Source organism: Cellulosimicrobium sp. BMG9.22, assembly GCF_059159975.1.
Genome location: NZ_JBZGBY010000027.1, coordinates 1 through 56,358, shown reverse-complemented (window position 1 = coordinate 56,358; position 56,358 = coordinate 1). Strand labels below are relative to the sequence as shown.

Sequence of the window (56,358 nt, the reverse complement as noted above, 5' to 3'; positions counted from 1 at the left end):
CGTGGTTCCAGGGCCATTTCTCACCTCTCGGTCACTCGCGAGGGTCGACGTCTGGTCAGCGCCGCGCCCACCGTCGTCGTCGGCCGGCAAGGAGACTCTGCCCGGGCTGACCAGGGTTCTACTTCGGCGACCGGGGTGAACTGTCCTCGGTGACGGGACGGCTGAGCGGGTGGGGCGGCGTCGGATGCGAAGGGCATCAAGGCCGCGCTCCTGAAACCCACGCCCGAAGGACCAGGGTGACGGCGCGGCCAGCCCGAGCACCGACGCCGCCCCGCACGCGGACCCGACCACGGGAGCCAAGCCCGAGCACCGGTGCGGGCGGTGCGGTCAGGTTCAGTCGGTGGTGCGGAGGTCGGCCAGGAGGGGGCGGTGGTCGGAGGTCGTGACGTCGAGGACGTCGAACGAGCGGAACGTCACGGCGTCGGACCCGAAGATCCAGTCGATGCGGTGCGCGGGGGCGACGGACGGGGACGTGAGCGCGTCGGGGTCGCCCGCGGCGTCCTGACCGCTCTCGAGGCCCTGCTCCTCGAGGAACACGATCTCGTGCCAGCGGGGCTCGGCGTTGAGGTCGCCGGCCATGACGTAGGCGCCCTCGACGGGTTCGTCCGCGATCAGCGACTCGAGCTGGTCGAGGCGGGTCGGGGTGTTCTCCTCGCGGTGCTGCAGGTGCACGGACGTGACGCGCACGGGGACGCCGGCGGCGTCGACGGTCCCGGAGATCGCCGAGCGTTCCTGCGGGCCGGCGCCGTAGGGCAGCGCGTGGCGCTCGACGTCGGCGAGGTCTCCGCGGAGCGGGTCCCACAGGATCGCGTTGCCGAACTGGCGGTCGGCCGCGGGGACGAACACGACGCGCATCCCCGTCTCGCGTGCGAGGTACGTCGCCATGTCGGCGCCGCCGCCGAGCACCCACCCGCGCGACACCTCCTGCAGCGTGACGACGTCGGCGCCCGAGTCCTCGATCGTCTCGACCATCTCGTCGAGCCGGACCGAGGGGTCGGCGCTCACGCCGTAGTGCAGGTTCCAGTCGAGCACGCGCAGGTCGCCCTCGGGATGGTCGGCGAGGGCGGACGTCGTCGTCGGCACGTGGACCTGTGTGACCCCGACGACGGCGAGCACCGCGACGACGCCACCGAGGACGAGAGGGAGCGCTGGTCCAGGTGTGGTCGCGGGAGCTGCCGCGTCGTCGTCCGGGGCTCCCGGGTCGGTCGGCGTCGTCCCGGTCGCCGTCGTGCCGGTCGCCAGGTCGGGCGGGACCCTCCGTGCCCTCGTGAGGGTCGCCGCGCGGAGCCCCGAGACGACGGCGGGCACCGCGAGCGCGAGGGCGGCGGCCACGGGGACGAGGGTGTGGGGGAAGGGCAGCGGGACGTCGTACTCGAGCTGGTAGACGAGCAGGGGGAGCGCGACACCGAGCCCGGCGACGCTCGCCGCCCCGGCGAGGCGGAGCCACGTCACGGGTCGTGCGGGGCGCGTGAGGCACAGGGCGAGCGTGCGTGCGGCGACGGGCACGAGCAGGGTGAGCAGGACGACGAGCGCCCACCCGCCGACGGCGCCCGGCCCGTGCACGCGCGGGACGGCGAGGAACACGACCGCGACGCCGACGACGAGGACCGCGGGCGAGACCCAGGGAGACCCGGGACGTCGACCGGGACCGCCGGCCCACGGGACGAACCAGGCCGTCAGCACGGCCGCGACCGCGAGCGCGCCGACGGTGAACGGCAGCGCCACGCCGCTCTGAGACGCGACGAACGCCGGGTTGGCGAGCACCTGCACCGCGAGCGCGACGAACGGCCCGAGCACCCACAGCCCGCGTGCGCCGGACCACGCGTCGCGGCCGCGCGCCGCCCAGGCGGATGCGAGCGCGAGCCCGCAGACGACGAGCGCGGCGACCCACCCGGCGACGTCGCCGCGCCAGTACGCGTCCCACGTCCCGAGGATCGTGCTGAGCGCCGCCGCGAGCAGCGCGCCCAGCGCGACGCCGACGGCGACCAGCGCGCCCCGCGCGAGTCGCGGCGCGGTTCGGGTCGGGGTCGCGCCGGTGGGTGGCGCTTCGGTCGGAGCCGACTCGCCGGTCGCGTCGGCGCGCAGACCGCGCGACGAGGCTGCGCCGTCGGGCACCTCGCTCCGCGCAGCGTCCGGCTCCGCGGGACGCATGCCACTGGCGAACGCGGCGACGACGACGAGCACCGCGATGCCCAGCGCGACGGCCGCGAGGCCGACGCCGTAGCGCACGAGCCCGAGGTCGGCGCCGGAGGCGATGGCTGTCCCCAGACCCTGGAGCAGGAGGCGCGCCACGACGAGCGCGCAGACAGCGAGGAGCACGACCTTGCCCGTGATCTCGAGGCGGGCGGCGATCATCACGACGAGCACGCCGGGCGCGGCATAGGTCGCGAGGGCGGTGAGCGCGACGGTGACGACGCTCGCGGCGAACGCGTGGTCGAGCAGCGGGCCGCTCGACCGGACGAGCTCGACGACCATCGCTGTGACGGTCGCGACGAGGACGAGCGGGACGAGGTCGGACCGCTCGGCCCGAGGGGCCCGGTCGGTGCGGGGCTGCGCTGCGCTCACGAGGTCCGACGGTACCGGGCGGTTGCTGTGATCCGCACCACACGATCGGGGCATCCGTGCCAGACTGGGGCATCGGCTGCGACGGCGCGCCACCACCTCGGCGCGCGAGGAGGCGAGGACGTGGACAGCACGGTGGACACCACCCGGCACGCGGCGGGCGCCACGAGCGCGCGGGGTGCGACGAGCGCGGAGGGCGGCGCGCCGGACGGGGGCGCGGGTCGCCGCACGATCGGCCACTGGGTCGACGGCGAGGCGCGCACCGGGTCCGAGCGGTTCGGCCCGGTCCACGACCCGGCGCGCGGAACCGTCACCGGACGCGTCGCGCTCGCGTCCGCGGAGGACGTCGACGCCGCGGTCGCGGCGGCGCTCGCGGCGTTCCCCGCGTGGCGCGCGACGAGCGTGTCGCGGCGCGTCGAGATCCTCTTCGCGTTCCACCAGCTCCTCGTCACCCGTCGCGACGAGATCGCGGCGGTGGTGAGCGCCGAGCACGGCAAGGTCCTGTCCGACGCGGCGGGCGAGGTCGCCCGCGCGCTCGAGTGCGTCGAGTTCGCGTGCGGGATCGGTCAGCTCCTCAAGGGCGGGTACACCGAGCAGGCGTCCTCGGGCGTGGACGTGCACGAGGTGAAGCAGCCCCTCGGCGTGGTCGCGTGCATCACGCCCTTCAACTTCCCGGCCATGGTGCCGCTGTGGATGATCCCGAACGCGATCGCGTGCGGGAACACGGTCGTGCTCAAGCCGAGCGAGCGCGACCCGTCCGCGTCGCTCCTCGTCGCGCGCCTGCTCCAGGAGGCGAGGCTGCCCGACGGCGTCGTGAACGTCGTGCAGGGCGACCGGGTCGCGGTCGAGCGCCTGCTCGAGCACCCGGACGTCGAGGCCGTGAGCTTCGTCGGCTCGACGCCCGTCGCGCGGCACGTCTACGAGACGGGCACGCGGCACGGCAAGCGCGTCCAGGCGCTCGGCGGCGCGAAGAACCACATGGTCGTCCTGCCCGACGCCGACGTGGACGTCGCGGCGGACGCAGCGGTCTCGGCGGCGTACGGGTCGGCGGGCGAGCGGTGCATGGCGGTGTCGGTGCTCGTCGCGGTGGGCGCCGTGGCCGACCCGCTCGTCGAGGCGATCCGCGAGCGCGTGGCGCGCCTCGTCGTCGGGCCGGGGGACGACCCCGCGTCCCAGATGGGCCCGCTCATCACGGCCGAGCACCGCGACCGCGTGGCCGCGCGCGTGGGGACCGCCACGGACGAGGGTGCGACGCTCGTCGTCGACGGGCGCGATGCGCCCGCCGGATCACCCGACCTCGGCGAGGGCTTCTTCCTGCACCCGACGCTCGTCGACCACGTGCGGCCCGAGCACACGGTGTACCGGGAGGAGATCTTCGGGCCGGTCCTGTCGGTCGTCCGGGCCGAGACCTACGACGAGGCGGTCGGGCTCGTCAACGACAACCCCTACGGCAACGGCGCGGCGATCTTCACGCGCGACGGCGGCGCGGCGCGCGCGTTCGAGGTCGACGCCCGCGCGGGGATGATCGGGGTCAACGTCCCCATCCCCGTGCCGGTCGGGTACTACTCGTTCGGCGGCTGGAAGAGCTCGCTCTTCGGTGACCTGCACGTCTACGGGCCGGAGAGCGTGCAGTTCTACACGCGGACGAAGGTCGTCACGACGCGCTGGCCCGACCCGTCCACGGCCGGGGTCGACCTCGGCTTCCCCCGGACGCGGTGATGCCCGTGCCGATGACGACACGGACGACCGAGGGGAGCGACGCGTGACCACGGAGGACCTCGTGCAGGGGGCGACGGCGGGAACGTCGACCTCCCGGACGCGCGCGGACGACCGGTACGTCTTCCACTCCTGGTCCGCGCAGGGCGCGATCGACCCCCTGCCCGTCGCGGGGGGTGAGGGCGCGTGGTTCTGGGACGAGGACGGCAACCGCTACCTCGACTTCGCCTCGCAGCTCGTCAACCTCAACCTCGGCCACCAGCACCCGCGGCTCGTCGCGGCGATCCAGGCGCAGGCGGGGCGGCTCGCGACCGTCGGGCCGACGTTCGCGAACGACGTGCGGGGCGAGCTCGCCCGGCTCATCGCGGAGCGGGCGCCCGGGACGCGCGGTGGCTCGAGGAGCGACCCGGGGGACGGCGAGCGGCGGTGGCGCGTGTTCTTCACCAACGGCGGGGCGGACGCCGTCGAGAACGCCGTGCGCCTGGCCCGCCTGCACACGGGACGGGCCAAGGTGCTCTCCGCGTACCGGTCGTACCACGGCAACACCGCGACGGCGATCTCCCTCACGGGCGACCCGCGGCGCTGGCCCAACGAGGTCGCGCCGGACCCCCAGGTGCGCCACTTCTTCGGCCCGTACACCTACCGCTCGGCGTTCGGGGCGCGCGACGACGCGGAGGAGGGGGTGCGGGCGCTCGCTCACCTGCGGGAGGTCGTGCAGCTCGAGGGGCCCGGGACGATCGCGGCGATCCTGCTGGAGACGATCGTCGGGACGAACGGCGTGCTGGTCCCGCCCGACGGCTACCTCGCCGGCGTCCGGGAGCTGTGCGACGAGCACGGCATCCTCCTCGTCACCGACGAGGTGATGGTCGGGTTCGGGCGTGTCGGCGAGTGGTTCGCCGTGAACCGGTGGGGCGTCGTGCCCGACCTCGTGGTCTTCGCCAAGGGCGTGAACTCCGGCTACGTGCCGCTCGGTGGCGTCGTCATCGGCGAGCACGTCGCGCAGACGTTCGACGACCGCGTGTTCCCCGGCGGCCTCACCTACTCCGGCCATCCGCTGGCGTGCGCGGTCGGGGTCGAGTCGGTCCGGGTCTTCGAGGACGAGCGGATCCTCGAACGCGTCCGCGCTCTGGGCGCCGACCTGATCGGCCCCCGGCTGCGCGAGATCGCGGCCCGGCACCCCAGCGTCGGCGAGGTCCGCGGGCTCGGGTTCTTCTGGGCCGTCGAGCTCGTGCGCGACCGCCAGACGCGCGAGCCCCTCGTCCCGTTCAACGCGAGCGGACCCGCCGCCGCGCCCATGGGCGCCGTCGTCGCCGCGATCAAGCAGCGGGGCGTGTGGCCGTTCGTGCACTTCAACCGCCTGCACGTCGCGCCACCGCTCGTCACGTCCGCCGAGGACCTCGAGCACGGCCTCGCCGCGATCGACGCCGCGCTCGACGTCGCCGACGAGCACGTCGAGGCGGTGCGGGAATGACCGACCGGACACCCGAGGAGGGTTCATGACCACCGTGCGTGCCGCGCTCACCCAGGTCCGCTGGACGGGCGACAAGGAGTCGATGATCGACGTCCACGAGAAGCACCTGCGCGACGCCGCCGACCAGGGCGCGAAGCTGGTGTGCTTCCAGGAGCTGTTCTACGGGCCGTACTTCTGCCAGGTGCAGGACGCCGCGTACTACGCGTACGCCGAGTCCGTCCCCGGGCCGACGGTCGAGCGGTTCTCGGCGCTCGCGGCCGAGCTGGGGACCGTCGTCGTGCTGCCCGTGTACGAGGAGGAGCAGCCGGGCGTCCTGTACAACACCGCCGCCGTGATCGACGCCGACGGGCGCTACCTCGGCAAGTACCGCAAGACGCACATCCCGCACGTGCGCGGGTTCTGGGAGAAGTTCTACTTCCGTCCCGGGAACATGGGCTACCCGGTGTTCGACACCGCCGTCGGGCGCGTGGGCGTGTACATCTGCTACGACCGGCACTTCCCCGAGGGCTGGCGCGCGCTCGGGCTGAACGGCGCCGAGATCGTGCTCAACCCGAGCGCGACGAGCCGCGGCCTCTCGAACTACCTGTGGCGGCTCGAGCAGCCGGCAGCGGCCGTGGCCAACGAGTACTACGTCGGCGCGATCAACCGCGTCGGGATCGAGGACCTGGGCGACGACGACTTCTACGGCACGTCGTACTTCGTCGACCCCGAGGGCGCGTTCGTCGGCGACCCCGCCGACGACCACGAGGAAGAGCTCATCGTCCGCGACCTCGACATGGACCTCCTGCGCGTCGTGCGGGACCGCTGGCAGTTCTACCGGGACCGCCGGCCCGACGCCTACGACGACCTGACCCGGCCCTGAGCCGGCCGCCCCACCGCACCGTCCGCCACCGAGAGGGGAGACCACGCGATGCCGCACACGCTGATCCGGGGAGGGACCGTCGTCGGGCCCACGGGCTCGACGCCCGCCGACGTGCTGGTCGACGGCGAGCAGGTCGCCGCGCTGCTGCGACCCGGGGACACGAGCCTGGGGGCCGACCTCGCCGCGACCGCCGAGCGCGTGATCGACGCGACCGGCAAGTACGTCATCCCCGGCGCCGTGGACTGCCACACGCACATGGAGCTGCCGTTCGGCGGCACGGCCGCGTCCGACACGTTCGAGACCGGCACGCGCGCCGCGGCCTGGGGCGGCACGACGACGATCGTCGACTTCGCCGTCCAGCGCACCGGGGAGCGCGTCCAGGACGGCCTCGCCGCGTGGCACGAGAAGGCGGCCGGGAACTGCGCGATCGACTACGGGTTCCACCAGATCCTCGGCGGTGTCGACGACGACGCGCTCAAGGCCATGGACGAGCTCGTCGACGAGGGCATCACGAGCTTCAAGCTCTTCATGGCCTATCCCGGCGTGTTCTACAGCGACGACGGCCAGATCCTGCGCGCGATGCAGAAGGCGCGCGACAACGGGTCGGTGGTCATGATGCACGCCGAGAACGGCATCGCGATCGACGTGCTCGTGCGCCAGGCCCTCGACCGCGGCGACACGGCCCCGTACTTCCACGGCACGAGCCGACCGTGGGAGACCGAGGAGGAGGCGACGCACCGCGCGATCATGCTCGCGCGCCTCACGGGGGCGCCGCTGTACGTCGTGCACATGTCCGCCAAGCAGGCCGTCGCGACGCTCGCCCGCGCCCGCGACGAGGGGCTCGACGTCTTCGGGGAGACCTGCCCGCAGTACCTCTACCTCTCGCTCGAGGAGCAGCTCGCGGCGCGCAGCGAGGAGTGGGGCGACTTCGAGGGGGCCAAGTGGGTGTGCTCGACGCCGCTGCGCTCGCGCGCCGAAGGGCACCAGGACGAGCTGTGGCGGTACCTGCGCACGGGCGACCTGTCGGTCGTGAGCACCGACCACTGCCCGTTCTGCATGAAGGAGCAGAAGGAGCTCGGCCGCGGCGACTTCTCCAAGATCCCCAACGGGATCGGCGGCGTCGAGCACCGGCTGAACCTGCTCTACCAGGGCGTGGTCGACGGACGGATCTCGCGCGAGCGCTGGGTCGAGCTGTGCTGCACGACGCCGGCGCGCATGTTCGGGCTCGACGGCCGCAAGGGCGTGCTCGCCCCGGGCGCCGACGCCGACGTCGTCGTGTACGACCCCGCGGGGCACACGTCGATCGGGTACGACACGACCCACCACATGTTCATGGACCACTCCGCGTGGGAGGGGTACGAGATCGACGGGCACGTGGACGTGGTGATGTCGCGCGGTCGGGTGATCGTGGAGGACGGGGAGTACCGCGGCAGCCCCGGGCACGGACAGTTCCTGCGGCGCGGGCTGTCGGCGTACCTGCGCTGAGCGGCGCACACGGGCGGACTCGGACCAGAAGGGGAGCGCATGGACCTCGGGGTGGTGCTGCAGAACGACCCGCCCGCGTGGCGGGTCGTCGAGCTCGCACGCCAGGCGGAGACCTACGGGTTCAGCCACGTGTGGACGTTCGACTCGCACCTGCTGTGGGAGGAGCCGTTCGTCGTCTACTCCCAGATCCTCTCGGCCACGCACCGGGTCACGGTCGGCCCGATGGTCACCAACCCCGCGACGCGCGACGTCACGGTGACGGCCTCGCTGTTCGCGACGCTCAACGAGATGTTCGGCAACCGGACCATCTGCGGCATCGGGCGCGGGGACTCGGCGGTGCGCGTCATCAACGGCCGCCCCGTGACCCTGGCCGAGCTCCGCGAGGCGATCGGCGTCATCCGCGGCCTCGCGTCCGGGCAGGGGTTCGAGTACCGCGGCTCGACGCTGCGGCTGCCGTGGAACCCGGACTCCCGGCTGCCCGTGTGGGTCGCAGCGTACGGGCCGAAGGCGCTCGCGCTGACCGGGGAGGTGGGCGACGGGTTCATCCTCCAGCTCGCCGACCCCGACGTCGTGGCCTGGTCCGTCGAGGCCGTGCGCGCCGCGGCCGCGCGCGCCGGGCGTGACCCGGACGAGGTGAGCATCTGCGTGGCCGCGCCCGCGTACGTGACGGCGCAGGCGCCGTCGGACGGTGAGGCGGGTCGGCGCGGCCTCGCGCACGCCTACGACCAGTGCCGCTGGTTCGGCGGGATGGTCGGCAACCACGTCGCGGAGATCGTCGCGCGCTACGGGCCGGGCGGCACCGAGGAGGATGCGGGCGTGCGGATCCCGCGCGCGCTCACGGACTTCGTCGCCGGGCGGGAGGGCTACGACTACAACGAGCACGGGCGGGCGGGCAACACGCACACCGCGTTCGTCACGGACGAGATCGTCGACCGGTTCTGCCTCGTCGGCCCGCCCGAGCGGCACGTCGAGCGGCTGCGCGAGCTCGCCGCGCTCGGGGTCGACCAGTTCGCGATCTACCTCCAGCACGACGCGAAGGACGAGACGCTGCGGGCCTACGGCGAGACGATCGGTCCCGCCGTGCGCGACCTCGCCCCCGCGCGGGGGTAGGCGCCCGACTCAGCGGGACGACAGACCGCCGTCGAGCATCTCGCGCAGCGCCGGCCACGCGTCCGCGAAGGCGGGCAGGAGGTCGAGGGTGGCCACGTCGTCGACCGGTACCCAGCGGACCTCGATGCTCTCGGCGTCCGTCGCGCGCGGCTCGAGGCGCGCGCCGTCCGCGAGCTCGGCAAGGACGGTCGTGTACCGCCACGGACCGTGGTCGAGGACACGCTCGCCGAGGACGCGCACGTGCTCGGGCTCGATCCCCGCTTCCTCGCGCGCCTCGCGCAGCGCCCCCTGCGCGGGCGTCTCGTCCGGCCCGACGGCGCCGCCCGGCACGCCCCACGTCCCGCCCTGGTCGGACCACGGCGCGCGGTGCTGCAGGACGACGTCGGTCAGCCGCCCGTCGTCGTCGCGGCGCCCCAGCAGGAGCCCGGCCGCGCCGAACAGGCCCCAGTGCCGGCGTCCGCAGTCGCACTCGACCCAACCGTCGCCGGGCTGCAGGTGGCGGGGAAGCCGTGGCGGCGGCTCGCTCGGGTCGCGCGGCGCGGTGGGGATGGTCACGGGGCCATGCTGCCAGGCTCCGACGACGACCGGGACCGGGTCAGAACTGACGGCCTCCGGCGGCATCTGCCGGGTGGATGCCGGCCGCGCGGGCCCGTGCCGGACGCCGAGTACGATCTTCCGCTTGTGAGCAAGGTCGGGGAGATCGTCGCGCCACGGCGCATGGGCACCAGCTTCCGCTGGCTGCTGTCGTCGTCGTGGGTGAGCAACGTCGGCGACGGCATCGCGCTCGCCGCCGGTCCGCTGCTCGTTGCCTCCCAGACCGACTCGGCCTTCCTCGTCGCGTTGGCTGCGCTCCTGCAGCGCCTGCCCTGGCTCCTGTTCGGGCTGTGGGCCGGGGCGCTCGCGGACCGCCTCGACCGGCGCGTCGTCGTCATGGTCGCGAACGCGCTGCGCGCGCTCGTAGTGGTGGGGCTCTGCGTCGTGATCGGCACCGGCCACGTGAGCATCGGCCTCGTGCTCGTCGTGATGTTCCTCTACGGCGTCGCGGAGGTGTTCGCCGACTCCGCGTCCCAGACGCTGCTGCCGATGCTCGTCGAGTCGCGCGACCTGGGCACCGGCAACGCGCGCCTGCAGGCGGGGTTCCTCGCCGCGAACCAGCTCCTCGGCCCACCCGTCGGGGCGTTCCTCTTCGCGGCCGGGATGGTCTGGCCGTTCGTCGTCCAGGTCGTGTGCGTCGCGCTCGCCGTCGTGCTGGTGAGCCGCATCGCGACGCCGCCCGGTGGCGTCCGTGAAGCGCACACCCACGTGCGCCAGGACATCGCGGAGGGTGTGCGCTGGATCCTCTCGAACGCGCCAGTCCGCACGCTCGCGCTCGTGATCCTCGCGTTCAACGTCACGTGGGCGGCCCCGTGGGGCGTCCTCGTGAAGTACGCCCTCGACCACCTGCAGATGGGTGAGGTCGGGTTCGGCCTGCTCACGACGGCGTCGGCTGTCGGCGGTATCGTCGGCATCGCGTCGTTCGGGTGGCTCGAGCGGCACGCGAGCCTCGCCCTCCTCATGCGCGTGTGCCTCTCGCTGGAGGTCGTCATGCACCTCGCGCTCGCGCTCACGACGACCGGCTGGGTAGCGCTCGTGATCATGGTCGTCTTCGGTGCGTACGCGTTCGTGTGGGGGACCGTGTCCAACACGATCCGCCAGCGCGCCGTGCCGACCGAGTTCCAGGGCCGCGTCGGCTCGGTGTACATGGTCTGCGTGTTCGGCGGCATCGCCCTCGGGCAGGCGCTCGGCGGAGTCCTCGCCGAGACGTGGGGCATCACGGCGCCCTTCTGGTTCGCGTTCGTCGGGGCGGGCGTGACGCTCGCCCTCGTGTGGCGGCAGCTCGCGAAGATCGCCCACGTAGGCTCGGTGGACCCCAACCCCGAGGCAGCGCCGAGCTGACCTGGCGCCGTCGACGGGTGCCGACACCGTCGGGCGACCTGCGACAGGCGACGGCGCACGGTCGCCGAGCGACCCGTCCTTGTCCGCCCTCCGGAGAATCCCGTGGACCGTGTCGGACCCTCGCGGCAGGATGCAACCGTGAGCCATACGCCGTACGACAATGACTCGACCCCTTTGCCCGACGACGCCCGGTCCGCCGCGGGGCCCGTAGCCGCGACCGACGTGGCCGAGGCGCCCGCCGACGACACCCTCGCGATGCCCCGCTGGCGTCGGGACGCCACCGTCTTCCTCTCGGGCCAGACGGTCTCGCTGTTCGGCTCGATGCTCGTCCAGTACGCGGTCATGTGGCACCTGACGATCGAGACGAAGTCCGGGTCGGTGCTCGCGCTGAGCACGCTCTTCGGCTTCCTGCCGCAAGCCGTCGTCTCGATCTTCGGCGGCGTGTGGGCCGACCGCGTGAACCGCAAGGCGCTCGTCATCGCGGCGGACGGCACGATCGCCGTGACCACGCTCGCCCTCGCGCTCCTCATGCTCGGGGGTGCCGACGACCTGTGGCTCATCTATGCCGCTCTCGCGATCCGCTCGACGGGCGCGGGGATCCAGACGCCCGCCGTCGCCGCGCTGCTCCCGCAGATCGTGCCGACGAGCAGGCTGATGCGGGTCAACGGGATCAACCAGTCGATCCAGTCCGCGATGATGCTCCTCGCGCCGGCCGTCGCGGCGGCCGTCTACGCGAGCATGTCCCTCGTGGCGGTGTTCTTCATCGACGTCGTCACGGCCGTCGTCGGCATCGGACTCCTCCTGCTCGTCCCCGTCCCGACCCTCGGCCGCGCGGCTGCCGGGGCCGAGCGGGCCGGGTACTTCGACGACCTCGTCGAAGGATTCCGCTACCTCGGCTCGCACCCGTTCGTGCGCTGGGTCCTCGGGCTCTACGCCGTGGTGTTCCTGCTCATCGTGGCCCCGTCCTACCTCACGCCGCTCATGGTCGCGCGCACGTTCGGCGAGGAGGTCTGGAAGCTCACCGTCAACGAGATCGCGTTCTCCGTCGGGATGCTGCTGGGCGGGGTCCTGCTCGCCACCTGGGGCGGGCTCAAGAACCGGATCGCGATGATCGTCGGCGCCACGTTCGTGTTCGGGCTGCTCTCCGTCGGGATGGGTCTGTCCACGAACATGTGGGTCTTCTTCGCCTTCATGTTCCTGCTCGGCCTGGCTGTGCCGCCGTTCTCCACGACCTCGATGACCGTCCTCCAGGAGACCGTCGATCCCGAGCGCCAGGGCCGCGTCTTCGGCTTCGTCGGCATCGTCATGGCCGTCTCGATGCCGCTCGGCATGGTGATCTTCGGCCCCCTCGCCGACCGGTACTCCGTGGAGTCCTTGCTGATCGTCTCCGGGATCCTCATGTTCCTCGTCATCGCGATCGCCGTGGCCCTGCCGTCGGGCCGCCGCGCCATGCGGGCCGCCGGAGAGGCCCGCTAGCCGTTCGTCGGGACTGTCCCCGTCGCGTCTGCGCCGGGTCCCACAACCCGCGGGGTCGGGTCCGCGGTGGGGGCGGACCCTGTGCTCGGACTGGCGCGCCGTCACCACGGTCGTTCGTCCTCGCTCCACGAGCGCGCCTTGACGTTCTTCGCACACGGCCCGCCCCACCGCTCGTCCTGCCCGTCACCGCACGACCCGCGCGCTCGGGTCACGCGTTCCGGTGCGGTCGCGCGTCGCGCGGTGGTAGGCCGCAACCTGTCAGCGTTCCGAAAGTCTGGGGACCGGTGAGGCGCTGACAACTGTCGGCCACCGGAAGTTGTCAGCGCCGTACGGGTCCGTGGGCCCGTGGAGCGCTGACAACGCGACGCGGACGTCGGTGCCGGCGCGGCAGCCCGAGCGCACCACCCACCCTGACCACCCGACGCGACCACGCGGGTCGTGGACGCGAGCCCGGCCACCCACCCGACCATGCGGGTCGTGGACCTGACCTACGCCACGCGGAACGTCAGTCGACGATCTCGCAGATGGCGGTGCCTGAGCTGACGCTCGCGCCGGCCGCGGCGGTGAGGGACCGGACCGTGCCGGCGCGGTGGGCGAGGAGGGGCTGCTCCATCTTCATGGCCTCGAGGACGACGACGAGGTCGCCCTCGGCGACCTGGGCACCGTCGGCGACGGCGACCTTGACGATCGTGCCCTGCATGGGGGAGGCGAGGGTCGTGCCGGAGGTGGCGCCGTTGGACTTCGCGGCGGCGCGTCGCGCGGGTCGCCGTGCGGCGTTCGCGGTGCGCGCTCGGCCTGCCGCCATCCCGAGCCCTGCCGGGAGGACGACCTCGAGGCGCTTGCCGCCGACCTCGACGACGACGCGCTCGGTCGCGAGGGGTTCGTCGTCCTCGTCCGACGACGTCGCGCCGGCCGGGGCGAGCGCGGCGAGCTCGTCGGCGAACTCGGTCTCGATCCACCGGGTGTGGACGCGGAAGGGCTCGTCTCCTGCCGGGACGAAGGCCTCCGCGTCGAGCACTGCGCGGTGGAACGGGACGACCGTCGGGATGCCCTCGACCTCGAGCTCGCGCAGCGCGCGGCGCGCACGCTGGACCGCCTGCTCGCGCGTCGCGCCGGTGACGATGACCTTCGCGATCATGGAGTCGAACGCGCCCGAGATGGTGTCGCCCTCGGCGACGCCCGAGTCGACGCGGACGCCGGGCCCGGAGGGGAAGCGCAGTCGCGTGATCCGGCCGGGGGCGGGCAGGAAGTTCGCGGCGGGGTCCTCGCCGTTGATGCGGAACTCGATCGAGTGGCCGCGCACCTGCGTCGACGTGTAGCCGAGCGGCTCGCCCGCGGCGATGCGCAGCTGCTCGCGCACGAGGTCGATGCCCGTGACCTCCTCGGAGACGGGGTGCTCGACCTGGAGCCGCGTGTTGACCTCGAGGAACGAGATGGTCCCGTCGGCGCCGACGAGGAACTCGCACGTGCCCGCGCCGACGTACCCGGCCTCGCGCAGGATCGCCTCGGACGCCTTGTAGAGCTCGGCCTCCTGGGCGGCGCTGAGGTACGGCGCGGGGGCCTCCTCGACGAGCTTCTGGTGGCGGCGCTGCAGCGAGCAGTCGCGCGTGGAGACGACGACGACGGTGCCGTGCTCGTCGGCGAGGCACTGGGTCTCGACGTGGCGGGGGGTGTCGAGGTAGCGCTCGACGAAGCACTCGCCGCGCCCGAACGCGGCCGTAGCCTCACGCACCGCGGAGTCGAAGAGCTCGTCGATCTCGTCGACGGTGCGCGCGACCTTGAGCCCGCGTCCGCCGCCGCCGAACGCCGCCTTGATCGCGACGGGCAGCCCGTTCTCGGCGGCGAAGGCGTGCACCTCGCTCGCGTCGGCCACGGGGTCGGCGGTCCCGGGGACGAGCGGGGCGCCGGCACGCTGTGCGATGTGGCGCGCGCTCACCTTGTCGCCGAGCGCCTCGATCGCGGCCGGGGGCGGTCCGATCCAGACGAGACCGGCGTCGAGGACGGCCTGGGCGAACTCCGCGTTCTCCGCCAGGAACCCGTAGCCGGGGTGCACCGCGTCGGCGCCGGAGCGGCGCGCGACGTCGAGCAGCTTGGCGATGTCGAGGTAGGTCTCCGCGGCGCGCGCGCCCCCGAGTGCGAACGCCTCGTCGGCGAGGTGCACGTGCGGCGCCTGCCGGTCGGGGTCGGCGTAGACCGCGACCGACGCGATGCCGGCGTCGGCGCAGGCACGGACGATCCGGACGGCGATCTCGCCACGGTTGGCGATGAGGACCTTGCGCAGGGAGCGGGTGGGGTTCGCGGGCACGGCTCACGGTAACGCGTGCGCGCGGCGGCGATCACGCTCCCGAGGCGGGTACCGGACAAGATTGGAGAAGAAGCCAAGGCACGTCGGGGGCGATTGGAGGAAACCTCCATAGCGGAGCGCTCCAGCGCGTCGCTCGGGTCGCGGGATTGTCCGGCCCCGACAATACGGGGCGTGCGACCCGTGCGGGGACTCAGCCGGGGCCGGCCGCGAGCGAACGCCCCGGGGCAGGGAAGCGGTCAGGCCCGCAGCTGGTGCCAGGCGACGCCGACGTCGGCAAGCAGGGTCCGCAGCAGCGGCAGGCTGATGCCGACGACGCCGTGGTGGTCGCCCTCGATGCGCTCGACGTACGGGCCGCCGAGGCCGTCGATCGTGAACGCGCCCGCGACGTGCAGGGGCTCGCCGGTCGCGACGTACGCGTCGATCTCCTCGTCGGAGAGGTCGGCGAAGTGCACTGTCGTGGAGCTGGTCGCGCCGGAGGCCGAGCCGGTGCCGCCCGCCTCGGGCACGCGGAGGTCCACGAGCCAGTGGCCGGTGTGCAGGACGCCCGCCCGGCCGCGCATCGCGTGCCAGCGGGTGCGCGCGTCGTCGGCGTCCGTGGGCTTGCCCAGCACCTCCCCGTCGAGCTCGAGCATCGAGTCGCAACCGACGAGGAGCGCGTCGTCGGAGGACGCCCCTCCGAGGCCCTCGGCGGTGTCCTCGTCCGCGAGCGCGCGCACGACCTCCTCGGCCTTCGCGCGCGCGAGGACCAGCACGGCGTCGACCGGCTCCAGCCCGCCGCGCGCCTCGGCGGCCGCGCGCAGGATCGCGTCCTCGTCGACGCCCGAGACCCGGACGAGCGGGTCGACGCCCGCCGCGCGCAGCGTCGTGAGGCGGGCGGGGGAGCGGGAGGCGAGGACGAGACGAGGCACCCGCGCAGACTACCGGGGCCGGGCGTCCCCGCGGCGGCACGACGCCGACGCCCGTTCGCGCCGAGCCGGTCCTGCGCTCGCGCCGACTACGCGACGAGAAGGGCGGCGACGAGGAGCACGACCGGCGAGCCCAGGGTCGTGACGAGGATCGTGTCGCGCGCGAGGATCTCGCCCCGCCCGAACCGGGCGGCGTAGTTGTAGACGTTCTGGGCGGTGGGCAGGGCGGCGAGCGTGACCGCCGAGGCCACCACGGCGTCGTCGAGCCCGAGCACGAACCGCGCGACGACGAAGGCGACCACCGGCATGACGAGCAGCTTGGCCGCGCTCGCCACCCCGACGGCGACGCGCGGCTCGCCGCGCCGCAGGGGCTTGGTCCCGTGCAGTGACATGCCGAACGCGAGCAGGATCATGGGGATCGCCGCGCCGCCGAGGATGTCGAGCGGCGCCATGACCGCGACGGGCGGCTCCCAGCCCGTCACCGACACGACGGCGCCCGCGAGCGAGCCGAGGATGATCGGGTTGCGCACGGGCTGGGCGAGGACGAACCGCCAGGAGAGCCGCCCGCTCGTCGTCGCGGCGCCGGGCTGGCGACGAAGAAGCCGATGCGGTTGAGCGCCGTCCTCGCCTCGGGCCCGCCGATGCCGAGACGCGCGGTGACGTACCCGACGGCGACGACCACGCCGATGATCGCGAAACCGGTGAGGACGGCGCCCACGCGTCAGCCCGTCGCGGGCTGGGTCACGCGAGCGCGTCGCGCAGCACGTCGAGACCCACCGACCCGAGGTTCAGCGCGCGCTCGTGGAACGCCTTCGCGTCGAAGGTCTCGCCGCGGGCCTCGGCGGCCGCGCGCGCGTCGTCGCGCGTGGCCTCCCACAGGCGCTGCCCGACCTTGTACGACGGCGCCTGGCCGGGCCAGCCGAGGTAGCGGTCGAGCTCGAAGCGCACGAACGAGTCGGGCATGTTGACGTTGGCGCGCAGGAACGTGAGCGCCTTGTCGGCGTCCCACGTCCCCCCGCCCCACTCCTCCGGAGCCTCCAGGCCGAGGTGCACGCCGATGTCGAGCACGACGCGCGCGGCCCGCATGCGCTGCGCGTCGAGCATGCCGAGCCGGTCGCCGTCGTCGTCGAGGAACCCGAGGTCCGCCATGAGTCGCTCGGCGTACAGGGCCCAGCCCTCGCCGTGACCCGAGACCCAGCACGCGAGCCGGCGCCACGTGTTGAGGGTCGCGCGCGCGTACACGGCCTGGCCGCACTGCAGGTGGTGGCCCGGGACGCCCTCGTGGAACACGGTCGTCTTCTCGCGCCACGTGTTGAACTCGGTGACGTCCGCGGGGACGGACCACCACATGCGGCCGGGCCGCGAGAAGTCGTCGCTCGGGGGCGTGTAGTAGATCCCGCCGGTCTGCGTGGGCGCGATCATGCACTCGAGGTCGAGCACGGGCGCCGGGATGTCGAAGTGGACCCCGTTCAGCGCGGTGATCGCGGCGTCGGACGTCTCCTGCATCCACGACTTCAGCGCGTCGGTGCCGAGCAGCTTGCGCGACGGGTCGGCGTCCAGCGCGGCGACCGCGTCCTCGACGCTCGCGCCCGGCCCGGCGATGCGGCGCGCGATCTCCTCCTGCTCGGCGACGACGCGCGCGAGCTCCTCGAGGCCCCACGCGTACGTCTCGTCGAGGTCGACCTCGGCGCCGAGGAACGTGCGGGAGAAGAGCCGGTAGCGCTCGCGCCCGACGGCGTCCTCCTGGCGCGCCTGCGGCGCGAGCGTGGTCTCGAGGAAGTCGGCGAGCCGACCGTACGCCTCGCGGGCCGCCGTCGCGCCGTGCTCCAGCTCCTTGCGGACCAGCGAGCACGCCGACGAGTCGTCGAGGACGGCATCGGCCTCGGGGCCGGCGACGAACGTCGTGAAGAACGAACCCTCCGCGTCCGCGAGCTCGCGGGACTGCTGGACCCCGACGCGGACCTGGCGGATGGCGGCGACGTTGCCGCGCGCCGCAGCCTCGGTGAGCGACGCGATGTAGCCGTCGATCGCGGTGGGCAGGCCGTTCAGGCGCGACGCGATGTTCTCCCACGCCTCGACGGTCCCTGTCGGCATGATGTCGAAGACGTCGCGCAGCTCCTGCACGGGCGAGGCGATGTTGTTGAGGCTCGCGAGCGGCTCGCCTGCCTCGTGCAGCTCGAGCTGCAGGCCGACGCGCTCGCGCATCGCCGCGAGGGTGACGCGGTCGACGTCGTCCACCGGCTCGAGGCCCTCGAGCTCGCGCAGCACTGCGCGATCGGCCTCGGCGCGCGCCTCGTGGCCCGCGGGGGAGAGGTCGGTGACGAGGTGGTCGTACCCCGACAGGCCCATCGCGGTCGCGGAGATCGGGTCGAGCTCGGCGACGCGCAGGACGTACGCCTCGGCGACGGCGTCGATCGGCGTGGGTGTGCGGTCAGGGATCCCGGCGGACTCGCCGGCAGCTGTGGTGGTCGTGTCGCTCACCCGGACGAGACTACTCGGCGCGCGGGCCTGCCTCGTCGTCCGTCGAGGGGCGTGCTTCCTCGTTCGAGGGGCGACGCAGCGCCGCGACCAGGTCGTCCGCCCACGCCCGGTGGTAGCGCACGAGGAGGACACCGGTCGCGTCCTCGTCCTGCGCGGCGTGCCAGACGGCGACCGGGTCGCCAGACCGTGGACCCTCGACACCGGCAGGGACGACGACGCGTGCGGGGCGCGCGAGCGCCTCGCCCGAGGGCGGGGTCACCACGAGCGTCCCTCGCAGCGCACGGGCGCCGCCGGTGTCGGGGTCCTGGCCGTCCGCCGGTTCGGCGCGCGTGACGGTGCCGGTCGTGCGGACCGGCGCCGAGAGCAGCGCCTCCCGGCCTCGGTCGAGAGCGGAGGCGGACCGGTCGTCCTGGTAGCGGACGAGCGCGAGGAGCGCCGTGGCGAGCAGCCCGAGCGTCGCCGCCACGACGACGAGGTCGGGGACCGGCCAGTCCCGACCGGCCGCGACGCGCTGGTACACGATCGCCGCCAGGGTCGGCACGAACGCGACCGCCCACCCCCACCGGCGCCACGCCGCGACCGGCGCACCGGGGGGAAGCGTCGAGGGGTCGGCCTCCACCGCGTCGGCGGAGGCCGGGAGCTCGACGAGCACGGCGCGCTCCGGCAGATGGCGTCGGCGCGGCTGCGTGCTCACGAGCGCAGGCTCCAGCGCCACGCGTCGGCGTTGTGGCGCCCCGAGCGCCCGCCGAAGCTCTTCGCCGTGGCGCCGCCGCCGACCCCCCGCAACCCCCGCGCACGGTTGGTCCACTCGTCCACGGGCGCGACGTCGTCGGGCAGTTCCCCCGCCGCGGCCGCCGCGGCGAGACCCGCGACGAGGGCCGCGACCTCGAGGTCGTCCGGAACGCCGCGCACGACGCGCACGTTCGGGGCGTCGGGCCCTGGAGCGCTCACTCGTCGTCCTCGTCGTGGTCGTGGTCGTCCGCCCCGCGCCCCACGCCCCACTCGGGGACGGCGTAGCCGGCCTCGAGGAGACGCTCGCGCGCCTCGTGGCCCCACCGGTCGAGCAGCCCGACGACGTCGTCGAGCTCGGGCCCACCGGGACGCGTCACGACGACGTAGTCGAGGGTGAAGGTGTCGTCCAGGACGTCCGCGGGCGAGGCGTCGTCGTCCACCTCCTCGTCGGGGCCGGGGTCCCACACCGACGTCGTGAGGTCGGCGTGCATGCCGAGCGCGCCGTGCAGCTCGTCGAACAGCCGGGCGTTCAGCGCGCCGACGCGGCTCTCGAGCGCGAGCACCCGGGGGTCCTCGTCCGCCTCGGACGCCCCGAACTCGGCGCGCACGCCGACCGCCGTCTCGACGTACTCGTGCAGCGCCGCCGTGAGCGCGTCGACCGCTGCGTGCAGCGGCGCCGGGTCCACCGACCCGAGCGGCACAGGTCCGTGCGTGGCGTCGTCGTGGCTCATGCCTTGTCCTCCCTCGTGGGGCTCGTCGGGGCGGTCACAGCGGGATGTTGCCGTGCTTCTTGGGCGGCAGGCTCGCGCGCTTGGTGCGCAGCGCCCGCAGCGCACGCACGACCTGCACGCGTGTCTCCGACGGGCGGACCACCGCGTCGACGTACCCGCGCTCGGCCGCGTCCCACGGGTTGACGATCGCGTCCTCGTACTCGGCGACCAGCCGGGCGCGCTCCGCGTCGACGTCGTCCCCGGCGTCCGCCGCACGCTTGAGCGCGGCCCGCTGCAGGATGTTCACCGCGCCGCCCGCGCCCATGACCGCGACCTGCGCCGTCGGCCACGCGAGGTTGACGTCCGCGCCGAGCTGCTTGGACCCCATGACGATGTACGCGCCGCCGTACGCCTTGCGCGTGATGACGGTGACGAGCGGGACCGTCGCCTCCGCGTACGCGTAGATGAGCTTCGCGCCGCGGCGGATGATGCCCTGGTGCTCCTGGTCCACGCCCGGCAGGAATCCCGGGACGTCCACGAGCGTGAGGACGGGGATGTTGAACGCGTCGCACGTGCGCACGAACCGCGCCGCCTTCTCCGCCGCGTCGATGTCGAGCGTGCCCGCCATCGCGAGGGGCTGGTTCGCGACGACGCCCACCGACTGCCCCTCGACGTGCCCGAACCCGACCAGCACGTTCTTCGCGAACAGCGGCTGCACCTCGAGGAACGCACCCTCGTCCAGCACGTGCTCGATCACCGTGCGCATGTCGTACGGCTGCGAGTCGGAGTCGGGGATCAGCGCGTCGAGCTCGAGGTCCTCCTCCGTGACCGCGAGCTCGACGTCGTCGGGCGGGAACGACGGCGCGTCCGAGAGATTGTTCTGCGGCAGGTAGGACACGAGGTGGCGCACGTAGTCGATCGCGTCGTCCTCGTCGCTGCCCAGGTAGTGGGCGACACCCGACTTCTCGTTGTGCGTCAACCCACCGCCGAGCTCCTCGAAGCCCACGTCCTCGCCCGTCACCGCGCGGATCACGTCCGGCCCGGTGATGAACATGTTCGACGTCTTGTCCACCATGACGATGAAGTCCGTCAGCGCGGGGGAGTACACCGCGCCGCCCGCGCTCGGGCCGAGGATGAGCGAGATCTGCGGGATCACTCCCGACGACGCCACGTTGCGGCGGAAGATCTCCGCGAACTGCGTGAGCGCCGCGACGCCCTCCTGGATGCGCGCCCCGCCGCCGTCGCTGATGCCGATGAGCGGCACCCCTGTGCGCAGCGCGAGGTCCTGCACCTTCGTGATCTTCTGGCCGTGCACCTCGCCGAGGCTCCCGCCGAACACCGTGAAGTCCTGGCTGTACACGCACACCTGGCGGCCGTCGATCGTGCCGTGCCCCACGACGACGCCGTCGCCCGCGATCCGCTTCTTCTCCAGGCCGAAGTTGTACGACCGGTGCTTGGCGAACGCGTCCAGCTCGACGAAGCTGCCCTCGTCGAGCAGCGTCTCGATGCGCTCGCGCGCCGTCTTCTTGCCGCGCGCGTGCTGCTTGGTGCGCGCGGCCTCCTCCGGCTGCGTCGTCGCCTCGTCGCGTCGGCGGTCGAGGTCGGCGAGCTTGGCCGCGGTGCCGGTCAGGCGGGGAGCGTCGGCGGTCTCGGTCGTCGCGGGCGAGGCCGCCGCAGGGGTCGTCGCAGGTTCCGTCACGGACCTGAGCCTAGTTGGCGGGTGGGACCAACTCGATGCGGTCGGCGCCAGCGTGGCCGGGGCCGTCGTTGGTGGGTGTCGACAACTCGCTGCTTCGGGTGGGTCGCGGTGGTCGGGTCCGGGCGGGGTGGGCGGGGTGGCGCGCGGTCTACCATCCGCGCCTCGTTCCTCGGCGCTCCCGCCAGGCCCTCCACGACCGCGCGCCACCCCGCCCACCCCGCCCTCGGCGTTCGGCTCACCCTCGGATCTGTTCGCCCGCCCGTGCCGAACCTGTCCTCGTCGTTCGGCTGGTCCCACGGGTGCGCACGACCCGCCCTTGTCGTTCGACCTGCTTTCCCCGTCTGGTGCGCGTGCTGCCGGCCCTCGTCCTGGGTCGGGTGCGTGCGCGAGGATGGCGGGCATGGTGACCGCGCGCGACGACGATGCCCGAGGCGACGGCGAGGAGCGGCCTGCGCTGCGGGCGGAGTTCTTGCGGGAGCTGCTCGTGGCGCCCGCGGGGCCGCTCGCGCGGCTGGAGGTGGTCGCGGAGTCCGGGTCGACCAACGCGGAGCTCGCGCGCGCCGTGGCCGCTGATCCCGAGGCGTGGCCCGCGCCGGCGCTGCTCGTCGCCGAGCACCAGCCGGCGGGGAAGGGGCGGCTCGGGCGGTCGTGGACGACGCCGCCGCGCGCGGCGCTGCTCGGGTCGATCCTGCTGCGACCGGCCGTCCCGCGCGAGGTGCTGAGCTGGCTGCCGCTGCTCGCCGGGCTTGCGACCGCCCGGGCGCTGCGCGCGACCGCCGGGGTCGACGCCGTCGTCAAGTGGCCCAACGACGTCCTCGTCCCCGACCCCGGCAGCCTGTCAGCATCCGGTGCCGCGGGGGTGACCCCGGGCGCTGACAGCCTCGGAGCGAGCGGCCACCTGTCAGGGCCAGAGGACGCCCCGGGGGCACCTGGTGCTGACACGTCGGTGCCACTGCGCAAGGTCGCCGGGATCCTCGCGGAGGTTCTGCCCGACGGCGGCGTCGTCGTCGGCGTGGGGCTCAACGTCTGCCAGGCGCGCGACGAGCTGCCCGTGCCCACCGCCACCTCCCTCGCGCTCGCCGGGGCGGCGACGACCGACCGGGAGGTGCTCCTCGTCGCGCTGCACGAGGCGTTCGGCGAGATCCTCGCGCGCTGGCGGGACGCGGGCGGCGACGCGCACACGGCCGGGCTCGATGCCGATTGCGCCGACATCAGCGCCACCCTCGGCACGCGCGTGCGGATCGAGCTCGTGGACGGCGCCGACGACGTCGGGCTCGCGGTCGGTCTGGCCCCCGACGGCGGCCTCGTCGTCCGCCACGACGACGGTACGACGCGCGTGCACCGCAGCGGCGACGTGCACCACCTGCGCCCGACGGCCTGAGCGGTGCCCACCTGGGTGCTCGCCTGGGCGCCGCCGGGGCACGACCCCGGGCGCCGACCCTCGATCTGCCGGCGAGGACTAGGATCGCCGGGTGCCAGCAGAGCCTGAGGAGAACGAGCTCGCCGGGGCGTCGGAGCACGACGTGGCCAGCGCGGACGTCGCGGCGACCGACGAGCCGGTCCCGACCGAGGCGGCCCTCGACGAGGCCCTGCTCGGCGGTCCGCGCACCCTCACCCTCGAGCGGCTCGCGGAACGCGCCGGCGTCGACGAGGACCGGGTCCGCGCCTACTGGCAGGCCCTCGGCCTGCCGCTCACCGAGGGCCAGGAGCACGCGTTCACCGAGATGGACGCGCAGGCGCTCGCGGACGTGTTCGCGTTCTCCGCGGCGGAACGGCTCGACGAGCGTGCGCTGACGACCCTCATCCGGTCGACCGGGCACACGACCGAGCGGCTCGTGCTCTGGCAGGTCGAGGCGCTGGTGGAGCACCTCACGCGGCGCTTCGAGCTCGACGACACGAGCGCGCGCCTGCTCGTGCTCGACCGGCTGCCGGAGCTGGCGCCGGTGCTCGAGGAGCAGCTCCTGCACGCGTGGCGACGTCAGCTCGCGGCGGTCGCGGGGCGGTTCGCGGTGGAGTTCTCCGCCGCGCGGACCACCGCGGTCGACGAGCACGAGCTCCCGCTGCCGCGCGCCGTCGGGTTCGCCGACATCGTGTCGTTCACGCAGCGCACGCGCGGGCTCGGGTCGAGCGAGCTCGCGGAGTTCGTCCAGCTCTTCGAGACGAGCGCGCGCGACGTCATCACCGCCGCGGGCGGCCGCGTCGTCAAGACGATCGGCGACGCGGTGCTCTACGTGGCCGACGACGTCGCGACCGGCGCGCGGGTCGCGCTCGGCCTGGCCGCCGCGGGAGGCCGGGAGGAGGACGTCGACGTCCCGCCCGTGCGCGTGAGCCTCGTGTGGGGGCGGGTGCTCTCGCGGTTCGGCGACGTGTTCGGCCCGAGCGTCAACCTCGCGGCGCGCCTCGTCGACATCGCCGACCCGACGACCGTCCTCGTCGACCGCGACACCGCGGGAATGCTCGCGCGGGACCCGCGCTTCGCGCTCACGGCGCAGCCCGAGACCGAGGTCCAGGGCCTCGGGACGATCGAGCCCGTGCGCCTCCAGTGGGCGTACCGGGGCTGACGAGCGCGCTCGGCCGTCGCCCGACCGGGGGCGTCGTCAGACCGCCTCGAGCAGACCGGGGCCGTCGTTGGTCACGGAGCTGACCAGGGGCGAGACCTTGCGCGCGACCATCGGGACGTCGTCGTGCGGGCCGCCGAGCCCGAGCAGGTCCGCGGCGCCCCGCGCGTCGACCGCCGGGTCGAGCCACGCGTCCCACGCGTCGGGCGGCAGGGCGAGCGGCATGCGGTCGTGGATCTCGGCGAGGTACGGGGCGGCGTCGGTCGTGACGATCGTCGTGGACACGAGCCACCGGTCGGGGTCGTCGTCCGCCTTCGACCGGTCGCGCCAGAACTCGTAGAGCCCCGCGAAGGCCGCGCTGCGGCCGTCGTCGGGCGCGATCCAGTACGGCTGCTTCGCGACCTTGCCCTTCCGCGCGGGCGCGCTCCCGGTGCCGACCGGGGACTCGCCGTCGGGCAGGGCGCGCCACTCGTAGTAGCCCTCCGCGGGCACGAGGCAGCGGCGCACGCCGAACGGCTTGGCGAACGCGGGCTTGTCGAGGATCGACTCCGCCCGCGCGTTGATCATGCGCGCCCCGCCCTTCGGGTCCTTCGACCACGACGGCACGAGGCCCCAGCGGGCGACGCGCAGCGAGCGACAGATCTCGCCCGTCTCCTTCGCGGCGCGCTCGACGACGATGCGCACGGGGTCGGTGGGGGCGAGGTTCCACGACGGCGGCAGGAGGCGCGCGTCGTCGGCCACGTCCGCGACGGCGAACTCGTCCGCGAGGTCCTGGGCGTCCCGGAAGGAGGCATAGCGTCCGCACATGGGACCAGCCTGCCGCACGCCACCCACACCCTGTACGGCGGTCGCCCGGCCGGTGGAACGGGTGGGAAGGAGAGGCGGCTCACGTCCTCCGCGGCCGTGACCACGACGATCGAATCGATACGATGGACGCCATGCCCACCCCTTCGGTCGACCCCGTCATGCCCCGACCGAGGTCCACGGCCCGCTGGGTGCTGCTCCTCGGGGCCCTCGCGACGCTCCCCGCGCTCACGGTCGACATGTACCTCCCGCTGCTGCCCGAGGTCGGTGCGGACCTGGGCGCCCCGGACTCTCTGGCCCAGCTCACGCTCTCCGCCATGCTCATCGGCGGCGCCGTCGGGCAGCTCGTCATCGGCCCGCTCTCGGACCGGTACGGCCGCCGCCTGCCGGTCCTCGTCGGCCTGTCGCTGCACGTCGTGACCTCGATCCTGTGCGCGATGGCGCCCAACATCGGGATCCTCATCGGGCTGCGCGTGCTCCAGGGCTTCTTCAACGCGTCCGCGTCGGTCGTCGCGATCGCCGCGATCCGCGACCGCTTCACCGGCTCCGACGCCGCCCGCGTCCTCTCACGGCTCATGCTCGTCATCGGCCTCGCGCCGTTGCTCGCCCCGTCGATCGGGTCGTTCATCGGCGCGCACGCCTCGTGGCACGCGGTGTTCTGGGTGCTCGCGCTCGCGGGCATCGCGCTCGGCGCCGTCGTCCTGTTCTGGATGCCGGAGTCGCTCCCGGTCGAGCGCCGTCGGCCTGCCGGAGCCCGCGTCGTCCTGCGGGGGTACGCGAGCCTCCTGCGGGACCGGCACTTCGTCGCGCTCGCCGTCCTCCCGGGCCTCGGGCAGGCGGTGCTCATGAGCTACGTCGTCGGGTCGCCGTTCGTGCTCCAGGAGGGCTACGGGCTCAGCCACGGCCAGTTCGCGCTGCTCTTCGCGATCAACGGCATCGGCCTCGTGCTCTCCGCGCAGGCGAACGCCTCCCTCGTGCGGCGCGTCGCGCCCGTGCGCCTGCTGCGGGTCGCGCTCGTCATCCAGGGCGTGTTCGCCGTCGGGCTCCTGGTCGTCGCCGTGACCGGGGTCGGCGGGATCGTCGGGATCGTCGCCGCGCTGTTCCTCGTGCTGTCGATGCAGGGACTCATCCCCGCGAACGCCTCTGCGCTCGCCCTCACGCGGCACGGCGAGATCGCGGGGACGGCGGCCGCCGTCATCGGTGCGTTCCAGTCAGGGGTCGCCGGACTCGTCAGCCCGCTCGTCGGCGTCCTCGGCGGCGACGCGGTGGCGATGGCGACCGTCATGCTCGGTGCCGTCGTCGCGTCGCTGCTCGTGCTCGCGCTCGCCACGCCCGCCTTCCGCCGCGGGGGCTGGCACACGCCCGTCTGACGTCGACCGGCGTTCACGCGACCGTCACCCGACCGTCCTCCTGTGTGCATGCGAGCGTCCCGGACCGGGACTTCGATGGGTCGCATGAGACTCACAGGAGCACGCCGGGCCACCGCCGCCCTGGTCGCCGCGGCGCTGACGCTGCCGGTTGCGTCCGCCGCCGTCGCCGCACCCGCCCACCGCCCGTCCGACGAGCGGGGGAGCGGGGTCGTCGTCCCGACGCTCGTCGCCCGCGCGACGCTGTCCGCCGACCACCTGGAGGAGGGACCGCCGTCGGGCGCCCAGGTCACGCCCGCGAACGGCCGCCAGGGCCCGTTCGCGGGGCAGGTGATCCCGGGCTTCTCCGCGATGGTCGACAACGGCGACGGGACGTTCTGGGCCCAGCCCGACAACGGGTTCGGCGCGAAGGGCAACTCCGCCGACTTCCTCCTGCGCCTGTACCGCGTGACGCCGCAGTGGCAGACGGCGCAGGGCGGCCCCGGCGAGATCGAGGTCGGGGAGCACCTCTCGCTGCGCGACCCCGACCACCACGTCGACTTCCCGATCGTCCACGAGAACACCGAGGAGCGGCTGCTCACGGGCGCCGACTTCGACATCGAGTCGCTCGTGCGGGCGAAGGACGGCACCTTCTGGATCGGGGAGGAGTTCGGGCCGTTCCTCCTGCACGTCGACGCGACGGGCGCGCTCCTCGCGCCGCCCGTGCCGTTCCCCGACGGCAAGTCGCCCGCCAACCCGTACCTCGCGCCGGGGGAGACGCCGCTCGTCGGGTCCAGCCGCGGCTTCGAGGCGCTCGCCGGGTCCCGTGACGGCCGCTACCTGTACCCGGTGCTCGAGGGCGCGCTCGTCGGGGACGACCCGCGCGACCGCGTCGTGCGCCAGTTCGACACCCGCTCGGGCCGCTACACCGACCGCACCTGGACCTACCGTGTGGACACCGACGCGAACGTCGTCGGCGACGCGTTCACGGTCGGCAAGGACGAGCTGCTCCTCGTCGAGCGCGACGACCTCGACGGCGAGCAGTCGGTGACGAAGCGCGTCTACCGCGTCGACCTGGACGAGAGCGACCGGTCGGGGCACCTCGAGAAGGAGCTCGTGCTCGACGCCCTGAAGATCGCGAACCCGCACGGCATCGGGGCGGGCGACGGGTACGGCACCGGGGACCGGTTCTCGCTGCCCGTGCAGTCGTTCGAGACCGTGGTCCAGCTGCGCGACGGGCGCCTGCTCATCGGCAACGACAACAACTACCCGGGCAACGACGCGCGCGTGCCGGGGACTCCCGACGACACCGAGATGGTGCTCGTCGACCTGCGTCGCGAGCGCGTCGCGACCGACGACGTCACCGTCGTCGGGCACCGCGGCGCGAGCGGCTACCGCCCCGAGCACACGCTCGCCGCGTACGAGCAGGCGATCCTGCAGTGCGCCGACTACATCGAGCCGGACGTCGTCTCGACCAAGGACGGCGTGCTCGTCGCGCGCCACGAGAACGAGATCGGCGGCACGACGGACGTCGCGAACCACCCGGAGTTCGCCGACCGCCGCACGACGAAGACGATCGACGGGACCGCCGTCACCGGGTGGTTCACCGAGGACTTCACGCTCGCCGAGCTGCGCACGCTGCGCGCGAAGGAGCGCATCCCGGCGCTGCGCCCCCAGAACACGGCGTTCGACGGCCTCTACCCGATCCCCACGCTCGCCGAGGTGCTCGACCTCGCTCGCCACTCCGTGACGTGCGACGGCGAGCAGGTCGGCGTCTACCCCGAGACCAAGCACCCGACGTACTTCGACTCGGTCGGGCTCTCGCTCGAGGAGCCGCTCGTCGCCGCGCTCCAGGCCGCCGGGCTCGACTCCCGCAGGGCGCCCGTCATCGTCCAGTCGTTCGAGACGGGCAACCTGCGCGAGCTCGACCGGATGACGAAGGTCGACCTCGCGCAGCTCGTCAGCAGCTCCGGCGCCCCGTACGACCTCGTCGCCGCGGGCGACCCGCGCACCTACGCCGACCTCGTCACCCGCTCGGGCCTGCGCGAGATCGCGCGGTACGCGGACGGCGTCGGTCTCGAGAAGAACGTCATGATCCCGCGCGAGGCGGACGGCACGCTCGGGGAGCCGACGTCGGTGATCCGCGACGCGCACCGCGCCGGGCTCGAGGTGCACGGGTGGACCTTCCGGGCGGAGAACCAGTTCCTCCCCGCCGAGTTCCGCTCGAGCACCGACCCCGCCGCGTACGGCGACCTCGCGGGCGAGGTCCGCGCCTTCCTCGACGCCGGCATGGACGGTTTCTTCACCGACCAGCCCGACCTCGGCGTCGCCGCGGTGGGCTGACCGTCCGCGTTGCGGGGCGTCGTCGGGCACGTGCCCGACGGCGCTCCGCGGGCGTCCGACGACGCCGGTCACGGGCTTCCTGCGGTGCGATCTTCGCGGTGCCTTCACGTTCCCGCCCGGTCGTCGCGCGCGGCGCTCCGCACGAGGGCTCTACTCTTCTCGGGTGTCATCGTCCCGCAAGCCGTCCGCGGACCGTCCCGCGGTCGGCCCTCACCATGCGCGCGCGCTGCGCTCGCACCGTGTCGCGCGGACCGTCGGGCTCGTGCTGACCGGCGCCCTCGCGTTCGTCGCCGTCGGCACGGGTGCGGTGTACCTCGACTTCAAGTCGAAGGGCGAGGTGAGCGACGTGTCCGGGCTCGTCGTCGGCCTGCCGACCCAGGATCCGCCCAAAGACCCGTCCGACCCCTTCGCCGGCCAGGCCCTCAACATCCTCGTCATGGGCACGGACTACCGGGACGCCGAGAACGTGGCGATCGCCGGCGAGGCAGAGGGCATGCGGTCCGACACGACGTTCATCGTGCACGTCTCCGGCGACCGCACGCGCATGGAGGTCGTCTCCATCCCGCGCGACTCGCTCGTCGACCTGCCGGCGTGCAAGCTCCCCGACGGGTCGACGTCGTCCCCGCGGCCGAACACGATGTTCAACGAGGCGTTTCAGATCGGCTCGGGCGGTGTCAACGACATGACGCACGCCGCGGCGTGCACCATCCAGGCGGTCTACGACCTCACGGGCGTGCCCATCACCAACCACGTCGTGGTGAAGATGACCGGCGTCATCGGCGTGGTCGACGCGATCGACGGCGTGACCATGTGCTTCCCGGAGCCCGTCGTGGAGGACCCGGACTACGGCACGCTGAACCTCCCGGCAGGGCAGCACACGCTCACCGGTCACGAGGCCATCGGCTTCGTGCGCGTCCGGCACGGGACGGGCATGGGGCTCGAGATCGGGTCGGACCTCACGCGCATCGAGCGCCAGCAGGCGTTCATCGACTCGGCCGTCCGCGAGATCCTCTCGAAGAACATCATCACCAACGCGCCGCAGCTCTACGGCGTCATCGAGGCCGTGCTCAGCTCGATCAGCGCCGACCCCACCATCGCCGACCCGGCGGCGCTCGCGGGCCTGGCGTTCAGCCTGCGCGCGATCAAGCCCTCCGAGGTCGTGTTCACACCGCTCCCCGTCGTCGATTCCACGAACCAGAAGGGCCGGGTCGAGTGGACCTCGGAGGCCGACGCGATCTGGGAGCGTCTGATCAACGACGTGCCGCCGCCGGGGCACGAGCCGGTCACGGACCCGCGCGACGACGCGACGGCGCCCGCGGACGGCACGGTGCCTCCCGCCGACACCGGCGGGGAGGCGACGGACCCCGGGGCCGGTGCGGCCGACCCGGGGACGACCGACCCCGGCGCGACCGACCCCGGTGCGGGGACGCCCGAGACCCCCGTGGCACCCCCGGTCGAGGAGCTGCAGCCCGGCGTCTGCCCCTCCTGATCAACGCGGAGGTGGAGCAGCCGCATCGGTGGCTCCGTGGTGCGTCCTCGGGGTGTCCGGGACGCGCCCTCAGCGCGTGCGCGACGCGTCCAGGCGCGCGAGCCGCCGCACGGCCTCGTGCAGGACGTCCTCGCGCTTGACGAACGTGAACCGCACGCGTGAGGCCAGGGCGCGGGCCGTCGTCGAACCGGGCGTGCAGAACGCGCTCACGGGGACGGCGACGACGCCCGCGCGCTCGGGCAGCTCGCGGCACAGGGCGGTGCCGTCGTCGAAGCCCAGAGGAGCGCCGTCGGCGACCACGAAGTACGTGCCCTGAGGGACGACGACGTCGAACCCGGCGCGCACGAGGCCGTCGCACAGGAGGTCGCGCCGTGACGCGAGCGAGTCGGCGAGGGCGCGCGGCGTCTCGTCGTCGGAGAGGGCGTCGGCGATCGCCGGCTGGAACGGCGCGCCCGACGTGTAGGTGAGGAACTGCTTGACCGTCCGCACGGCCGTGACGAGCCGCTCGGGGCCGTGCAGCCAGCCGATCTTCCAGCCGGTGAACGAGAACGTCTTGCCCGCCGAGGAGATCGTGATCGTGCGCTCGCGCATGCCCGGGAGGGTCGCGATCGGGACGTGCCGGACGTCGTCGAACGTCAGGTGCTCGTAGACCTCGTCGGTGACGACGAGCGCGTCGTGGCGGCGCGCGACGGCGGCGATCGCGTCGAGCTCGTCGAGGGCGAGCACCGTGCCCGTCGGGTTGTGCGGGGAGTTGACGACGATCATCCGCGTCCGGTCGGTGACCGCGGTGCGCAGGGCGTCGACGTCGAGCCGGAACCGCTCGCGACCCGGGACCAGCGGCACGGTGACGTGGGTCGCGCCCGCGAGGGCGATGCACGCCGCGTACGAGTCGTAGAACGGCTCGAGCGTCACGACGTCGTCGCCCGGGCCCGCGAGCGCGAGGATCGTCGCGGCGAGCGCCTCTGTGGCGCCGGTGGTCACGAGGACCTCGGTGTCCGGGTCGGGGTCGAGCCCGTAGTGGCGGTACTGGTGGCTCGCGACGGCGTTGCGCAGCTCGAGGATCCCTGGCCCCGGCGGGTACTGGTTGTGCCCGTCCTGGATCGCGCGGATCGCGGCGTGCTTGACGGTCGCGGGGCCGTCGACGTCCGGGAAGCCCTGGCCGAGGTTGATCGCACCGGTGCGGCGCGCGAGATCGGTCATCTGCGCGAAGATCGTCGCCTCCGCCGTGCCGTCCGGGGCGAGCAGGCCGGTGGCGCGCGCCGCGTCCTGCCAGCGGCCGGGCGGGAGGTCGGTCATGGCCCGACCCTAGCCGTGCGCCTGCCCACGATGTGGGACGTCCGCGACGGATTTCGGTGCGGGGCCACGGATTCCGTGCCGCCGTCCACAGGGACGGTTCCCGTGGGGCGGCGGATGCCCTACTCTCTGGCACGGAACTTCGGTCCCGGCGACGACAGCCGGCCGACGGAGCAGGGGGAACGCTCGACATGTCTGTGGACGCGCACGCCATCGGCGTGCTCGAGAGCGAGGTGCGCGAGCTCGTGCGGCGCCGGGGCGTCGACCCCGTGCGCGATCGCGCAGCGGTCGACCAGCTCGTGCGCGACGTCGTCGCGGACTACGAGACACGCAGCGCGATCGGGGTCGTCGTGCCTCTGGCCGACCCCGAGGGGGCCGGTCGCGCGGTGATCGACGCCGTCGCCGGGCTCGGACCGCTGCAGCCCTACCTCGACGACCCGGAGATCGAGGAGATCTGGATCAACTCCCCGTCCCAGGTGTTCGTCGCGCGCGGGGGACGGTCCGAGCTGACGACGACGATGCTCACGGCCCAGCAGGTGCGCGACCTGGTCGAGCAGATGCTGCGCTCGTCCGGCCGTCGTCTCGACCTGTCGAGCCCGTTCGTCGACGCCGCCCTGCCCGGCGGTGAGCGGTTGCACGTCGTCATCCCCGACGTCACCCGCACCGAGCTTGCCGTCAACATCCGCAAGCATGTGGTGCGGGCTGCGCATCTGGACGACCTGGTGCGGCTCGGGTCGCTCACGCCGCAGGCCGCGCTCTTCCTGGACGCGTCCGTGCGCGCAGGGCTCAACGTGCTCGTCGCGGGCGCGACGCAGGCGGGCAAGACGACGATGCTCAACGCTCTCGCGGGGTCGATCCCGGCGACCCAGCGCGTCATCACGTGCGAGGAGGTGTTCGAGCTGCGGTTCGCGGTCCGGGACATCGTCTCGATGCAGTGCCGCCAGCCGAGCCTCGAGGGGACGGGCGAGATCCCGCTGCGACGACTCGTCAAGGAGGCGCTGCGGATGCGGCCGGACCGCATCGTCATCGGCGAGGTGCGCGAGGCGGAGAGCTTCGACCTGCTCATCGCTCTGAACGCAGGCGTTCCCGGCATGTGCACGATCCACGCGAACTCCGCGCGGGAGGCGATCTCGAAGATGTGCACGTTGCCGCTGCTCGCCGGCGAGAACGTGTCGGACCGCTTCGTGATCCCCACGGTCGCGTCGGCGATCGACCTCGTCGTGCACCTCGGGGTCGATGTCGAGGGACGTCGCGGGGTGCGCGAGATCCTCGGGGTCTCGGGCCGGGTCGAGGAGGGTGTGGTCGAGGCGTCGGAGCTGTTCGTGCGGAGGGGTGACCGCCTCGTGCGTGCCGACGGCTTCCCGCCCGGCGCCGACCGGTTCGCCCGCGCCGGGATCGACCTCGCCACGATCCTGCGGCCCGAGCGGCCGCACGAGCCGCTGCCGCTGCCCGACGGCGCGTGGTCGGGGGTGCGCTGACGTGGGCGTCGTCGTGGGGTTCCTTCTCGGCGCGGGGCTCTTCTGCGTCTGGTGGTCCTTCTGGGAGCCCGGGCCGCCGCGCGAGCGCAAGGTCGACGGGTGGTCGGCGCGGACGCAGGACCTGCTCGTCCAGGCCGGTGCGCCGTCGGTGACGCCGGGCGCGCTCGTGGCGACCAGCATCGGGGTGGGCCTCGTCGTGCTCCTCGTCGCGACCGTGCTCACCGGGTCGGTGACGATCGCCGCGTGCTTCGCCGCCATCGCGGCGGCGGCACCGTCCGTCCTCGTGCAGTCCCGGGCCCGACGGCGGCGCGCGCGCCTGCGCGACGTCTGGCCGGAGGTCCTGGACCACCTCGCCTCGGGCGTGCGTGCCGGACTTGCGCTCCCGGAGGCGGTCGGCCAGCTCGGTGATCGCGGGCCCGTCGAGCTGCGCGAGCCGTTCGCGCGGTTCGCGCAGGACTACCGGGCCTCCGGGAGGTTCGGCGACAGCCTCGACGCGCTCAAGGAACGACTCGCGGACCCGGTCGCGGACCGCATCGTCGAGGCGTTGCGGTTGACGCGCGACGTCGGCGGCACCGACCTCGGGCGGCTCCTGCGCACGCTCTCGACCTTCCTGCGCGACGACGCCAGGACCCGCGGCGAGCTCGAGGCACGCCAGTCGTGGACGGTCAACGGGGCCCGGCTCGCGGTCGCCGGCCCGTGGGTCGTCCTCGGGTTCCTCGCGACGCGCCCGGAGACGGCCGCGGCCTACAACTCGGTCACGGGCGCCTTCGTGCTGGCGGGCGGTGCCGTGTGCTCGCTCGTCGCGTACCGACTCATGCTCCGGATCGGTCGCCTGCCCGAGGAAGAGCGGGTGCTGCGATGACGGGGATCGACGTGTCCTGGCTCGGCGTCGCGATCGGGGCGCTCGGCGGGCTCGGCGTGCTGCTCGTCGTGGCGGGCGTGCGGGGCCGGGCCATCCGTCTCGACGAGCGCCTGGCGCCCTACCTGCGCACGCGGGACTCGACCTCCGTGCTCCTGCGCGACCAGCCCGTCCGGACCCCGTTCCCGACGCTCGAACGGCTCGTCACGCCGTGGCTCGCCGATGCGGGGCGCGCCCTCGAGCGGCTCGGGTCCACGTCGGCCGACGTGCGCAGGCGCCTCGACCGCGCAGGGTGGAACCGCACGGTGGACCAGTTCCGCGCGCGCCAGCTCGTGTGGGGCGTGCTCGGCCTCGCTGCGGGCACCTTCCTGGCCGTCGTCCTTGCCGCGACACGTGGGTCGTCCGTCGTCTCGCTGGTCCTGCTCGCCCTGCTGTGCGGCCTGGGCGGGATCCTCGCGTGCGACCAGATGCTCTCGCGCGCGGTGCGCCGGCGCGAGGAACGGATGCTTGCGGAGTTCCCGACGGTCGCGGAGCTGCTCGCGCTCGCCGTGGGCGCGGGCGAGGGGCCCGTCGCCGCGCTCGAGCGCGTCGCGTCGACCGCGCACGGGGAGCTCTCGGGCGAGCTGGCGGCGACGCTCGCCTCGGTGCGGGCGGGCTCCCCGCTCACGCGGGCCCTCGAGCAGCTCGCCGACCGTACCGGCCTGCCGAGCCTGACGAGGTTCGCCGAAGGTGTCGCCGTGGCCGTCGAGCGGGGGACGCCCCTCGCCGACGTGCTGCGCGCCCAGGCGCAGGACGTCCGCGAGACGGGGCGCCGAGCGCTCATGGAGGCGGGCGGCAAGAAGGAGGTCGCGATGATGGTCCCGGTGGTCTTCCTCATCCTGCCGGTGACCGTGGTCTTCGCGGTCTTTCCGTCGATCGCGACGCTGCGGATCGGTTTCTGAGCAACCCGACGACACGACATGACACCAGCACGACACGACACGACAGGACGACGAGGGAGAGCGATGCAGGGGATGGTGCGTTGGACAGGGACCGTGCGGCGGGTGCTGCGGGGCGGTGTGCGCCGGCTGGTCCAGGGCACGCCCGAGCGCGGAGACGTGCCCGGGTGGGTGCTCATCACCCTCATGACCGCAGGGCTCGTCATCGCGTTGTGGGCCGTCGCGGGACCTGCGCTCACGCAGGCGTTCAGCAACGCGATCAAGAGCGTCGGCGCGCCCTGACCGTGGGGCGTCGCCTCGGGATCGAGGACCGCGAGCGGGGGTCGGCCGTCGTGGACTTCACGCTCGTCTCGGTCCTCGTCCTCGTGCTGTTCCTCGGTGTCGTCCAGGTCGCGCTCGCGGTGCACGTGCGGGCGACGCTCGTCGACTGCGCGGCGGAGGGTGCTCGCGTCGCCGGCCGGGCGGACCGTGGCCCGGCCGACGGCGTCGCCCGGACACGAGAGCTCGTCGTCGCGTCGCTCTCCGCCCGCTACGCGCAGGACGTCGTCGCGCGGGAGACGGTCGTGGACGGCCTGCCTGTCATCGAGGTGACGGTCTCGGCGCCGCTCCCGGTCGTCGGGCTCCTCGGGCCGGCGGGGGTCGTGACGGTGGAGGGCCGGGCGCTCGAGGAGGCACCATGACCGGATCTCTCCGCGGAGTCGTGCGCCGGGCGCTCCACCGGCTCCGGGGACCAGGCGCGGCCGGTGAGCGCGGCAACGCGATCGTCGAGTTCCTCGGTGTGGCGCTCGTCCTCCTCCTTCCGGCGATGTACCTCGTGCTGACGGTGGGCCGCGTCCAGGCGGCGACGTTCGCAGTCGAGGGGGCGTCGCGCGAGGCCGCCCGGGCGTTCGTCACCGCGCCCTCCGGGGCGGACGGTGCCCGGCTCGCGGCCGTGGCCGTCGCCCTCGCCTTCGAGGACCAGGGCTTCGACGACGCCGCGCCGGCGGACGCCCTGACGATCAGCTGCTCCGCGTCGCCCTGCCTCGAGCCCGGCGGAGAGGTCACCACGCACGTGCGGCTCGACGTCTCGCTCCCTCTCGTGCCGGCCTTCGCGCGCTCGGCGGTGCCGCTCTCCGTCCCCGTCGAGGCGCGGCACATCGCGTCCGTCGACGAGTACGCCGCGAGGCGACCGTGACACGCCGTGCACTGCGGCGCCTGCGGGGGTCGGGCGAGGCGCGGGACGACGGCCAGATCATGCTGCTCACGACCGCGTTCGTGGCCTTCGCCCTCCTCCTCGTGACGGTCGTCGTGAGCGCGACGCAGGTGCACCTGGAGCGCAAGCGGCTGTACGAGCTCGCTGACGCGCTCGCACTCACCGCCGCCGACTCCATGACGCACGAGACCTTCTACGACGGGGCCGCGGACACGCCCGTCGAGGGCGCCGTGCTCACCCTCACGGACACCTCGATCAGGGCGGACGTCCAGGACTATCTGGCGCGCCATCCCGAGGCGCTCAGTGGTCTGCACGACGTCGCGGTGACCGACGCGTCGACGACCGACGGGCGGACCGCGAGCGTCGCTCTCGCGGCTCGCGCACGGCCCGCCATGATCAGCTGGGTGACCCAGCTCTGGAGTGATGGCATCATCGTGCGTGCAGAGTCACGTGCCAGAGCGTGGTGAGCACCTGCTGCTGTTCGACGACGAGCATCCGGGGAGGGAAGGCCGCAACGACGCACGAGCGCGCTCCCGCGTCTTTGTCCACTTTCTTAACTTTGGATGGCCACTTCTGTCGTGACCCTGTGAAAACCCCAGGTTCGCCGCTATGGTGATCCGGTCCGACAACAACTCCAACGATGGAGAGCTACAACATGAACGCACGAGCAACGAAGAAGCTCGTCGCCGGGGGTGCCCTCGGTGCGATGCTCATCGGTACGGTCGCCATGGCGTCCGGCGCACTCGCGGCGCCCGGCGACCAGGAAGGCGTCGACGTCTCGGTCGAGATCGAGGGCGACGTGGAGCCGGGCAACCTCGCCTTCAGCGTGGCCGCCGACTCGACGACGCTGGCCGAGGCGACCTCGACGGTCGAAGGGACCCGCGAGTTCACGGGCACCCTGCCCACCGTCACGGTGACCGACACCCGCATGGCAGAGGAGATCCCTGAGGGCGCTGCCTGGGCCGTCCTCGGCCAGGCCGACCCCTTCGTCGGCACCGAGGGCCAGCCGAACATCGGCGCCGAGAACCTCGGCTGGACGCCCATGCTGGAGGACGGCGGTGAGACCGGCCTGGTCGAGGCCGGCCAGGAGGTCGACCCGGCGCTCGAGGGTGACGCCGACGAGTCCGACAACGTGGGGCTCGAGAACCAGGAGCTCCTGGTCTCGACCTGGGACTCCGCCGAGGTCAACCCCGAGGGCTCGTGGAGCGTGAACGCGGGCCTCACGCTGCGCACCGCCGAGGACGTCGCGGCCGGCTCGTACTCCTCGACGATCACGCTGACCCTTTCCGAGGGCTGACGTCGACGCTGACTGACCCGTCGCGCGACCGGTCGCTGACCGGTCACGCACCGACCGACGGCGGGCCGGGTGATCTTGGAGGCGCAGAGCCTCTCCGGATCACCCGGCCCGCCGTTCGTCGCAGCAACGCACCGAGAGAGTCCTGACCCCTGTGAATTCCACATCGCTGAGCCGTCCCGGGCATCGCGCCCTGGTGACGCTCGCCGCACTGACCATCGCCCTGCTCCCCCTCGCCACGACCAGCGCGCCCTCTGCCACCGCGAGCGCCGGGTCGCACGCGAGCCGCCCCGGGGCCGTCTTTTCTGCCGCTCCCGAGGACGTCATCACGTGGAGCGTGGCGCCGGCCGACGAGAACGGTCCCGACGGGCGCCGCGCGGTCGAGCTCGAGCTCGACCCGGGCGAGTCCGTCGACGACTACTTCGCGGTCACCAACTTTGGCGACGTGCCCGCGACGTTCACGCTGACCGCCGCTGACGGGTACCGCACGGCGAACGGCCGGTTCAACATGCTCCTCGCAGACCAGGAGTCCGTGGACGCGGGCACGTGGATCGAGATGGAGGACTCCGTCGAGGTCGGTCCGGGTGCGACCGTCGTCGTGCCGTACACGCTGACCGTCCCGGAGAACGCCACCCCGGGGGACCACTCCGCGGGCATCGCTGCGTCGCTCACGAGCACCGGCGCCGCCGAGAACGGCACGAGCCTGGGTTTGACGAGCCGCGTCGTGGTCCGCGTCAGCACGCGCGTCACGGGCGAGCTCGAGCCCGTCCTCTCCGTCGACGGCGTCAAGGCGTCGTACGCGCCGTCGTGGAACCCGTTCGCTGCGGGCGACCTGAGCGTGTCGTACGACGTCGCGAACGACGGCAACGTGCGCCTCGGTGCCGAGGGTGACGTGTCGACGTCGGCGCTCTTCGGTCTCGCGACCGCGGACCGTGCGGCCGAGCCGCTCACCGAGGTGCTGCCCGGCGGGTCGTTGCGCAGCACGGTCGCGTTCGACGACGTCTGGCCCCTCGGCCCGGTGACGACCACGATCACCGTGACCCCGACGGCCGTCGCGGACGACGAGATCGACGCTCCGCTCGAGCCGGTGACCGTCACCGTGACCACGTGGGCGGTCCCGTGGCCGCAGCTCCTGCTGATCGCGATCGTCCTCGTCCTGGTCCTCGGCGTCCGCGACGACCGTCGTCGCCGGCGCAAGCGCCTCGAGGCGATGCTCGCGAAGGCGCGCGACGAGGGCCGCCAGCAGGCGAGCACCCCGGGCGCCGACGCGGCGCCGTCGAGCACCACGTCGGGCACCGCTCCGACGACCGCGTCGAGCCCCCCGAAGGGCGACCCGGCCGGCTGACGTGCGCGTGCGCCGTCGGGCCCGGGGTCGACCCGGCCCGACGGCGCCCACCGTGCGGGAGGTCGCGTAACCTTGAACCTCGTGGCCACCATCGACTTTCCCGCCGAGATCAAGGCGCTGCGCAGCACGCTCGAGTCCATCGAGAGCGTGAGCGACCCGGAGGTCCTGCGCGCGAAGATCGCCGACCTGTCCGAGAAGGCGTCGGTCCCCGACCTGTGGGACGACCCGGACGCGGCGCAGAAGGTGACGTCCGCGCTGTCGGCGGCGCAGTCGGAGCTGGACCGGGTGAAGAAGCTCGGTCAACGCATCGACGACGTCGAGACGCTGGTCGAGATGGGCCAGGAGATGGGTGACGACCCCGACCTCGCGGCCGCGCTCGACGAGGCCGAGCACGAGATCGCCGCGATCCGCAAGGACCTCGACCTGCTCGAGATCCGTACGCTGCTGGCCGGCGAGTACGACGCGCGCGAGGCCGTCGTGACGATCCGCTCCGGCGCCGGGGGCGTGGACGCGGCGGACTTCGCCGAGATGCTGCTGCGCATGTACCTGCGCTGGGCCGAGCGCCACAACTACCCGACGACCGTGCTCGACACCTCCTACGCGGAGGAGGCGGGGCTGAAGTCCGCGACGTTCGAGGTCAAGGCGCCGTACGCGTTCGGGCACCTGTCCGTCGAGGCGGGCACGCACCGCCTCGTGCGCATCTCCCCGTTCGACAACCAGGGCCGCCGCCAGACGTCGTTCGCCGCCGTCGAGGTGATCCCGCTCATCGAGCAGACCGACTCGATCGAGATCCCGGAGTCGGAGATCAAGGTCGACGTGTTCCGCTCGTCGGGCCCGGGCGGGCAGTCCGTCAACACGACGGACTCTGCGGTGCGCATGACCCACATCCCGACCGGCATCGTCGTGTCGATGCAGAACGAGAAGTCGCAGATCCAGAACCGTGCGGCCGCGCTGCGCGTCCTCCAGTCCCGCCTGCTGCTCGTGCGCCAGGAGGAGGAGAGCGCGAAGAAGAAGGAGCTCGCGGGCGACATCAAGGCGAGCTGGGGCGACCAGATGCGCTCGTACGTGCTGCAGCCGTACCAGATGGTCAAGGACCTGCGCACCGAGCACGAGGTCGGCAACCCGTCCGCGGTGTTCGACGGCGACATCGACGACTTCATCGAGGCGGGCGTCCGCTGGCGTCGCGGGCTGCAGCTCGCCGACTGACGCGCGGACCTTTGTGCCCCGCGCCGGGGTACGTCCCTGCGCGTGGGGCGCGCGCGTAGGCGCGGCAGCGCCGCGCGTAGGCGCGGCACCCGGCGCGGGGGCGGGTGACCCGGGCAACGGATCCGAGTGCCCGACGGCGGCGTGTCAGCCAGCCGCTGCCGGATCCACGTGCCTACCCTCGGGATCGTGCGACGAACCTCGTTCGTCCACGGATCGGTCCCCGACCCGAGGAACGTACCGCTGTGATCCGCTTCGAGAACGTCACCAAGGTCTACGCGCGCGGCGCCAGGCCGGCCGTCGACGACGTGTCGCTGGAGGTCCGGCGCGGCGAGTTCGTCTTCCTCGTCGGGGCCTCCGGCTCCGGCAAGTCGACGTGCCTGCACCTCGTCCTGCGCGAGGAGCGCCCGACCAAGGGCAAGGTCTTCGTCGCGGGACGTGACCTCGGGTCGCTGTCGAGCTGGAACGTGCCGAAGCTGCGCCGCCAGATCGGCGTGGTGTTCCAGGACTTCCGCCTCCTGCCCAACAAGACGGTGTTCGAGAACGTCGCGTTCGCGCTCCAGGTGATCGGCAAGCCGCGGCACACGATCGCGATCACGGTCCCGGAGACGCTCGAGATGGTCGGCCTCGCGGGCAAGGAGAAGCGCCGGCCCCACGAGCTCTCGGGGGGTGAGCAGCAGCGCGTGGCGATCGCGCGCGCCATGGTCAACCGCCCGCCGATCCTGCTCGCCGACGAGCCGACCGGGAACCTCGACCCGACGACGTCCTTGGGGATCATGCGCCTGCTCGACCGCATCAACCGGACGGGCACGACCGTCGTCATGGCGACGCACGACGAGGAGATCGTCAACCAGATGCGCAAGCGCGTGCTCGAGCTCGAGACCGGGACGCTCGTGCGCGACCAGGCGCACGGCGCCTACGGCGCGCGCGGACAGGTCATCCCCGACCCCGCGGGGTCGGCGCCCGTGTCGGTGCCGACCGCCGTCGTCCACCGGACCACCCCGCCACGCTCGGTCGCGCCGGGGCACGACGACGCCCCGCGCGCCGGCGACGTGCCCGTCCATCTCCCCGGCGAGCACGACGAGCCGGCCGAGCTCCCGGCGCGGCGCCCTGGGCGCCGGCACGCCGAGGCCTCGGCGGGGGAGTGATCGACGTGCGACTCCAGTTCATCCTCGCGGAGCTCGGGCAGGGCCTGCGCCGCAACGTGTCCATGACGGTGTCCGTCATCCTCGTGACGTTCGTGTCCCTGACGTTCGTCGGCGCGTCGATGCTCCTGCAGGCGCAGATCGACAAGCTCAAGGACGACTGGTACGACAAGGTCGAGGTCTCCGTCTTCCTCTGCCCGGTCGGATCGCCGTCGCCCACGTGCGCAGGCGGCGAGGCGAGCCCCGAGCAGATCGCGGCGCTCGAGGACGTCTTCGAGTCCGAGCTGGCCGACGAGATCCAGACGGTCTACTTCGAGTCCAAGGACGACGCGTTCGCGGCGTTCGCCGAGCGCTACCCCGACGGTTACCTTGGCACGCAGCTCACGGTCGACGACATGCAGGCGTCGTTCCGCCTGAAGCTCACCAACCCGGAGAACTACGAGGTCGTCAACGACGTCGTGACGGGACGCGCGGGCGTCGAGGTGGTCGAGGACCAGCGCCGCATCTTCGACTCGCTGTTCCTCGCGCTCAACCGGGCCTCGCTGCTCGCCGCCGGGCTCGCCGCCGTCATGCTGCTCGCCGCCGTCCTGCTCATCACGACGACGATCCGCCTGTCCGCGCTCAGCCGACGGCGGGAGACCGGCATCATGCGGCTCGTCGGCGCGTCGAACCTGTTCATCCAGCTCCCGTTCCTGCTCGAGGGGGCGATCGCCGCCGTGCTCGGGGCGCTGCTCGCCGTGGGCGGGCTCTGGGTCGGGGTGAAGTACCTCGTCACGGACTGGCTCTCGCAGTCCGTGACGTGGGTGGCCTACGTCGACGAGGCGGACGTGCTGCGCATCGCGCCGGTCCTCGTCGGCATCGCGTTCCTGCTGGCGGCCGTCTCCTCGGTCGTCACGCTCAACCGCCACACGAGGGTGTGACATGACGTCGAAGCTCCGCCGCCACCTGGCCGCCGTGGTCGCCACGTCCCTGCTCGTCGTCGGGTGCGTCGCCTCGGCATCCGCCGACGACATCGACGACCGCCGTGCCGCCGCCGAGCGCCGCCAGTCCGAGATCCTCGGCAGCCGCGAGACGCTGCAGTCCGAGCTCGAGGACACCGACGCCGAGCTCGCGCAGGCGGTCCTCGACCTGCAGGAGATCGAGGCCAGGCTGCCCGTCGCGCAGGCCGAGCTGGAGGCCGCCGAGGCGGAGGTCGAGCGCACGCAGCGCGAGGCAGAGCTCCTCGCCCAGAGGCTCGAGGCCGCGCTGGGGCAGGAGGCGGCGATCAGCACGGAGATCCAGCAGGGCGCGACGGAGGTCGCGGACGCGAAGTCCAGCATCGCGGAGATGGCCCGTCAGGCGTACCGCGGGCAGGGCGACGTCTCGAGCCTGGGGATCGTCACGGGTGCGCAGAGCACGGAGGAGTTCATCGAGGAGTTCGCGGTCTCGTCGACGGCGGCCCGCAGCCAGTCCCGGTCGCTCGAGGACCTGCTGGAGGCGGAGTCCGTCGCGCGCAACCGCGAGGCACGGCTCCAGGCGGTGCGCGAGACCGTCGCGGACCTCAAGAAGCAGGCCGACGAGAACGTCGTCGCCGCAGAGGCCGCGCGCAAGGCGGCCGCTGACCGCAAGGCCGAGGTCGAGAACCTCATCGTCGAGCAGCAGGCGAAGAAGGCGACGATCGAGGAGCGCAAGGCCGCGGCACAGGCCCAGATAGACCAGAACGCCGCAGACCAGGCGGCGCTCGAGGCGGAGCTCAAGACGATCATCGCGGAGCAGGCCGAACGCGACCGCAAGGCGGCCGAGGAGGCCGAGCGCCAGCGCCAGGCGCGAGCCGCCCAGCAGCAGCAACAACAGCAGCAAGGCGGAGGCGGTGGGGGAGGGGGCGGCGCAGCACCGGCGCCGGCGCCGGCACCACCGCCGCCGTCGAGCGGGACGACCCTCGCGTACCCGACCGCGGTCCCGCACGTGACGTCCAGCTACGGCATGCGGTTGCACCCCGTGCTCGGGATCTGGCGCCTGCACGCCGGCACCGACTTCCGGGCCTACTGCGGCACGCCGATCATGGCGTCCGCTTCGGGGACGGTCGTCCACGCGCAGCGCCGCGGCGGGTTCGGCAACCAGGTCCTCGTCAACCACGGCATCGTGGGTGGTGAGAGCCTCATGACGAGCTACAACCACCTGACGAGCTTCGCCGTCTCGTCCGGGCAGTGGGTCGACAAGGGGAGCGTCGTCGGCTACTCCGGGAACACCGGGCTCTCCGGTGCGTGCCACCTCCACTTCGAGGTGTACGTCAACGGCGGCACGGTCAACCCCATGTCGCGCCTGTAGCGAACGCGGCCGCGACCTGCAGGATAATCGGTACCGAGCGTCGTCGGGCACCCGTACGCTGGACCGCCAGGCACGAGCACGGACCGAAGGACGGTAGGACACACCGATGGCGAAGGACGCAGGCCGCAAGGTCGTCGCCAGCAACCGCAAGGCACGCCACGACTACGTCATCGAGGACGTGTACGAGGCGGGGATCGTGCTGTCCGGGACCGAGGTCAAGGCGCTGCGCATGGGGCGCGCATCGCTCGTCGACGGGTACGTCGCCGTCGACCGCGGCGAGGCCTGGCTCGAGAACGTGCACATCCCCGAGTACACCGAGGGGACGTGGAACAACCACGCGCCCCGACGCAAGCGCAAGCTGCTCCTGCACAAGGAGGAGATCCTGCGGCTCGAGGCGAAGGTCCGCGAGAAGGGGCACACGATCGTGCCGCTGTCGCTCTACTTCCTCGACGGGCGGGCCAAGGTCGAGCTCGCGCTCGCGCGCGGCAAGAAGGAGTACGACAAGCGCCAGGCGCTGCGCGAGAAGCAGGACAACCGCGAGGCCCAGCGGGCGATTCGCCAGCGCGAGCTGCGCTGACCCGGCTCGCTCCGAGCGGCGCGCCGCGGGCTGGTGGGAGGGCCGCGGTGGACGTACGGTCGACGACGAGGCCGCGCGGCGCGCGGTCGTCCCCGCCGGTCGATCTGGAGGTCCCATGGTCAAGCTCCGCCAGTACATCCCGCGTGTCGCCGCAGGCGCCTACATCCTCAACTCCGGCCTGAACAAGCGCGGTGCCGACGAGCAGACGGCGCAGGGCATCCACGGCATGGCGACCGGGACGTACCCGTTCCTCGAAGAGGTCGACGCGCAGCAGTTCACCAAGGCGCTCTCGACGGCCGAGATCGCCCTCGGGTCGGCGCTGCTGCTGCCGTTCGTGCCGACCGGGCTGGTCGCGCTCGGGCTCGGAGCGTTCTCGGCAGGGCTCGTCGGCATGTACCTGAAGACGCCGGGGATGACGCAGGAGGACGGCGTGCGCCCGACGGAGCAGGGCACCGGACTGGCGAAGGACGTGTTCCTGCTGGGGATCGCGGGCGGGCTGCTCGCCGACTCCCTGAGCCGCAAGGCGTAGCGACCGGAAATAACGGTGCGGCCCGCGCCGTTGATCACGTAGTCTGGACCTGCTGCACACGCCGCACGGGCCGTCCCGAGAGGGAGGCACCGACGTCACGGTCCCGGAGCTCCTTGCGAGCACCGGCGGCTGGTGCAGTGGTTGACAACTCCACAGGGGGTGATCGGTTTCGACGGTGGTCGTGCTTCGAGGAGAAGCGGGCCGAGGATGCAGGCTTATCTCGTAAACGATGTCTGCAAAACACAGGTGCCGATAACAAGCGCACCGACTTCGCCCTCGCCGCCTGAGCGAGCTCGAAGTCCGTCAGCCCGAGCTAGCTCTCGACTCGGATCCTGGCGTCATCTAGAGAGCCACTGCTCGTAGTCCTCGTCACCGGGACTACGGGGACTTTTAGGTGACTGAGCCCGTCCGCATCTTGTCTGCGTGAGTGCGGGGGCCGAGAAAAACGACAGCAGACTGCGCCCGGAGAAGTCCTCGATCGGCGTCACCGGACCGGGGTTCGATTCCCCGCACCTCCACCCCTGCGGCCACGGCCCGCACCCCACCGGGTGCGGGCCGTCGTCGTGCCCGGTGCACGGCGAGCTCACCAGCCGTGGATCGACCACACGGTGTCAGCGTCGGCGCCGTCGAGCCACTCGACGGTGAGCGCGACGCCGTGCACGACGACGGAGGTCGGCCCGTCGTCGAGGTCGAGGACGGGTGCGCCGGCGTCGTCGCTGTACACGTCGTCGACGGGAAGCGTGCCGGGGACGTCCGCGTCGAGGTGCATGCGCCACTGCACGCGGGGCTCGGGGTTCACGTGCGCGGGGAACGACTGCGGACCCACGGTGTCCCAGTGCGTGCACACGCGTGTGACCAGGTGCCCGACCTGTCGCGCCGTGCCGTCGTCGACGCCGTGCCAGAGCCGGGCGACCCTCTCGGCCGTTCCTCGGCGTGGCGGGCCGGTCGTGTCACTCACGCGCGGCCCCGACGAGCGGCTCGCTGGCCCCGGGTGAGCCGTCCGGCGTGTCGTCCGGCCCGGGTGCCCCGCCCGCTGAGGGCGACGCACCGCCGTCGGCCCGCCGCCGCGCGCGACGCAGCGCCCACCGGACGACGAGCGCCACGACACCCGCGACGACGAGCCAGGGCAGGAGCGCACCGAGGACGACCACGAGGCCGTTGAGCGTCGTCAGCAGAGCGTTCCAGCCGTTCTGCAGCCCGCCGAGGAACCCGCCGGGCGCGAGCCGCTCGACCGGCGCGACCTGGACGATGGAGAGGTGCAGGGTCGACATCGAGACCTGGTCGGTGAGCGCCGCGCGCTGCGACTGCAGCGACTCGAGCTCGGCCTGGCGGGTCGTGAGCTCCTGCTCCGCCGCGAGGAGGTCCTCGGTCGTCGCGGCCGAACCCATGAGGGCCTGCAGGCGGTCGACCGACGTCGAGAGCGCCTCGACGCGGGCATCGAGGTCGCGGGCCGTCCCGGTGACGTCGACCGCCTCGATCGACAGGTCGCGCACCTCGCCGACCTGGTCGAGCGCGTCGATCGTCGCGGTCGTCTGCGCGGCGGGCACGCGGATCGTCAGCTCGGCGCTGGGACGCACGTCGCCGTCCGCCTCGGTCTGGCGGCGGGTCTCGACACGACCTCCCGCGCTCTCCGCGAGGCCGACGACCTCGTCGGCCGCAGCGGTGGGGTCGTCGGCGACGACCGTCGCCGACCCTGTCGTGACGATCTCGCGGTCCGCCTCCGCGGGGGCGCTCGGGTCGCCGGCCGCGACCCCGGTCGAGCCCTCCTCGAGCGCCGCGTCGGCCTCCCCGGCGAACGCCTCCGAGCGTGCGCCGCCGTCGTCGACCGACGACGCCGCGTCCCCGGCCCCACCGGAGCAGCCCGCCAGGAGCGCCCCTCCGAGCAGGAGCGTCGCGACGAGAGCGAGGGGTCGTCGAGTGGTCCGCATGGTGCGAGCGTAGGGGGCCAAGCGTGCGAACCGGACAGCCGCTGCGACATCGTGACCGTCTTGTGAACTGGCCGTGATCCGACCGCAGCATCCACGGCAGGATGAGCGTGTGCTCGTGTGCTGCGGTCTCGTCACGCTCGACGTCGTCCAGGTCGTCGACCGGCTCCCCGGTCCCGACGAGAAGGTCGTCGCCCGATCCCTCGCCGCGACGTTCGGCGGCCCGGCCGCCAACGCCGCGGCGACTGCGGTCGCCCTGGGCGTGCCGACGCGGCTCGTCACGGCGGTGGGCACCGGTCCGCTCGCCGCGGTGGTCCGCGCGGAGGTCGCGGCGTCCGGGGTCGAGCTGGTCGACGCCGCGGCGGACGACGGCGGGCAGCCCGCCGTCTCGACGGTCCTCGTCACGCACGGCACCGGGGAGCGCGCGGTCGTGAGCACGAACGCCGCAGGGCGTGCCGGCGTCGCGGCGCGCGGCGACGTCGACCTCCTCCTCGGTGACGTCGGTCCCGGCGACGTCCTGCTGCTGGACGGGCACCTGCCCGCGCTCGCCCTCGCGACGGCGCGGCGGGCGCGCGAGCGCGGGTGCGCCGTCGTGCTCGACGGCGGCTCGTGGAAGCCCGACGCCCCCCAGATGCTCGGGCTGTGCGACGCGGTCGTGGTCTCCGCCGCCTTCCGTCCGCCCGGTGTCGCCGTGGAGTACGTGCTCGACGACGTCGCGGCGCGCGGTCCGAGGTTCGTCGCCCGGACGAGGGGCCCGGAGCCAGTCGAGGTACTCGAGGCCGGGGAGCGGTCGTGCGTCGTCGTGCCCCGGCCGGCGCGCGTCGTCGACACGCTGGGGGCAGGTGACGTCGTCCACGGGGCGTTCGCCGCGGCAGCGGCGAACGGAGCCACGTGGCGGGACGCGCTCGAGCAGGGGGTCGCGGTGGCCGCGCGCTCGGTCGAGCACCCGGGTGCGCGAGGCTGGATCGCCACGCTCGCCTGATCGGCTACATTTCGGTCACGAAGCCCGGCGGAAGTTGACACCTACTTAGTAAAGGCAGTCTACTAACAAACATGACAACGGCAGTCACCGGGACCGGCGCACCGAGGAGGCGACTGAGCACAGGGCTCAGGCCGACCTCGAAGGTGCTGCCCGAGCACGCTCGGGCGCACAACCGCTCCCTCGTGCTGCAGCACCTCTTCCACGAGGGGCCGACGTCGCGCGCCGACCTGGCCCGCGCCACGTCGCTCACCCGCGTGACGATCTCCGACCTCGTCTCGGTGCTCCTCGCCGAGGGCCTCGTCGAGGAGCTCGGCGTGCGTCCCGGCCAGCGCGTGGGCAAGCCGGCGATCCTCGTCGGGATGCGGACCAGCGCCTACCAGATCGTCTCGGTCGACCTCACGGACGACGGGGTGCTGCGCGGCGCCGTCCTCACGCTCACCGGCGACTTCGTCGTGCGACAGAGCCTCGCGGTCGACGGCCGCACGGGCACCGAGCTCGTCGACCTCCTCATGCGCTTCTGCCGCGGCCTGATCGCCTCCGCGACCCAGCCCGTCATCGGCGTCGGCATCGGGTCACCCGGCGTCGTCGATGCCGAGGGTCGCGTCATCGAGGCACCGAACCGGCGCTGGTACGACGTGCCGCTCGCCGCGCAGCTCACCGAGCGGCTGGGCCTGGCCGTGCACGTGGCCAACGACGCGAACATCGCGGCGCTCGGCGAGTTCACCTTCGGCGGAGCGGCGGGCGACGGCCTGCTCGTCCTCACCGTGGGCGAGGGTGTGGGCGCCGGCATCATGGTCGACGGCGGGCGCGTGCGCGGGCACGCCGACGCGGCCGGGGAGCTCGGCCACGTGACCGTCGTCGACGGCGGTGATCCGTGCGCCTGCGGGCGCCGCGGCTGCCTCGAGACCGTCCTGTCCGTGCCGGCGCTGCGCCGCGCGGTCGAGGGTCTCGACACCGAGGCTTCCGACGCCGTCCTGGCGTCGGTGGGCAGGACGCTGGGCATCGCCCTGGCCCCTGTCGTCAGCGCGCTCAACCTCGCGGAGGTGCTCGTCAGCGGTCCAGCGGACCTGCTCGACGGCGCTCTGCGCGAGGCGGCGTTCGAGACCATCCGTTCCCGCACCATGCCGGTCATCGGCAGCGGGCTCCAGGTGCGGATGGCCACGCTCGACGAAGACGTCGTCCTCGCAGGGGCCGCCGTCCTCGTCCTGTCCGGACAGCTGGGAGTCTCGTGAGCAGATCGCGCACCTGAACCCCCGCAGCCCGAACGGCGCCAGGACATCACGGGTCCTCGTGCCGGCACGACCCCGGGAATCCCAGAGAAGCTTCTCCCGGGCGGCAGCACAGAACGCACAACCCTCGCACGACCTGAGTTACGCAGGACTCCTGCAGGCGCACGCGGTGCGCAGCACCCTGCACGACCGCAGTTCGGCAGGAGTCCTGCACACCTCGGGTGGCGTCACAGACGCCGCCACACGGAATCACCGAGAGGAAGCACCCAGTGAAGAGGAACCGTCTCGTCGCCACGTCCGTGGCGTCGACCATCACCCTGGCGCTCGCGCTGACCGCGTGCGGCAGCGGCAGCGCCGGCAACGACGACCCCGACTCCGACGGCTCCGCGGAGGCCGCGGAGATCACCCTGTGGCTCGCCGGCCCCGACACGCCGGACGAGCTCCGCGAGTACCTCGTGGACACGTTCGAGTCGGAGAACCCGGGCTCGACCCTGACGATCGAGCAGAAGGAGTGGCCGGACCTCGTCCCGACCCTCACGACCGCTCTGCCTGACGCCGAGAACACACCCGACGTCGTCGAGATCGGCAACACGCAGTCCTCGACGTTCACGACGGTCGACGCGTTCCGCGACCTCACGCCGCTCTACGAGGAGCTCGGGGGCGACAAGCTCCTCCCGTCCTTCGTCGAGGCGGGCAAGGTCGGCGACCAGAACTTCGCGCTCCCGTACTACTACGGCTCGCGCTACATGTTCTTCCGCAAGGACATCTGGACGGCTGCCGGCCTCGAGGTCCCGCAGACGCTCTCCGAGTTCACCGAGTCGGCCAAGGCGCTGCGCACCGACACCCAGTCGGGCTTCGCGATGGGCGGCCAGGACTGGCGCAACGGCATCTCGTGGGTCTTCGCGAACGGCGGCGAGCTCGCCGTCGAGGAGGACGGCGAGTGGGTCTCCACGCTGAGCGACCCCAACACGATCGCGGGTCTCGAGCAGTGGCAGGAGATCTTCCAGGGCGCCTCCAACGTGCCGGCGACCGCGATGGACGTCGCGTACTGGGAGTTCCTCAACGACGGCGCCGACGGCGCCGCGCCCGAGGCGGCGACGATCATGGCTCCGGGCTGGGCCCGCTGGTCGATCGGTGAGCTCATGACCAACGAGGAGGGCGAAGAGGTCCGCGACGGCATGGTCGACGACACCAAGTACGACATCTTCCCGCTCCCGGGTGTCGACGGTGGCCTCGCCCCCGTCTTCGCCGGCGGCTCGAACATCGGCATCTCGGCGCAGTCGCAGCACCCGGAGCTCGCGGAGAACCTGCTCCGGATCATCTTCTCCGACACCTACCAGTCGATGCTCGGCGAGAAGGGTCTCGGCCCGGCGAACAGCGACTTCAACGACACCCTGGGTGACGACAAGTTCGCGACGACGATGATCGCCACGGCCGCCGACTCCAAGCTCACGCCGCCGGCGCCGGGCTGGGCCGCGGTCGAGGGCGCGCTCGTGTACGAGCAGCTCTTCCAGGCCATCGCCGAGGGTGGCGACGTCACCGCGCTCGCCGCGGAGTACGACGAGAAGATCACCCCGATGCTGAACAACGGCTGACGACACCCTCGTCGACCCGAGTCCGAGCGGCTCGCGCCCGGGCGGTCCTGACGGCACCTCGTCAGGACCGCCCCGGGCGGGACGCGCTCGGGAGGAGCCCTGAATGAACACCACCACCTCGCCGCCCGTCGCGGCGGCCGTACCCCCGGTCGTCGGCCCGCCGCCGGCCCCGCGGCGCCGCCGGCCCCGGTCCCGGGCGCCCTACGTCCTCCTCGTCCCGGCGGTCCTCGCGATCCTGCTCGGCATGGGCTACCCCGTCTACTGGCAGATCATCACCTCCCTGCAGGAGTTCGGTCTCGCGCAGCAGTTCGGCCAGCCGCCGGCCTTCGTCGGTCTCGACAACTACGCGCGGCTCTTCACCGACAGCGCGCTATGGGCCGTCGTGATCCGCTCCGTGATCTTCTGCCTCGTGAACGCCGGGCTCACCGTGGTCCTCGGCATCCTCTTCGCGCTCCTCATGAAGGCCGCGTCGAACGTCTCGCGCATCGTCCTGCAGGTGTCGATGCTGCTCGCCTGGGCCATGCCCATGGTCGCCGCCGTGACGGTCTTCAAGTGGCTCTTCGACTACCGCGTCGGCGTCGTGAACTGGCTGCTCGTGCAGGTCGGCCTGGACCAGTACCAGGGCTACGCCTGGCTCGCCCAGCCGCTCACCTTCTTCTTCGTCGCGACCCTCGTCATCGTGTGGATGTCGGTCCCGTTCGTCGCGCTGTCGGTCTACGCCGCCCTGACGCAGGTGTCGGACGAGGTCCTGGAGGCGGCGTCGCTCGACGGCGCCAACGCCTGGCGGACGTTCTGGAGCATCATCCTCCCGACGATCCGTCCGGTCCTCGCGATCGTCCTCCTGCTGCAGATCATCTGGGACCTGCGCGTCTTCGCGCAGATCCGGCTGCTGCAGGACGGCGGTGCCCCCGTCTCCGAGACGAACCTCCTCGGCAACTACATCTACGAGCTCGGGGTCGCCAAGAGCGACTTCGCCAGCGCTGCGGCCGTGTCGATCTTCGTGCTGCTCCTGACGATCGCGCTGAGCTGGCCCTATGTCCGCAGCCTGCTCAAGGAGGACGAGTCATGACCGCCGCAACCTCCACCCGTGGGCCCGTGCGCCACCGCCCCGGGACGGCGACCACCACGCCGCAGCCGGCCGCTCGTCGGCGCTTCCGTCCGGGCGTCGTCGGCGCGTCGGTCGGCGCGGTCGTCGTCGCGCTGGTGTGGATCTTCCCGGTCTACTGGATGGTCAACACGTCGCTGCTGCCGCGCACGCAGGTCCAGTCGCGCACCCCGACGTTCTTCAGCCTCGACGCGGGATTCTTCAACTTCGCGAGCGTCCTCGACGGCGACTCGTTCCTCAACGCCCTGCGCATGAGCGTCGTGGTCACGCTGGGCACCGTGGTGTTCGTGCTGATCTTCGCGTTCCTCGCCGCCCTGGCGATCAGCCGGTTCCGGTTCCGCGGCCGCAAGTCGTTCATCATCGCGATGCTGTTCATCCAGATGCTCCCCGCCGAGGGCCTGTTCATCGCCCAGTACCGGATGCTGTCGAGCGCAGACCTGCTCAACTCGGCGATCGGCGTGACCGTGCTCTACACCGCGGCCGTCATCCCGTTCACCGTCTGGATGCTGCGCGGGTTCGTCGCGGGCGTCCCGGCAGAGCTCGAGGAGGCCGGCATGGTCGACGGGCTGAGCCGGACCGGCGCGTTCATCCGCATCACGTTCCCGCTGCTGGCCCCCGGCCTCGTCGCCGCCGGCGTCTACGCGTTCCTCCAGGCGTGGAACGAGTTCACGATCGCGCTCGTCGCGCTGCCGTCGAACTCGGCGCAGACGCTCCCGCTGTGGCTGCGCGGGTTCCTCAACTCGAGCGTCAGCCAGGGCGTGAACTGGGGCGAGGTGATGGCGGCGTCGACCCTCATCGCGGTGCCGGTGATCATCTTCTTCCTGTTCGTCCAGGGTCGGATGACCGGTGGTCTCGTCTCGGGTGCGGTGAAGGGCTGACGTGAGCGACCTGAGCACGACCACCTCGCTCACCGGCGAGGCGGTCGCAGCCCCGGCCGGGCTACCCGGCCCCACGGCCCCCGCCCCCTCGACGGACGAGCCCGCCCCGGCCGGCCCCGGCTCAACGGTCGGCCTCGACATCGGCGGTACCAAGGTGCTCGCGACCCTCCTCGGGGCCGACGGCGTCGCGCGCGAGACCCTGCGCCTGCCGACGGTCCGTGGTCCCGAGGGCGTCGTGGCGAGCGCCGCGCGCGCGGTGCGCGAGGTCGCCCGGCGGGCGGGCGTCGACCTGGCGTCGCTCGACGGCGTCGGCGTGGGTGTCCCCGGGTTGGTGGACCCCGACGACGGTTCCGTGATGCATGCCGTGAACCTCGGTATCGAGGGCGGGCGGTTCCCGCTCGCCGAGGTGCTGTCCGGCGAGCTGGGCGGTGTGCGGGTGCGCGTCGACAACGACCTCAACGTCGCCGCCCTCGGTGCCTCGCACCTGCGGGGCGCCGACGGGGCGGATCTCGCGTTCCTCGCGCTCGGGACCGGCCTCGCGGCGGGGATCGTGCTCGGCGGAGAGCTGCGGCGCGGCGTGAGCGGCGCGGCGGGCGAGATCGGGCACATCCCCATCGACCCGCGCGGGCCGGAGTGCGCGTGCGGGCAGCGCGGCTGCGTCGAGGTGTACGCGTCGGGCTCCGCCCTCTCCGCTCGCTGGCCCTCGCGGCACGGTCGCCCTGCCCCCGCCGAGCTCTTCGAGGCGGCGGCGGTCGGCGACCCGGAGGCCGTGCAGATCAAGGCGGAGTTCGCGTCCGCCGTCGCGTCCGCCGTCCGCATCCTCGAGCTGACGGTCGACGTCCGGCACGTCGTCCTCGGCGGAGGGGTCTCCGCGCTGGGCGAGCCGCTGCTCGATGCCGTCCGCGCCGCGCTCGAGGCCCAGTCCCGGAACTCGCCCTTCCTGTCCTCGCTGCGTCTCGCGGACCGCGTCTCCCTCGCGCCCGCCGACGTTCCCGTCGCCGCCGTGGGCGCTGCCCTCGTCGGCCGTCGAAAGGTGTCCTGATGGAGGTCGTGATCGCTCCGGCGGAGCGGTTGGCGGTGCTGGCTGCCGACGCGGTCGAGACGCTGGTGCGCTCGCGTCCGGAGTCGGTGCTGGGGTTGGCGACGGGGTCGTCGCCGTTGCGGGTGTACGACGAGCTCGCGCGACGGCACGCGGAGGAGGGGTTGTCGTTCGCGCGGGTGCGGGCGTTCATGCTGGACGAGTACGTGGGTCTTCCGGTGGATCATCCGGAGCGGTACCGGAACGTGATCGAGACGGAGATCGCGTCGCGGGTGGACTTCGCGCCGGGTGCGGTGCAGGGCCCGGACGGGAACGCGGAGGACCTGGTGGCGGCGTGCTCGGCGTACGAGGACGCAATCGCGGGTGCCGGTGGGGTGGACCTGCAGATCCTGGGGATCGGCACGGACGGGCACATCGCGTTCAACGAGCCCGGGTCTTCCCTGGCGTCGCGGACGCGGATCAAGACGCTGACGGCGCAGACGCGCGAGGACAACGCGCGGTTCTTCGACGACGACGTGGAGCGGGTGCCGCGGCACTGCCTGACGCAGGGGTTGGCGACGATCATGTCGGCGCGGCACCTGGTGCTGCTCGCGACCGGGAAGGGCAAGGCGGAGGCGGTGCACCAGCTCGTGGAGGGCCCGATCAGCGCGTTGTGGCCCGCGACGATCATGCAGATGCACCCGCACGCGACCGTGCTCGTCGACGACGCCGCGGCGTCGCGCCTGCAGCTGGGCGACTACTACCGCCAGACCTATGCCTCCAAGCCCGACTGGCAAGGCCTGTAACCGGCCTCTGGACCGGACCGGCCTCGTGCGCTGACCTCAGCTGCCCGCCGTCTCGCGAACCACGCCCCTGGGTCGCGCGACGGCGGGCCTTCGCGTCCCCGCCGCGGTCAGGTGGGCGGGTCGCCCCACCCGCGGGGGTCGACCCGGGGGGACCCGGTCCCGCTCCGGCTGTCAGCTGCGAGACGTAGACTTCCGACCATGACCGAACTCCACGCGCGCACGTCCCCCGACGGCCCCGAGGACCCGTTCCGCAACCCGTCGACCGAGCCGTCCACCGGCACGTCGACCGGGGTCCTCGAGCGCGAGGAGACGCGCGAGCAGACCGAGCCGGGCGACCACGAGCGCTTCGCGCACTACGTGCGCAAGGAGAAGATCATGCAGTCGGCGCTCTCCGGCAAGCCGGTGATCGCACTGTGCGGCAAGGTGTGGGTGCCGGGCCGCGACCCGAAGAAGTTCCCGGTCTGCCCGACGTGCAAGGAGATCTACGACGGTCTCCGAGACCCGCAGGACGGCGAGGGTGACTCCGGCAAGTGAACGCCGAGCACCACACGACGTCCACCGGCACCTCCGCCCACTCCTCCCCGACCCCGGCCTCCCGTAGCAGGCCCGGCGTTCCCGCGCCGCAGAGCCCTTCGTCAGCCGCGGCGTCCCATCTCTCGCCCGCCTTCCCGCGTCGCGCTCCCTGGGGCGCTGCCTCGAAGCTGCGAGCCTGGCAGGCCGATGCCCTCGAGCTGTACCGCGCACGGTCGCCGCGCGACTTCCTCGCGGTCGCCACCCCGGGCGCGGGCAAGACGACGTTCGCGCTGCGCGTCGCGACGGAGCTGCTCGAACAGGGGATCGTGCGCCGCGTGACGGTCGTCGCGCCGACCGAGCACCTCAAGCACCAGTGGGCCGACGCCGCGGCCCGCGTCGGCATCCGTATCGACCCGAACTTCCGCAACAGCCAGGGTCGGCACGGCGCCCACTACGACGGCGTCGCGCTGACCTACGCGCAGATCGCGGCCAAGCCCGCGCTGCACGCGGCGCGCACGACGGCCGACCGCACGCTCGTCATCCTCGACGAGGTGCACCACGGCGGCGACGCGCTCTCGTGGGGAGAAGCGGTCCGCGAGGCGTTCGAGGACGCCGAGCGTCGCCTCGCGCTGACGGGCACGCCGTTCCGGTCGGACACCGCCGCGATCCCGTTCGTCGGCTACGAGCGCGGTCCCGACGGCATCCGTCGATCGCGCGCCGACTACACGTACGGCTACGGCGACGCGCTGCGCGACCACGTCGTGCGCCCCGTGATCTTCCTGTCGTACTCGGGCAGCATGCGCTGGCGCACCAAGGCCGGCGACGAGGTGAGCGCGCGCCTGGGAGAGGCGCTGACGAAGGACATGACCGGTCAGGCCTGGCGCACCGCGCTCGACCCGAACGGCGAGTGGATCCCGTCCGTCCTCGCGGCGGCCGACAAGCGCCTCACGGAGGTGCGGCGCGCGATCCCCGACGCGGGCGGTCTCGTCATCGCGACCGACCAGACGGACGCGCGCGCCTACGCGGGGCACCTCGCGCGACTGACGGGAAAGTCACCGATCGTCGTGCTGTCGGACGACGACGGTGCGAGCAGCCGCATCGAGGAGTTCGCGGACGGCGACGCGCGCTGGATGGTCGCGGTCCGCATGGTGTCGGAGGGTGTCGACGTCCCGCGGCTCGCGGTCGGCGTCTACGCGACCTCGACGGCGACCCCGCTTTTCTTCGCGCAGGCCGTCGGACGGTTCGTCCGCGCGCGCCGGCGTGGCGAGACGGCGTCGGTCTTCCTGCCGAGCGTCCCGCACCTGCTCGAGCTCGCCAACGGCCTCGAGCTCGAGCGCGACCACGCGCTCGACCGCCCGCTCACCGCCGAGGAGCAGGGCGAGGGGTTCACCCCCGAGGACGCACTGCTGGCCGAGGCGAACCGCGAGGACAAGGCGTCGGGCGAGCTCGTCCAGGGCTCGTTCGAGGCGCTCGAGGCGCAGGCGTCGTTCGACCGCGTGCTGTTCGACGGCGGCGAGTTCGGGACGGGCGCAGACGTCGGGTCCGACGAGGAGCTCGACTTCCTCGGGCTCCCCGGCCTCCTCGACGCCGACCAGGTCACCACCCTCCTGCGCCAGCGTCAGGCGGACCAGCTCAGTGCGCGGACCAAGAACACGCAGTCCGCGGAGCGCGAGCGCTCCGAGCTGGAGCACCGGCGCGCGGCGGAGCTGCGGAAGGAGCTGCAGCAGCTCGTCTCGGCGTGGGCACGACGCAGCGGCCAGCCCCACGGCACCGTGCACAACGAGCTGCGCCGCCGCTGCGGTGGCCCCGAGGTCCCGCTGGCCACGGTCGAACAGCTCGACGCGCGCGTCGCACTCGTCCGCGGCTGGTTCGTCGGCAAGCGATAGCCGTCAGGGTCTGTTCGGGCCGTGGTCGGGTCCGCGCTCGGGGCGGCGTCGGTGCTCGGGCCGGTCGGAGCGGTCGTGGTCGGGTCCGCGTGCGGGGCGGCGTCGGTGCTCGGGCTGCCGCGCCGTCACCTTTCGCGTTCGGGCGTAGGTTCTCGAGCGCGGCTTGACGCCCTTCGCATCCGACGCCGCCCCACCCGCTCAGCCGTCCCGTCACCCCTGGCGGACGTCCGGGCTCCCGGGACCGCTGACGAAGAACCGTGGTCTGCCGAGGT

49 protein-coding genes, 1 other RNA gene and 1 pseudogene are annotated in these 56,358 nt (G+C 73.0%); 37 read left to right on the top strand and 14 right to left on the bottom strand.

The genetic code is table 11. The annotated features are described in order from the left end of the window. Positions 1 to 333 precede the first annotated feature (333 nt). Positions 334 to 2,565 (bottom strand): endonuclease/exonuclease/phosphatase family protein, encoded by a 2,232-nt coding sequence (locus AC4H2H_RS16100; protein WP_494371829.1) that lies wholly within the window; start codon positions 2,563 to 2,565, stop codon positions 334 to 336. Between the two features lie 228 nt (positions 2,566 to 2,793). Here AC4H2H_RS16100 and AC4H2H_RS16095 point away from each other — a divergent pair, with 228 nt between their 5' ends. The 5 genes from AC4H2H_RS16095 to AC4H2H_RS16075 are packed head-to-tail and all read left to right on the top strand — an operon-like array spanning position 2,794 to position 9,206. Then, positions 2,794 to 4,281: a CoA-acylating methylmalonate-semialdehyde dehydrogenase gene (locus AC4H2H_RS16095; RefSeq protein ID WP_494371831.1), complete on the top strand. Its 1,488-nt coding sequence runs from the start codon at positions 2,794 to 2,796 to the stop codon at positions 4,279 to 4,281. Between the two features lie 43 nt (positions 4,282 to 4,324). Beyond that, positions 4,325 to 5,749: an aspartate aminotransferase family protein gene (locus AC4H2H_RS16090; RefSeq protein WP_494371828.1), complete on the top strand. Its 1,425-nt coding sequence runs from the start codon at positions 4,325 to 4,327 to the stop codon at positions 5,747 to 5,749. Positions 5,750 to 5,774: 25 nt separating this feature from the next. Then, on the top strand, positions 5,775 to 6,611 hold the full coding sequence (locus AC4H2H_RS16085) for a nitrilase-related carbon-nitrogen hydrolase (RefSeq protein WP_494371827.1): 837 nt from the start codon (positions 5,775 to 5,777) through the stop codon (positions 6,609 to 6,611). 48 nt (positions 6,612 to 6,659) lie between these two features. Further along, positions 6,660 to 8,096 (top strand): dihydropyrimidinase, encoded by a 1,437-nt coding sequence (hydA, locus tag AC4H2H_RS16080; protein WP_494371826.1) that lies wholly within the window; start codon positions 6,660 to 6,662, stop codon positions 8,094 to 8,096. Positions 8,097 to 8,135: 39 nt separating this feature from the next. After that, positions 8,136 to 9,206, top strand: a complete 1,071-nt coding sequence (locus AC4H2H_RS16075) for a TIGR03842 family LLM class F420-dependent oxidoreductase (protein ID WP_494371825.1) — start codon at positions 8,136 to 8,138, stop codon at positions 9,204 to 9,206. 9 nt (positions 9,207 to 9,215) lie between these two features. Here the strand turns inward: AC4H2H_RS16075 and AC4H2H_RS16070 are convergent, their stop codons facing one another. Further along, positions 9,216 to 9,761 carry an NUDIX hydrolase gene (locus AC4H2H_RS16070; protein WP_494371824.1) on the bottom strand — a complete coding sequence of 182 codons (546 nt, stop codon included), beginning with the start codon at positions 9,759 to 9,761 and terminating at the stop codon, positions 9,216 to 9,218. A gap of 162 nt (positions 9,762 to 9,923) precedes the next feature. On the opposite strand from AC4H2H_RS16070, the gene AC4H2H_RS16065 reads away from it, so the two are divergent. Further along, positions 9,924 to 11,141, top strand: a complete 1,218-nt coding sequence (locus AC4H2H_RS16065) for an MFS transporter (RefSeq protein WP_494371830.1) — start codon at positions 9,924 to 9,926, stop codon at positions 11,139 to 11,141. Between the two features lie 138 nt (positions 11,142 to 11,279). After that, positions 11,280 to 12,617, top strand: a complete 1,338-nt coding sequence (locus tag AC4H2H_RS16060) for an MFS transporter (RefSeq protein ID WP_494371823.1) — start codon at positions 11,280 to 11,282, stop codon at positions 12,615 to 12,617. 505 nt (positions 12,618 to 13,122) lie between these two features. Here the strand turns inward: AC4H2H_RS16060 and AC4H2H_RS16055 are convergent. The 8 genes from AC4H2H_RS16055 to AC4H2H_RS16020 all read right to left on the bottom strand — a co-directional run bounded on the left by AC4H2H_RS16055 (position 13,123) and on the right by AC4H2H_RS16020 (position 21,449). Then, on the bottom strand, positions 13,123 to 14,922 hold the full coding sequence (locus AC4H2H_RS16055; RefSeq protein ID WP_494371822.1) for an acetyl/propionyl/methylcrotonyl-CoA carboxylase subunit alpha: 1,800 nt from the start codon (positions 14,920 to 14,922) through the stop codon (positions 13,123 to 13,125). 236 nt (positions 14,923 to 15,158) lie between these two features. After that, positions 15,159 to 15,830, bottom strand: a complete 672-nt coding sequence (locus AC4H2H_RS16050) for a Maf family protein (protein WP_494371821.1) — start codon at positions 15,828 to 15,830, stop codon at positions 15,159 to 15,161. Between the two features lie 86 nt (positions 15,831 to 15,916). Beyond that, entirely contained in the window at positions 15,917 to 16,357 is a 441-nt protein-coding gene (locus AC4H2H_RS16045; RefSeq protein ID WP_494371820.1) for an AEC family transporter, read from the bottom strand. A gap of 211 nt (positions 16,358 to 16,568) precedes the next feature. Then, complete coding sequence (locus tag AC4H2H_RS16040; RefSeq protein WP_494371819.1) at positions 16,569 to 18,308, bottom strand: DUF885 domain-containing protein; 1,740 nt, start codon at positions 18,306 to 18,308, stop codon at positions 16,569 to 16,571. A 10-nt stretch (positions 18,309 to 18,318) separates the two neighbouring features. Continuing rightward, positions 18,319 to 19,002, bottom strand: a complete 684-nt coding sequence (locus AC4H2H_RS16035; protein ID WP_494371818.1) for a hypothetical protein — start codon at positions 19,000 to 19,002, stop codon at positions 18,319 to 18,321. Then, positions 18,999 to 19,259: an acyl-CoA carboxylase epsilon subunit gene (locus tag AC4H2H_RS16030; protein WP_494371817.1), complete on the bottom strand. Its 261-nt coding sequence runs from the start codon at positions 19,257 to 19,259 to the stop codon at positions 18,999 to 19,001. Before AC4H2H_RS16030 ends, AC4H2H_RS16035 begins: the two co-directional genes overlap by 4 nt. Next, positions 19,256 to 19,771: a hypothetical protein gene (locus AC4H2H_RS16025; RefSeq protein WP_494371816.1), complete on the bottom strand. Its 516-nt coding sequence runs from the start codon at positions 19,769 to 19,771 to the stop codon at positions 19,256 to 19,258. The genes AC4H2H_RS16030 and AC4H2H_RS16025 overlap by 4 nt, the downstream gene beginning before the upstream one ends. A gap of 34 nt (positions 19,772 to 19,805) precedes the next feature. Further along, positions 19,806 to 21,449 (bottom strand): acyl-CoA carboxylase subunit beta, encoded by a 1,644-nt coding sequence (locus tag AC4H2H_RS16020; RefSeq protein WP_494371815.1) that lies wholly within the window; start codon positions 21,447 to 21,449, stop codon positions 19,806 to 19,808. 400 nt (positions 21,450 to 21,849) lie between these two features. Here AC4H2H_RS16020 and AC4H2H_RS16015 point away from each other — a divergent pair, with 400 nt between their 5' ends. Beyond that, positions 21,850 to 22,830, top strand: a complete 981-nt coding sequence (locus tag AC4H2H_RS16015; protein WP_494371814.1) for a biotin--[acetyl-CoA-carboxylase] ligase — start codon at positions 21,850 to 21,852, stop codon at positions 22,828 to 22,830. Between the two features lie 91 nt (positions 22,831 to 22,921). Continuing rightward, positions 22,922 to 24,010: an adenylate/guanylate cyclase domain-containing protein gene (locus tag AC4H2H_RS16010; RefSeq protein WP_494371813.1), complete on the top strand. Its 1,089-nt coding sequence runs from the start codon at positions 22,922 to 22,924 to the stop codon at positions 24,008 to 24,010. Between the two features lie 36 nt (positions 24,011 to 24,046). On the opposite strand, the gene AC4H2H_RS16005 is transcribed toward AC4H2H_RS16010, so the two are convergent. Further along, positions 24,047 to 24,814: an SOS response-associated peptidase gene (locus AC4H2H_RS16005; RefSeq protein ID WP_494371812.1), complete on the bottom strand. Its 768-nt coding sequence runs from the start codon at positions 24,812 to 24,814 to the stop codon at positions 24,047 to 24,049. A gap of 131 nt (positions 24,815 to 24,945) precedes the next feature. Between AC4H2H_RS16005 and AC4H2H_RS16000 the strand changes: the two genes are divergently transcribed. From AC4H2H_RS16000 to AC4H2H_RS15990, 3 genes are all read left to right on the top strand, one after another. Next, complete coding sequence (locus tag AC4H2H_RS16000) at positions 24,946 to 26,181, top strand: multidrug effflux MFS transporter (protein ID WP_494371811.1); 1,236 nt, start codon at positions 24,946 to 24,948, stop codon at positions 26,179 to 26,181. Positions 26,182 to 26,265: 84 nt separating this feature from the next. Further along, complete coding sequence (locus AC4H2H_RS15995; RefSeq protein ID WP_494371810.1) at positions 26,266 to 28,500, top strand: esterase-like activity of phytase family protein; 2,235 nt, start codon at positions 26,266 to 26,268, stop codon at positions 28,498 to 28,500. A 163-nt stretch (positions 28,501 to 28,663) separates the two neighbouring features. Beyond that, positions 28,664 to 29,989, top strand: a complete 1,326-nt coding sequence (locus AC4H2H_RS15990; protein ID WP_494371809.1) for an LCP family protein — start codon at positions 28,664 to 28,666, stop codon at positions 29,987 to 29,989. 69 nt (positions 29,990 to 30,058) lie between these two features. Here AC4H2H_RS15990 and AC4H2H_RS15985 read toward each other — a convergent pair whose 3' ends face one another. Next, positions 30,059 to 31,285 (bottom strand): pyridoxal phosphate-dependent aminotransferase, encoded by a 1,227-nt coding sequence (locus AC4H2H_RS15985; protein WP_494371808.1) that lies wholly within the window; start codon positions 31,283 to 31,285, stop codon positions 30,059 to 30,061. A 188-nt stretch (positions 31,286 to 31,473) separates the two neighbouring features. On the opposite strand from AC4H2H_RS15985, the gene AC4H2H_RS15980 reads away from it, so the two are divergent. The 16 genes and pseudogenes from AC4H2H_RS15980 to ssrA all read left to right on the top strand — a co-directional run bounded on the left by AC4H2H_RS15980 (position 31,474) and on the right by ssrA (position 44,670). After that, the gene (locus tag AC4H2H_RS15980) at positions 31,474 to 32,760 is read left to right on the top strand and encodes a TadA family conjugal transfer-associated ATPase (protein ID WP_494371807.1); all 1,287 of its coding nucleotides are present in this window, start codon (positions 31,474 to 31,476) and stop codon (positions 32,758 to 32,760) included. Position 32,761: 1 nt separating this feature from the next. Further along, the gene (locus AC4H2H_RS15975; protein ID WP_494371806.1) at positions 32,762 to 33,622 is read left to right on the top strand and encodes a type II secretion system F family protein; all 861 of its coding nucleotides are present in this window, start codon (positions 32,762 to 32,764) and stop codon (positions 33,620 to 33,622) included. Next, positions 33,619 to 34,560: a type II secretion system F family protein gene (locus AC4H2H_RS15970; RefSeq protein ID WP_494371805.1), complete on the top strand. Its 942-nt coding sequence runs from the start codon at positions 33,619 to 33,621 to the stop codon at positions 34,558 to 34,560. The genes AC4H2H_RS15975 and AC4H2H_RS15970 overlap by 4 nt, the downstream gene beginning before the upstream one ends. A 72-nt stretch (positions 34,561 to 34,632) precedes the next feature. Next, complete coding sequence (locus AC4H2H_RS15965) at positions 34,633 to 34,839, top strand: hypothetical protein (RefSeq protein ID WP_494371804.1); 207 nt, start codon at positions 34,633 to 34,635, stop codon at positions 34,837 to 34,839. A gap of 2 nt (positions 34,840 to 34,841) precedes the next feature. Beyond that, positions 34,842 to 35,237: a TadE/TadG family type IV pilus assembly protein gene (locus tag AC4H2H_RS15960; protein WP_494371803.1), complete on the top strand. Its 396-nt coding sequence runs from the start codon at positions 34,842 to 34,844 to the stop codon at positions 35,235 to 35,237. Continuing rightward, the gene (locus AC4H2H_RS15955) at positions 35,234 to 35,731 is read left to right on the top strand and encodes a pilus assembly protein (RefSeq protein WP_494371802.1); all 498 of its coding nucleotides are present in this window, start codon (positions 35,234 to 35,236) and stop codon (positions 35,729 to 35,731) included. The genes AC4H2H_RS15960 and AC4H2H_RS15955 overlap by 4 nt, the downstream gene beginning before the upstream one ends. After that, positions 35,728 to 36,216, top strand: coding sequence for a pilus assembly protein TadG-related protein (locus AC4H2H_RS15950; RefSeq protein ID WP_494371801.1), 489 nt, complete (start codon positions 35,728 to 35,730; stop codon positions 36,214 to 36,216). Before AC4H2H_RS15955 ends, AC4H2H_RS15950 begins: the two co-directional genes overlap by 4 nt. 188 nt (positions 36,217 to 36,404) lie before the next feature. Then, positions 36,405 to 37,046 (top strand): hypothetical protein, encoded by a 642-nt coding sequence (locus AC4H2H_RS15945; RefSeq protein WP_494371800.1) that lies wholly within the window; start codon positions 36,405 to 36,407, stop codon positions 37,044 to 37,046. A gap of 193 nt (positions 37,047 to 37,239) precedes the next feature. Then, positions 37,240 to 38,388 carry a hypothetical protein gene (locus tag AC4H2H_RS15940; RefSeq protein WP_494371799.1) on the top strand — a complete coding sequence of 383 codons (1,149 nt, stop codon included), beginning with the start codon at positions 37,240 to 37,242 and terminating at the stop codon, positions 38,386 to 38,388. An 81-nt stretch (positions 38,389 to 38,469) separates the two neighbouring features. Continuing rightward, positions 38,470 to 39,594 carry a peptide chain release factor 2 gene (gene prfB / locus AC4H2H_RS15935; protein WP_494371798.1) on the top strand — a complete coding sequence of 375 codons (1,125 nt, stop codon included), beginning with the start codon at positions 38,470 to 38,472 and terminating at the stop codon, positions 39,592 to 39,594. Positions 39,595 to 39,836: 242 nt separating this feature from the next. Beyond that, positions 39,837 to 40,517, top strand: a pseudogene (gene ftsE / locus AC4H2H_RS15930) (cell division ATP-binding protein FtsE); the annotation flags it as partial. Between the two features lie 227 nt (positions 40,518 to 40,744). Beyond that, entirely contained in the window at positions 40,745 to 41,656 is a 912-nt protein-coding gene (ftsX, locus tag AC4H2H_RS15925; RefSeq protein WP_494371797.1) for a permease-like cell division protein FtsX, read from the top strand. Between the two features lies 1 nt (position 41,657). Then, positions 41,658 to 43,043: a peptidoglycan DD-metalloendopeptidase family protein gene (locus tag AC4H2H_RS15920; RefSeq protein ID WP_494371796.1), complete on the top strand. Its 1,386-nt coding sequence runs from the start codon at positions 41,658 to 41,660 to the stop codon at positions 43,041 to 43,043. Between the two features lie 106 nt (positions 43,044 to 43,149). Then, positions 43,150 to 43,620, top strand: coding sequence for an SsrA-binding protein SmpB (gene smpB, locus AC4H2H_RS15915; RefSeq protein ID WP_494371795.1), 471 nt, complete (start codon positions 43,150 to 43,152; stop codon positions 43,618 to 43,620). 115 nt (positions 43,621 to 43,735) lie between these two features. Continuing rightward, complete coding sequence (locus tag AC4H2H_RS15910) at positions 43,736 to 44,149, top strand: hypothetical protein (protein WP_494371794.1); 414 nt, start codon at positions 43,736 to 43,738, stop codon at positions 44,147 to 44,149. A gap of 155 nt (positions 44,150 to 44,304) precedes the next feature. Then, positions 44,305 to 44,670, top strand: a transfer-messenger RNA (tmRNA) gene (ssrA, locus tag AC4H2H_RS15905). 62 nt (positions 44,671 to 44,732) lie between these two features. Here the strand turns inward: ssrA and AC4H2H_RS15900 are convergent. Both AC4H2H_RS15900 and AC4H2H_RS15895 read right to left on the bottom strand, forming a co-directional pair. Further along, entirely contained in the window at positions 44,733 to 45,107 is a 375-nt protein-coding gene (locus tag AC4H2H_RS15900) for a hypothetical protein (protein WP_494371793.1), read from the bottom strand. Beyond that, positions 45,100 to 46,077, bottom strand: coding sequence for a DUF4349 domain-containing protein (locus tag AC4H2H_RS15895; protein WP_494371792.1), 978 nt, complete (start codon positions 46,075 to 46,077; stop codon positions 45,100 to 45,102). Before AC4H2H_RS15895 ends, AC4H2H_RS15900 begins: the two co-directional genes overlap by 8 nt. Positions 46,078 to 46,150: 73 nt before the next feature. Between AC4H2H_RS15895 and AC4H2H_RS15890 the strand changes: the two genes are divergently transcribed. The 9 genes from AC4H2H_RS15890 (at position 46,151) to AC4H2H_RS15850 (ending at position 56,086) form a co-directional block, all read left to right on the top strand. Then, on the top strand, positions 46,151 to 47,056 hold the full coding sequence (locus tag AC4H2H_RS15890) for a PfkB family carbohydrate kinase (protein ID WP_494371791.1): 906 nt from the start codon (positions 46,151 to 46,153) through the stop codon (positions 47,054 to 47,056). A 71-nt stretch (positions 47,057 to 47,127) separates the two neighbouring features. After that, on the top strand, positions 47,128 to 48,288 hold the full coding sequence (locus tag AC4H2H_RS15885; protein WP_494371790.1) for an ROK family protein: 1,161 nt from the start codon (positions 47,128 to 47,130) through the stop codon (positions 48,286 to 48,288). Between the two features lie 266 nt (positions 48,289 to 48,554). Further along, positions 48,555 to 49,880, top strand: a complete 1,326-nt coding sequence (locus AC4H2H_RS15880; RefSeq protein WP_494371789.1) for an extracellular solute-binding protein — start codon at positions 48,555 to 48,557, stop codon at positions 49,878 to 49,880. 103 nt (positions 49,881 to 49,983) lie between these two features. Next, entirely contained in the window at positions 49,984 to 50,949 is a 966-nt protein-coding gene (locus AC4H2H_RS15875; RefSeq protein WP_494371788.1) for a carbohydrate ABC transporter permease, read from the top strand. After that, a complete protein-coding gene (locus tag AC4H2H_RS15870) occupies positions 50,946 to 51,863 on the top strand; it encodes a carbohydrate ABC transporter permease (RefSeq protein WP_494371787.1) in 918 nt (305 codons plus the stop codon). The genes AC4H2H_RS15875 and AC4H2H_RS15870 overlap by 4 nt, the downstream gene beginning before the upstream one ends. A 1-nt stretch (position 51,864) precedes the next feature. Beyond that, positions 51,865 to 52,905: an ROK family protein gene (locus tag AC4H2H_RS15865; RefSeq protein ID WP_494371786.1), complete on the top strand. Its 1,041-nt coding sequence runs from the start codon at positions 51,865 to 51,867 to the stop codon at positions 52,903 to 52,905. Then, positions 52,905 to 53,687 (top strand): glucosamine-6-phosphate deaminase, encoded by a 783-nt coding sequence (gene nagB, locus AC4H2H_RS15860; protein ID WP_494371785.1) that lies wholly within the window; start codon positions 52,905 to 52,907, stop codon positions 53,685 to 53,687. The genes AC4H2H_RS15865 and nagB overlap by 1 nt, the downstream gene beginning before the upstream one ends. A gap of 198 nt (positions 53,688 to 53,885) precedes the next feature. Then, complete coding sequence (locus AC4H2H_RS15855) at positions 53,886 to 54,221, top strand: DUF3039 domain-containing protein (RefSeq protein WP_494371784.1); 336 nt, start codon at positions 53,886 to 53,888, stop codon at positions 54,219 to 54,221. Further along, the gene (locus AC4H2H_RS15850) at positions 54,218 to 56,086 is read left to right on the top strand and encodes a DEAD/DEAH box helicase (protein WP_494371783.1); all 1,869 of its coding nucleotides are present in this window, start codon (positions 54,218 to 54,220) and stop codon (positions 56,084 to 56,086) included. Before AC4H2H_RS15855 ends, AC4H2H_RS15850 begins: the two co-directional genes overlap by 4 nt. Positions 56,087 to 56,358: the final 272 nt, after the last annotated feature.

What these genes read in the sequence shown, in the direction of transcription:
- AC4H2H_RS15980 (WP_494371807.1), top strand. Translation starts at nt 31,474, where the DNA reads ATGTCTGTGGACGCGCACGCCATCGGCGTGCTCGAGAGCGAGGTGCGC.
- AC4H2H_RS15995 (WP_494371810.1), top strand. Translation starts at nt 26,266, where the DNA reads ATGAGACTCACAGGAGCACGCCGGGCCACCGCCGCCCTGGTCGCCGCG.
- AC4H2H_RS15895 (WP_494371792.1), bottom strand. Translation starts at nt 46,077, where the DNA reads ATGCGGACCACTCGACGACCCCTCGCTCTCGTCGCGACGCTCCTGCTC.
- AC4H2H_RS15870 (WP_494371787.1), top strand. Translation starts at nt 50,946, where the DNA reads ATGACCGCCGCAACCTCCACCCGTGGGCCCGTGCGCCACCGCCCCGGG.
- AC4H2H_RS16005 (WP_494371812.1), bottom strand. Translation starts at nt 24,814, where the DNA reads ATGTGCGGACGCTATGCCTCCTTCCGGGACGCCCAGGACCTCGCGGAC.
- AC4H2H_RS16025 (WP_494371816.1), bottom strand. Translation starts at nt 19,771, where the DNA reads ATGAGCCACGACGACGCCACGCACGGACCTGTGCCGCTCGGGTCGGTG.
- AC4H2H_RS15885 (WP_494371790.1), top strand. Translation starts at nt 47,128, where the DNA reads ATGACAACGGCAGTCACCGGGACCGGCGCACCGAGGAGGCGACTGAGC.
- AC4H2H_RS15920 (WP_494371796.1), top strand. Translation starts at nt 41,658, where the DNA reads ATGACGTCGAAGCTCCGCCGCCACCTGGCCGCCGTGGTCGCCACGTCC.
- smpB (WP_494371795.1), top strand. Translation starts at nt 43,150, where the DNA reads ATGGCGAAGGACGCAGGCCGCAAGGTCGTCGCCAGCAACCGCAAGGCA.
- nagB (WP_494371785.1), top strand. Translation starts at nt 52,905, where the DNA reads ATGGAGGTCGTGATCGCTCCGGCGGAGCGGTTGGCGGTGCTGGCTGCC.
- AC4H2H_RS15855 (WP_494371784.1), top strand. Translation starts at nt 53,886, where the DNA reads ATGACCGAACTCCACGCGCGCACGTCCCCCGACGGCCCCGAGGACCCG.
- AC4H2H_RS16015 (WP_494371814.1), top strand. Translation starts at nt 21,850, where the DNA reads ATGGTGACCGCGCGCGACGACGATGCCCGAGGCGACGGCGAGGAGCGG.
- AC4H2H_RS15910 (WP_494371794.1), top strand. Translation starts at nt 43,736, where the DNA reads ATGGTCAAGCTCCGCCAGTACATCCCGCGTGTCGCCGCAGGCGCCTAC.
- AC4H2H_RS15945 (WP_494371800.1), top strand. Translation starts at nt 36,405, where the DNA reads ATGAACGCACGAGCAACGAAGAAGCTCGTCGCCGGGGGTGCCCTCGGT.
- AC4H2H_RS16065 (WP_494371830.1), top strand. Translation starts at nt 9,924, where the DNA reads ATGGGCACCAGCTTCCGCTGGCTGCTGTCGTCGTCGTGGGTGAGCAAC.
- AC4H2H_RS15965 (WP_494371804.1), top strand. Translation starts at nt 34,633, where the DNA reads ATGGTGCGTTGGACAGGGACCGTGCGGCGGGTGCTGCGGGGCGGTGTG.
- AC4H2H_RS15985 (WP_494371808.1), bottom strand. Translation starts at nt 31,285, where the DNA reads ATGACCGACCTCCCGCCCGGCCGCTGGCAGGACGCGGCGCGCGCCACC.
- hydA (WP_494371826.1), top strand. Translation starts at nt 6,660, where the DNA reads ATGCCGCACACGCTGATCCGGGGAGGGACCGTCGTCGGGCCCACGGGC.
- AC4H2H_RS15970 (WP_494371805.1), top strand. Translation starts at nt 33,619, where the DNA reads ATGACGGGGATCGACGTGTCCTGGCTCGGCGTCGCGATCGGGGCGCTC.
- AC4H2H_RS15875 (WP_494371788.1), top strand. Translation starts at nt 49,984, where the DNA reads ATGAACACCACCACCTCGCCGCCCGTCGCGGCGGCCGTACCCCCGGTC.
- AC4H2H_RS16000 (WP_494371811.1), top strand. Translation starts at nt 24,946, where the DNA reads ATGCCCACCCCTTCGGTCGACCCCGTCATGCCCCGACCGAGGTCCACG.
- AC4H2H_RS16085 (WP_494371827.1), top strand. Translation starts at nt 5,775, where the DNA reads ATGACCACCGTGCGTGCCGCGCTCACCCAGGTCCGCTGGACGGGCGAC.
- AC4H2H_RS15955 (WP_494371802.1), top strand. Translation starts at nt 35,234, where the DNA reads ATGACCGGATCTCTCCGCGGAGTCGTGCGCCGGGCGCTCCACCGGCTC.
- AC4H2H_RS16075 (WP_494371825.1), top strand. Translation starts at nt 8,136, where the DNA reads ATGGACCTCGGGGTGGTGCTGCAGAACGACCCGCCCGCGTGGCGGGTC.